The sequence below is a fragment of the Nostoc sp. genome, from assembly GCF_036917135.1.
Lineage (GTDB): Bacteria > Cyanobacteriota > Cyanobacteriia > Cyanobacteriales > Nostocaceae > Nostoc.
In genome coordinates, this window is record NZ_JBALEA010000069.1 from 57,672 (window position 1) to 115,342 (window position 57,671).

General features: G+C 42.1%; 54 protein-coding genes and 2 pseudogenes (2 of these 56 cut by a window edge). 38 read left to right on the forward strand and 18 right to left on the reverse strand.

The features are described from left to right. Positions 1-40, reverse strand: the 5' portion of a protein-coding gene (locus tag V7K50_RS20610; RefSeq protein WP_334963223.1) for a hypothetical protein. Its footprint begins 122 nt before the window's first position; 40 of the gene's 162 nt are visible here — the first part of the coding sequence; its start codon is at positions 38-40; its stop codon lies beyond the left edge, outside the window. A 7-nt stretch (positions 41-47) separates the two neighbouring features. Continuing rightward, positions 48-137: a cytochrome b6-f complex subunit PetN gene (petN, locus tag V7K50_RS20615; RefSeq protein WP_012408302.1), complete on the reverse strand. Its 90-nt coding sequence runs from the start codon at positions 135-137 to the stop codon at positions 48-50. A 339-nt stretch (positions 138-476) separates the two neighbouring features. On the opposite strand from petN, the gene V7K50_RS20620 reads away from it, so the two are divergent. From V7K50_RS20620 to V7K50_RS20640, 5 genes are all read left to right on the forward strand, one after another. Continuing rightward, positions 477-644, forward strand: coding sequence for a hypothetical protein (locus tag V7K50_RS20620; RefSeq protein WP_334963225.1), 168 nt, complete (start codon positions 477-479; stop codon positions 642-644). 41 nt (positions 645-685) lie between these two features. Continuing rightward, positions 686-2,572, forward strand: a complete 1,887-nt coding sequence (locus tag V7K50_RS20625) for an ATP-binding protein (protein WP_334963227.1) — start codon at positions 686-688, stop codon at positions 2,570-2,572. A gap of 30 nt (positions 2,573-2,602) precedes the next feature. Beyond that, on the forward strand, positions 2,603-3,865 hold the full coding sequence (locus V7K50_RS20630; protein WP_334963229.1) for a hybrid sensor histidine kinase/response regulator: 1,263 nt from the start codon (positions 2,603-2,605) through the stop codon (positions 3,863-3,865). 75 nt (positions 3,866-3,940) lie between these two features. After that, the gene (locus tag V7K50_RS20635; RefSeq protein WP_334963497.1) at positions 3,941-4,375 is read left to right on the forward strand and encodes a hypothetical protein; all 435 of its coding nucleotides are present in this window, start codon (positions 3,941-3,943) and stop codon (positions 4,373-4,375) included. A 34-nt stretch (positions 4,376-4,409) separates the two neighbouring features. Then, complete coding sequence (locus V7K50_RS20640; RefSeq protein WP_334963499.1) at positions 4,410-4,952, forward strand: 3'-5' exonuclease; 543 nt, start codon at positions 4,410-4,412, stop codon at positions 4,950-4,952. A 72-nt stretch (positions 4,953-5,024) separates the two neighbouring features. Here the strand turns inward: V7K50_RS20640 and metK are convergent, their stop codons facing one another. The 3 genes from metK to V7K50_RS20655 all read right to left on the reverse strand — a co-directional run bounded on the left by metK (position 5,025) and on the right by V7K50_RS20655 (position 7,873). Further along, the gene (metK, locus tag V7K50_RS20645; RefSeq protein ID WP_334963231.1) at positions 5,025-6,299 is read right to left on the reverse strand and encodes a methionine adenosyltransferase; all 1,275 of its coding nucleotides are present in this window, start codon (positions 6,297-6,299) and stop codon (positions 5,025-5,027) included. 262 nt (positions 6,300-6,561) lie between these two features. After that, entirely contained in the window at positions 6,562-7,566 is a 1,005-nt protein-coding gene (locus V7K50_RS20650) for a phosphoribulokinase (protein ID WP_334864145.1), read from the reverse strand. Between the two features lie 127 nt (positions 7,567-7,693). Next, the gene (locus V7K50_RS20655) at positions 7,694-7,873 is read right to left on the reverse strand and encodes a hypothetical protein (RefSeq protein WP_334963233.1); all 180 of its coding nucleotides are present in this window, start codon (positions 7,871-7,873) and stop codon (positions 7,694-7,696) included. A gap of 658 nt (positions 7,874-8,531) precedes the next feature. Between V7K50_RS20655 and petH the strand changes: the two genes are divergently transcribed. The 10 genes from petH (at position 8,532) to V7K50_RS20705 (ending at position 18,150) form a co-directional block, all read left to right on the forward strand. After that, positions 8,532-9,872 carry a ferredoxin--NADP reductase gene (gene petH / locus V7K50_RS20660; protein ID WP_334963235.1) on the forward strand — a complete coding sequence of 447 codons (1,341 nt, stop codon included), beginning with the start codon at positions 8,532-8,534 and terminating at the stop codon, positions 9,870-9,872. Between the two features lie 180 nt (positions 9,873-10,052). Continuing rightward, on the forward strand, positions 10,053-11,339 hold the full coding sequence (locus V7K50_RS20665) for a homoserine dehydrogenase (RefSeq protein WP_334963501.1): 1,287 nt from the start codon (positions 10,053-10,055) through the stop codon (positions 11,337-11,339). A 132-nt stretch (positions 11,340-11,471) separates the two neighbouring features. After that, entirely contained in the window at positions 11,472-12,251 is a 780-nt protein-coding gene (locus tag V7K50_RS20670) for a Uma2 family endonuclease (protein WP_334963237.1), read from the forward strand. A gap of 79 nt (positions 12,252-12,330) precedes the next feature. Then, positions 12,331-13,032: a Uma2 family endonuclease gene (locus V7K50_RS20675; RefSeq protein ID WP_334963239.1), complete on the forward strand. Its 702-nt coding sequence runs from the start codon at positions 12,331-12,333 to the stop codon at positions 13,030-13,032. A gap of 115 nt (positions 13,033-13,147) precedes the next feature. Next, on the forward strand, positions 13,148-13,402 hold the full coding sequence (locus V7K50_RS20680) for a FitA-like ribbon-helix-helix domain-containing protein (RefSeq protein WP_334963241.1): 255 nt from the start codon (positions 13,148-13,150) through the stop codon (positions 13,400-13,402). Beyond that, positions 13,399-13,818 carry a type II toxin-antitoxin system VapC family toxin gene (locus V7K50_RS20685; RefSeq protein WP_334963243.1) on the forward strand — a complete coding sequence of 140 codons (420 nt, stop codon included), beginning with the start codon at positions 13,399-13,401 and terminating at the stop codon, positions 13,816-13,818. The genes V7K50_RS20680 and V7K50_RS20685 overlap by 4 nt, the downstream gene beginning before the upstream one ends. A 350-nt stretch (positions 13,819-14,168) precedes the next feature. Beyond that, entirely contained in the window at positions 14,169-15,278 is a 1,110-nt protein-coding gene (locus V7K50_RS20690; RefSeq protein WP_334963245.1) for a DUF262 domain-containing protein, read from the forward strand. Next, complete coding sequence (locus tag V7K50_RS20695) at positions 15,275-16,390, forward strand: AAA family ATPase (RefSeq protein ID WP_334963247.1); 1,116 nt, start codon at positions 15,275-15,277, stop codon at positions 16,388-16,390. The genes V7K50_RS20690 and V7K50_RS20695 overlap by 4 nt, the downstream gene beginning before the upstream one ends. Positions 16,391-16,393: 3 nt before the next feature. Next, the gene (locus tag V7K50_RS20700) at positions 16,394-17,347 is read left to right on the forward strand and encodes a hypothetical protein (RefSeq protein ID WP_334963249.1); all 954 of its coding nucleotides are present in this window, start codon (positions 16,394-16,396) and stop codon (positions 17,345-17,347) included. An 80-nt stretch (positions 17,348-17,427) separates the two neighbouring features. Beyond that, a complete protein-coding gene (locus tag V7K50_RS20705; protein ID WP_334963251.1) occupies positions 17,428-18,150 on the forward strand; it encodes a Uma2 family endonuclease in 723 nt (240 codons plus the stop codon). Between the two features lie 62 nt (positions 18,151-18,212). Here the strand turns inward: V7K50_RS20705 and V7K50_RS20710 are convergent, their stop codons facing one another. From V7K50_RS20710 to V7K50_RS20725, 4 genes are all read right to left on the reverse strand, one after another. Further along, on the reverse strand, positions 18,213-19,082 hold the full coding sequence (locus tag V7K50_RS20710; protein ID WP_334963253.1) for an oxygenase MpaB family protein: 870 nt from the start codon (positions 19,080-19,082) through the stop codon (positions 18,213-18,215). A gap of 22 nt (positions 19,083-19,104) precedes the next feature. Then, positions 19,105-20,235, reverse strand: a complete 1,131-nt coding sequence (locus tag V7K50_RS20715; protein WP_334963255.1) for a CO2 hydration protein — start codon at positions 20,233-20,235, stop codon at positions 19,105-19,107. 147 nt (positions 20,236-20,382) lie between these two features. Then, positions 20,383-21,888, reverse strand: a complete 1,506-nt coding sequence (locus tag V7K50_RS20720; protein WP_334963257.1) for an NADH-quinone oxidoreductase subunit M — start codon at positions 21,886-21,888, stop codon at positions 20,383-20,385. 61 nt (positions 21,889-21,949) lie between these two features. Then, positions 21,950-23,806 (reverse strand): NAD(P)H-quinone oxidoreductase subunit F, encoded by a 1,857-nt coding sequence (locus V7K50_RS20725; RefSeq protein ID WP_334963259.1) that lies wholly within the window; start codon positions 23,804-23,806, stop codon positions 21,950-21,952. A 659-nt stretch (positions 23,807-24,465) separates the two neighbouring features. On the opposite strand from V7K50_RS20725, the gene V7K50_RS20730 reads away from it, so the two are divergent. The 10 genes and pseudogenes from V7K50_RS20730 (at position 24,466) to V7K50_RS20770 (ending at position 33,552) form a co-directional block, all read left to right on the forward strand. Next, a complete protein-coding gene (locus tag V7K50_RS20730; RefSeq protein WP_190891121.1) occupies positions 24,466-24,774 on the forward strand; it encodes a carbon dioxide-concentrating mechanism protein CcmK in 309 nt (102 codons plus the stop codon). A 91-nt stretch (positions 24,775-24,865) separates the two neighbouring features. Then, positions 24,866-25,210 (forward strand): carbon dioxide-concentrating mechanism protein CcmK, encoded by a 345-nt coding sequence (locus V7K50_RS20735; protein ID WP_010995041.1) that lies wholly within the window; start codon positions 24,866-24,868, stop codon positions 25,208-25,210. Between the two features lie 6 nt (positions 25,211-25,216). After that, positions 25,217-25,516 (forward strand): EutN/CcmL family microcompartment protein, encoded by a 300-nt coding sequence (locus V7K50_RS20740; protein WP_334799553.1) that lies wholly within the window; start codon positions 25,217-25,219, stop codon positions 25,514-25,516. A gap of 101 nt (positions 25,517-25,617) precedes the next feature. Then, positions 25,618-27,273, forward strand: a pseudogene (locus tag V7K50_RS20745) (ribulose bisphosphate carboxylase small subunit); the annotation flags it as partial. Positions 27,274-27,366: 93 nt separating this feature from the next. Continuing rightward, positions 27,367-27,612, forward strand: a pseudogene (locus V7K50_RS30780) (ribulose bisphosphate carboxylase small subunit); the annotation flags it as partial. Between the two features lie 287 nt (positions 27,613-27,899). Continuing rightward, positions 27,900-28,670, forward strand: coding sequence for a transferase (locus tag V7K50_RS20750; RefSeq protein WP_334963263.1), 771 nt, complete (start codon positions 27,900-27,902; stop codon positions 28,668-28,670). 57 nt (positions 28,671-28,727) lie between these two features. After that, a complete protein-coding gene (locus V7K50_RS20755) occupies positions 28,728-29,516 on the forward strand; it encodes a BMC domain-containing protein (protein WP_334963265.1) in 789 nt (262 codons plus the stop codon). Positions 29,517-29,760: 244 nt separating this feature from the next. Next, positions 29,761-30,702 carry a LysR family transcriptional regulator gene (locus V7K50_RS20760; protein ID WP_334799557.1) on the forward strand — a complete coding sequence of 314 codons (942 nt, stop codon included), beginning with the start codon at positions 29,761-29,763 and terminating at the stop codon, positions 30,700-30,702. Positions 30,703-30,809: 107 nt separating this feature from the next. Next, positions 30,810-32,441, forward strand: a complete 1,632-nt coding sequence (locus V7K50_RS20765) for a mucoidy inhibitor MuiA family protein (RefSeq protein WP_334963267.1) — start codon at positions 30,810-30,812, stop codon at positions 32,439-32,441. Positions 32,442-32,661: 220 nt separating this feature from the next. Then, positions 32,662-33,552: a hypothetical protein gene (locus V7K50_RS20770; protein ID WP_334963269.1), complete on the forward strand. Its 891-nt coding sequence runs from the start codon at positions 32,662-32,664 to the stop codon at positions 33,550-33,552. A 56-nt stretch (positions 33,553-33,608) separates the two neighbouring features. Here the strand turns inward: V7K50_RS20770 and V7K50_RS20775 are convergent, their stop codons facing one another. The 3 genes from V7K50_RS20775 to V7K50_RS20785 all read right to left on the reverse strand — a co-directional run bounded on the left by V7K50_RS20775 (position 33,609) and on the right by V7K50_RS20785 (position 37,631). Then, on the reverse strand, positions 33,609-33,860 hold the full coding sequence (locus V7K50_RS20775; RefSeq protein ID WP_334963271.1) for a hypothetical protein: 252 nt from the start codon (positions 33,858-33,860) through the stop codon (positions 33,609-33,611). 209 nt (positions 33,861-34,069) lie between these two features. Next, positions 34,070-34,297, reverse strand: coding sequence for a hypothetical protein (locus V7K50_RS20780; protein WP_334963272.1), 228 nt, complete (start codon positions 34,295-34,297; stop codon positions 34,070-34,072). Beyond that, positions 34,278-37,631, reverse strand: a complete 3,354-nt coding sequence (locus V7K50_RS20785) for a hypothetical protein (protein WP_442944644.1) — start codon at positions 37,629-37,631, stop codon at positions 34,278-34,280. The genes V7K50_RS20780 and V7K50_RS20785 overlap by 20 nt, the downstream gene beginning before the upstream one ends. Before the next feature lie 319 nt (positions 37,632-37,950). Between V7K50_RS20785 and V7K50_RS20795 the strand changes: the two genes are divergently transcribed. The 3 genes from V7K50_RS20795 (at position 37,951) to V7K50_RS20805 (ending at position 38,891) form a co-directional block, all read left to right on the forward strand. Continuing rightward, positions 37,951-38,091, forward strand: a complete 141-nt coding sequence (locus tag V7K50_RS20795; RefSeq protein ID WP_334963274.1) for a hypothetical protein — start codon at positions 37,951-37,953, stop codon at positions 38,089-38,091. Between the two features lie 44 nt (positions 38,092-38,135). After that, on the forward strand, positions 38,136-38,333 hold the full coding sequence (locus V7K50_RS20800) for a hypothetical protein (protein ID WP_179065660.1): 198 nt from the start codon (positions 38,136-38,138) through the stop codon (positions 38,331-38,333). 81 nt (positions 38,334-38,414) lie between these two features. Continuing rightward, positions 38,415-38,891: a Tic20 family protein gene (locus V7K50_RS20805; RefSeq protein WP_334963276.1), complete on the forward strand. Its 477-nt coding sequence runs from the start codon at positions 38,415-38,417 to the stop codon at positions 38,889-38,891. Positions 38,892-38,894: 3 nt separating this feature from the next. Here the strand turns inward: V7K50_RS20805 and V7K50_RS20810 are convergent, their stop codons facing one another. Continuing rightward, positions 38,895-39,668 (reverse strand): fumarylacetoacetate hydrolase family protein, encoded by a 774-nt coding sequence (locus V7K50_RS20810; RefSeq protein ID WP_334963278.1) that lies wholly within the window; start codon positions 39,666-39,668, stop codon positions 38,895-38,897. A gap of 383 nt (positions 39,669-40,051) precedes the next feature. On the opposite strand from V7K50_RS20810, the gene rpsF reads away from it, so the two are divergent. Next, complete coding sequence (gene rpsF / locus V7K50_RS20815) at positions 40,052-40,414, forward strand: 30S ribosomal protein S6 (protein ID WP_334963280.1); 363 nt, start codon at positions 40,052-40,054, stop codon at positions 40,412-40,414. Positions 40,415-40,661: 247 nt separating this feature from the next. Next, entirely contained in the window at positions 40,662-41,222 is a 561-nt protein-coding gene (locus tag V7K50_RS20820; RefSeq protein ID WP_334799631.1) for an Npun_F5560 family protein, read from the forward strand. A gap of 482 nt (positions 41,223-41,704) precedes the next feature. Here V7K50_RS20820 and V7K50_RS20825 read toward each other — a convergent pair whose 3' ends face one another. Then, positions 41,705-42,058, reverse strand: a complete 354-nt coding sequence (locus V7K50_RS20825) for an STAS domain-containing protein (protein WP_334963282.1) — start codon at positions 42,056-42,058, stop codon at positions 41,705-41,707. Between the two features lie 490 nt (positions 42,059-42,548). Between V7K50_RS20825 and V7K50_RS20830 the strand changes: the two genes are divergently transcribed. Continuing rightward, positions 42,549-43,181 (forward strand): DedA family protein, encoded by a 633-nt coding sequence (locus tag V7K50_RS20830; protein ID WP_334963285.1) that lies wholly within the window; start codon positions 42,549-42,551, stop codon positions 43,179-43,181. A 74-nt stretch (positions 43,182-43,255) separates the two neighbouring features. Here V7K50_RS20830 and V7K50_RS20835 read toward each other — a convergent pair whose 3' ends face one another. Next, positions 43,256-44,458: an argininosuccinate synthase gene (locus V7K50_RS20835; RefSeq protein ID WP_334963286.1), complete on the reverse strand. Its 1,203-nt coding sequence runs from the start codon at positions 44,456-44,458 to the stop codon at positions 43,256-43,258. Positions 44,459-45,277: 819 nt separating this feature from the next. On the opposite strand from V7K50_RS20835, the gene V7K50_RS20840 reads away from it, so the two are divergent. The 3 genes from V7K50_RS20840 (at position 45,278) to V7K50_RS20850 (ending at position 48,791) form a co-directional block, all read left to right on the forward strand. Beyond that, positions 45,278-46,261, forward strand: coding sequence for a cation diffusion facilitator family transporter (locus V7K50_RS20840; protein WP_334963288.1), 984 nt, complete (start codon positions 45,278-45,280; stop codon positions 46,259-46,261). A gap of 313 nt (positions 46,262-46,574) precedes the next feature. Further along, the gene (locus V7K50_RS20845) at positions 46,575-46,784 is read left to right on the forward strand and encodes a hypothetical protein (RefSeq protein ID WP_334963290.1); all 210 of its coding nucleotides are present in this window, start codon (positions 46,575-46,577) and stop codon (positions 46,782-46,784) included. A gap of 42 nt (positions 46,785-46,826) precedes the next feature. Next, positions 46,827-48,791 carry an alkaline phosphatase gene (locus V7K50_RS20850; RefSeq protein WP_334963292.1) on the forward strand — a complete coding sequence of 655 codons (1,965 nt, stop codon included), beginning with the start codon at positions 46,827-46,829 and terminating at the stop codon, positions 48,789-48,791. A gap of 286 nt (positions 48,792-49,077) precedes the next feature. On the opposite strand, the gene psaK is transcribed toward V7K50_RS20850, so the two are convergent. Then, positions 49,078-49,338 (reverse strand): photosystem I reaction center subunit PsaK, encoded by a 261-nt coding sequence (gene psaK, locus V7K50_RS20855; RefSeq protein ID WP_334799623.1) that lies wholly within the window; start codon positions 49,336-49,338, stop codon positions 49,078-49,080. Positions 49,339-49,954: 616 nt separating this feature from the next. Between psaK and V7K50_RS20860 the strand changes: the two genes are divergently transcribed. The 3 genes from V7K50_RS20860 to V7K50_RS20870 all read left to right on the forward strand — a co-directional run bounded on the left by V7K50_RS20860 (position 49,955) and on the right by V7K50_RS20870 (position 53,632). After that, entirely contained in the window at positions 49,955-51,235 is a 1,281-nt protein-coding gene (locus V7K50_RS20860) for a glycosyltransferase family 4 protein (protein WP_334963294.1), read from the forward strand. A gap of 197 nt (positions 51,236-51,432) precedes the next feature. Then, positions 51,433-51,762, forward strand: a complete 330-nt coding sequence (locus V7K50_RS20865; protein ID WP_334963296.1) for a hypothetical protein — start codon at positions 51,433-51,435, stop codon at positions 51,760-51,762. Positions 51,763-51,898: 136 nt separating this feature from the next. Next, entirely contained in the window at positions 51,899-53,632 is a 1,734-nt protein-coding gene (locus V7K50_RS20870) for an Rqc2 family fibronectin-binding protein (protein ID WP_334963505.1), read from the forward strand. A gap of 132 nt (positions 53,633-53,764) precedes the next feature. Here the strand turns inward: V7K50_RS20870 and tnpA are convergent, their stop codons facing one another. Beyond that, positions 53,765-54,175 (reverse strand): IS200/IS605 family transposase, encoded by a 411-nt coding sequence (gene tnpA / locus V7K50_RS20875; protein ID WP_442944645.1) that lies wholly within the window; start codon positions 54,173-54,175, stop codon positions 53,765-53,767. Positions 54,176-54,705: 530 nt separating this feature from the next. Beyond that, positions 54,706-57,336, reverse strand: a complete 2,631-nt coding sequence (locus tag V7K50_RS20880; protein ID WP_334963298.1) for a DNA polymerase III subunit alpha — start codon at positions 57,334-57,336, stop codon at positions 54,706-54,708. Between the two features lie 192 nt (positions 57,337-57,528). Between V7K50_RS20880 and V7K50_RS20885 the strand changes: the two genes are divergently transcribed. Beyond that, positions 57,529-57,671, forward strand: the 5' end (the start) of a protein-coding gene (locus tag V7K50_RS20885; protein WP_334963300.1) for a dicarboxylate/amino acid:cation symporter. 1,150 nt of this gene lie beyond the right edge of the window; 143 of the gene's 1,293 nt are visible here — the first part of the coding sequence; it begins with the start codon at positions 57,529-57,531; its stop codon lies beyond the right edge, outside the window.

Genomic DNA, 57,671 nt, shown 5'->3' on the forward strand with positions numbered 1-57,671 from the left:
CAGCAAATAAAGCCAAAATACTCAAAAATGGACTTTCCACAATACCTCTACAGTCCGTTACGTCCCCAGACTACCATTGCAATCGACCAAGTAAACACAACTAGCAGTGATACCCAACCTAGTGTCAAAATCTCCATAGTCCCACTTTTCAAATAATTACAAAAGGCTTCTAATATTTATCATACAGGGATTAGACATCTCCGAAAAAGAATTGTTTTGACGTAGCACTGCTACGTCAAAACAAGGTTCTGGGTAACGCATATTTAATTTTTGGAGATGTCTATTGGGTAGGCTCAGATTTTTTTATCGGCAGCATCCACTTTTGGAAGAAACACCGGGCGATTGGAAATCGCGGCTACACAAACGTACTCTTTTGGAGAACCCGCAGGGTAGGCCGCCTACGCGGACTCTCTGAAATTTGGGCAGGCGATGTTTACGACGGGCTATGACGCTCATTCGCCCCTTGGCGTCTCCCCTTGGGAGAAGACTCGCTACCGCTTCTCTACGAGACGCTGCGCGAACGCTATCGGCGTCGCAAATCATATACCATCTTTTCTTGGTACGCTAGTACTTTAAGCAATGATAAAGACGAATGTAAAAAAGTAGCGATCGCGCTTTTCCACTTGCTGCTTTGGGAATACTAGGGTTATAAGTATATATTTCACATCCAGCAATCCCTAGTATCATGCCGACATTTTTCAACTATCCTTTCCAATCTAACGGTTTTATTCCCCACGGACATTGTTATCTTTGGCAAACTGGATTACTTTGGCTGCACATTATTTCTGATGCCACGATCGCTCTTGCCTATTATTCGATTCCCTTTTTACTAATTTACTTTATTTCCAAGCGCAAAGATGTTCCTTTCAATGGAGTCTTTTTGTTATTTGGTGCTTTTATCATTGCCTGTGGTACTGGACACTTGATGGATATTTGGACGCTTTGGCATCCAGACTATTGGATTGCAGGTACCTTAAAAGCTCTAACTGCCATTATTTCTATATATACGGCATTTGCGTTATTTTTTCTCATGCCTCAAGCTCTGTCACTACCCAGCCCAGCCCAGCTAGAAGTTATCAATAGAGCGCTTTCAAGTGAGATTGTAGAGCGCAAGCGCATTGAGAAAGAACTACGCCTTGCAGAAGAAGTTGCTCAAAACTCTAACCAAGCCAAGAGTGAATTTCTGGCCAATATGAGTCATGAGCTACGTACACCCCTCAATGGCATTCTAGGCTTTACACAAATCCTCCAACGCACAGAATCTTTGAGTGAAAAAGGACGTAAAGGAGTCAGCATCATTTACCAATGTGGTTCCCATCTTTTAACCCTAATTAATGATGTTCTGGATTTTTCCAAAATAGAAGCTCGGAAACTGGAATTGTATCCTGTTGATTTCTACTTGCCTGCCTTTATAGATAGCGTGACTGAAATTTGCCGCATCCGTGCAGAACAAAAGGTGATCGCCTTTCACGTCCAACTCGATCCTAATTTGCCAACGGGCATTCATGCTGACGAAAAACGCTTACGACAAGTACTGATTAACTTGCTTAGTAATGCGATTAAATTTACTTATCAAGGCAGTGTCACATTCAAAGTTCAGGTCATTGCTCAAGAATCAAATACCAACGGACAGATTAACTACAAAATTCGCTTTGAGGTAATAGATACTGGCACAGGTATAATCCCTCAACAAGCCGATAAAATCTTCCAGCCTTTTGAGCAAGTGGGAAATCAGAAACGACAATCTGAAGGTACAGGCTTGGGATTAGCAATCAGCCAAAAAATTGTTTTGTTGATGGGTGGTCAAATTCAGGTGCAAAGTGAATTTGGTAAAGGTAGCACTTTCTGGTTTGAGGCAGAATTGCCAGAATCTAAAGATTGGGCAAAGGTTTCTAGAGTGGTTGAGCAAGGAACTATTATTGGTTATCAAGGAGAAAGGCGTACCATTTTGATTGCGGATGATAAATGGGAAAACCGATCGGTAATTGTAAATTTACTAGAGCCAGTTGGGTTTATTGTTGTCGAAGCTAGTCAAGGTCAGGAAGCACTGCAACAGACTCTAATTCACAAACCAGACTTGATTATCACTGACCTAGTGATGCCTATATTAGATGGATTTGAGTTGATTAGTCGTTTGCGTCAGTCTGAGCAATTTAAAAAGATTGCTGTCATCGCTTCGTCAGCCAGTGTGTTTGCAGCCGATCAATATAAGAGTATTGATCTAGGTGCAGATGCATTTCTACCAAAGCCTGTAGAAGCGGAAACGCTGCTGGAAATGCTACGACAATTTTTGCACCTGGACTGGATTTTTGACCTGAAGGTAGACGCAATTAAAAAAAATGAGGCAAGTGGTTTTGAGCAACAAAATGAGATGATTTATCCTGCCAAAGACGTGTTACAAAATTTACTCGAACTCGTACAAGACGGCGATATTCAAAATATTTTAGAACTCGCTGAAAAGCTTTCTGCATCTGATGGACAGCTAAAAGTTTTTGTTCAGCAAATTGTCCAGCTTGCTAGTAATTTCCAACTCAAACGTTTGGAAAATTTTATTGAACAATACATCAATTAATTGGAGTTTAATTTCACTTTGAAATCCATCATGAATAAGAATATAAATACCGGATTTATTTTGATCGTAGATGATAATCCGACAAATTTATCTGTCCTGTGTGAAGCGCTCAATAGTGAGGGGTTTCGTTTTCGTGTTGCAGTCGATGGAGAAAGTGCGATCGCTCAAGCCGAACGCAATCAACCAGAGTTGATTTTGCTGGATGTACAAATGCCCGGTATTGACGGCTTTGAAACTTGTCGCCGCCTCAAAGCCAATCCTGTTACCCAAAACATTCCGATTATTTTCACCACTGCTTTAGCAGATACGGAGAGCAAAACGAAAGGATTTTCCCTTGGTGCCGTAGACTATATCCCGAAACCCTTTGCACAAGAGGAAGTCATTGCTAGAGTCCGCGTGCATTTACAACTCAAACAATTGACTGAATTTTTGGAGCAACAAGTTAGCGATCGCACTAAGGCTTTGCAACAAGCCCAAGTCCAATTAGTGCAGCAAGAGAAACTATCAACACTCGGAGAGTTAGTCGCTGGTATTGGCCATGAAATGAATAACCCCATCAACTTTATTTCCAGCAATATTCCACCTTTGCAAGGACACATTGCAGCAGTAACCGAGTTGCTTTTACTGTATGAAAAAGAGTATCCAAACCCAACGGCTCAAATTACCACTGCAATTGCAAAATTGGATATGAACTTTGTTCTCGAAGATCTGCCAAAAATATTGAACTCACTCGAGCTAGGAAGCGAACGAATTCAGAACCTTTCTGATTCACTCCGCAATTTCTCTCGCTCGGATACTGATGCCAAAATATCTGCTGATTTGCACCAAGGACTAGATAGTACATTAATGATTTTGCAACACCGCCTCAAAGCTAATGGCGATCGCCCCACTATTGAAGTTATTAAAAGTTATGGAGTACTACCACAGATCAACTGCTATCTAGGGCAAATGAATCAAGTATTTATGAACATTCTAGCAAACGCAATTGATGCCCTTGATGACGCTATAATGCAAGGCAAAATTAGCAATCTCATTCCTCAGATTCAAATTGCAACAGAAATAGATTCTGAACAATTGGTTGTAATTAGGATTGCTGACAATGGAGTTGGGATTCCTGAACGGCTTAAAAAACGCTTGTTTGAGCCGTTGTTTACGACCAAAAATGTTGGTAAAGGCACTGGACTTGGCTTGTCAATCGCATATCAAATAGTTGTAGAGAAACACAAAGGGTTATTAGATGTGAATTCTCAGCCAGGTGTGGGAACCGAGTTTATCATCAAAATTCCCATGTGATAATAGCATTTAATTAATTACAATTGTTCGAGTAACTTTATTAAAGTAGTGAACGCAACTTTAGATCCTCAATTAATGGCAGAGCGCCTAGAATCTCTCAAGGCTGGAATAGTTGGAGGTTTTTCCCTATTTTTTATCTTTGCGATCGCCAATCTTTTAAATACTTTAGTACTAGGAAAATATTTTCAGACACTGGCAAGTCTGCAAAGTGATGTTAACTGGCACTTGTTGGTGAGTGGTGCGATCGCAACTTTTAGTGGTTTCCTATTTGGTGTTACCTACCGCTATATCATTCGCTCAGATCAAAATCCCCAACTCAAAGCTGGGGGTGTGCTGGCCTTTGGCTTGGTGCGAGGATTAACTCAGATAGAACTTGGATGGAATTCTCATAGCACAATTTGGCCTTTTGTGGTCTTAGCTTTTGAAAGTGTATTATGCTTTGCGATCGCTGGCATCGCTCTTAATATGGCTATTAAACTCCGTTGGGTTAAACCTTTTTCATCAATCTAATGACGAATCTCTATTACCTAAAGTGAAAACAAAAATATCCCACTATTATTTGATCATCGATCTTGAGGCTACGTGCTGTGACAGTGGGACTATTCCCCGTCACAAAATGGAAATCATTGAAATCGGTGCCGTGATGCTTAATAGAGCAACGTGGGAAATTGATTCAGAGTTTCAGCAATTCATCCAACCTGTGAGACATCCACAACTGACAGGTTTTTGCACCGCATTGACTACTATTCGACAGCAAGATGTTGACGAAGCCCCAAAATTTTTAGAGGCAATTTCTCGCTTCAAAGAATGGATTAATTTATTTCCCAATCAGATATTTTGTTCTTGGGGCAATTACGACAAAAAGCAATTTATTCAAGATTGTGCCTTTCATAATTTCCCTTATCCTTTTACTTCAGAACACATAAATATTAAAGAAGAATTTTCAGAATATCTTGGCGTATCTAAAAAATTTGGCATGGCACAAGCTCTCAATGAGTTGGGGATAGAATTAAAAGGCACACATCATCGTGGCATTGATGATGCCCGCAACATTGCAGCTATCTACAGACAGATTAAAAAAAAATGAGAGCATTAGTAACTTGTTAAGTTGCCAATACCCTCATGTAGATAAACTAAATTTTTCCAGTACCGTCTAAATCTAGGTTAGTGCTTGAGCAACTACTGTCGAAACTGACTCGTTTACTGCTTGCTTCAACAATTCGGCTTTATCGGTCTGTTCCCAAGGCAAGTCTAAATCAGTCCGCCCAAAATGACCGTAAGCCGCGACGTCCTGATAAAAACGTCCGCCTCGTTCACTTGGTAAGTTGCGTAAATTGAAGGTATGGATGATCCCTGCTGGACGAAGTTCAAAGTGCTTGTTGATTAATTCCAGTAAGGTTTCTTCATCCACTTTGCCAGTACCAAAGGTATCCACTAAGATACTTGTTGGCCGCGCTACGCCAATAGCATAGGATAACTGGATTTCAACTTTTTCTGCTAACCCGGCGGCAACAATATTTTTCGCCACATAGCGAGCTGCATAAGCAGCAGAACGGTCTACCTTTGTGGGGTCTTTGCCAGAAAAAGCGCCGCCACCATGCCGTGAGTAACCACCGTAGGTGTCAACGATTATTTTCCGTCCTGTCAAACCAGAATCTCCCTGAGGACCACCAACGACAAATTTGCCAGTGGGGTTGACTAAAAAACGTGTCTGATCGTTAGGCTTAATGTCAATGTCGCCAAAAACAGGTTCGACCACTGCTGCCCAGAGGTCTTGTTTAATTTTGGCTTGTACCGCCGCTTCATCCGTAATTTCCCCAATGGTGGCTGTATGCTGGGTGGAAATTAGGATAGTATCAATACCTACGGGACGTCCATCTTCGTAGACCACAGTTACTTGGGTTTTACCGTCAGGACAGAGGTATGACAATTCGCCTGTTTTGCGGACTGCTGCCAATCGGCGAGCAATGCGGTGAGCAAGACTGATGGGTAATGGCATCAGTTCTGGTGTTTCGTTGCTGGCAAAGCCGAACATTATACCTTGATCGCCCGCACCAATTTTGTCGAATAGTTCATCACTATCTTGCTGGCGGGTTTCGTGGGCGGTGTTAACGCCTTGGGCAATATCGGGTGATTGTTCATCTATAGCCAGCAAAACGCTGGTACTGTTAGCAGAAAAGCCATTATCGGCATTGGTATAGCCAATTTCGGCAATTTTCTTGCGGGCGAGATTGACAAAATTTACATTGGCTTTGGTGGTTATTTCACCAGTGATTAGCACCAAACCAGTATTAACTACTACTTCGGCGGCAACACGGCTGCTGGGGTCTTGTGTCAGTAAGGCATCCAGAATGGTATCAGAAATCTGATCGCAGATTTTATCTGGATGACCCTCGGTAACTGACTCAGAGGTAAATAGATATCGACGAGACAAAGGAAGTTCCTCCATCGAGAGTTTTTTTCGTTGACTAAATGTGGTATCTAGTTCAACTACTAATTTATGAAATCATAACAATATTTATACTTCAGTAGTGAGTATCTTCTTAATTTTGATAAAAACCACTAATCATAAGGTAAGTAACCGTAAATAAGATAAATATATGCTAATTATTTTGGAGTTTAGATGTATTTAATAACACAAAAAAAAGGGGACACCCAGAAGCGCCCCCACAAGCTTTGACACAAACACTGGTGCTTTAAACCTGAACCGCTAACTTTGCTTCCGTAGCTGTTAGCCGTTCATAAGCAGCACGCATCTTCAAACCTGTAAGCACTTGGAAGAAACCAGTACCATTATTGGAACCTGGATACTCGCGGTGCTGGAGTAACAAGTGAGTCAATTCACCCTGGTATTTAGTGGATGTATTGCTGAGATGGGTTTCGATGTAAATTACTTCTTCCAAGTTGTCAAATTGACCATCCACCTCTAGTACTGAGACATAGCGGCCATAGTAAACATCTGAACCGTAGTACAGTTGCATACCAGGATAAGAACAGGTCAGCTTGCGTCCACAGGGAGTCCAATTAATTGTTGAACCTTCATCAAATAGGTAGGTTGGCTCAAAACCTTCCTTACCTTCGCGCTGGAGCATACGTACCCTTAAGACTCTACGCTCTGTGTCGTTTTTGATCAAGTTTGTGGGCAACACCTGAAGAACCACATCGGCAAATTCTCTTTGTGGTTCGATAAACTTATCAAAGTCAGGTTTGCGGGAATTGATTTGCGCTAAGACATCTTCGTAGCGATGACCGCGTTCAGCCATATCTCGCTGAATTTTCCAGGCAATTTTGACTTCATCACTAATGTCAAAATAAACACTGAAGTCGATTAGCGATCGCACCCGCTCATCATATAAAGGATGCAGCCCTTCAACAACTATAATATGATTCGGCTCAACCCGCTCTGGCGGATCAATCAAGCCGGTTTCGTGGTTGTAAATCGGCTTATCAATGGCTTGACCACTTTTTAGCGCTTTAATTTGCTCATACATCAGGTCAAAATTGTTCGCCCTGGGGTCTAGTGCCGTTATCCCCGTTTCTTTGCGCTGTTTGCGATCAAGAGAGTGATAATCATCCAAACAGATGACTGTCATTAAATCTTCACCAAACAAATCTATCAAACGACGCAAAAACGTAGATTTACCGCATCCAGAGTCTCCGGCTACTCCAATCAGTACCACGCGTTCCGGCTTACTTGTCATAAATCTCCTCTAAAATACTAAAGTTGTGTCAATAATTTTTCACACAGCAGATTCTGAAGCCAGGAGTTTACCCCTTTGGTTTATCCTGCGTTCTTGCTACCCAGCACATCTATAAGACACCAAACGCTTAGACAACAAAGTATTCAGGAGGGGGAGGAGGCAGTTCTTGCAGTTCTTGCAGGAGTAACCCACGTTTAAAAGCGTAGGAGTTAGGCTGTAGATGGCTTGTATGTCGCGGCACTTTCCACTCAATACAATTCTTCTTTTTAAACTGGGTTTTTGACCCAGAACTAAAGTTTTCATTCATACTTCTTTCCTCCTGCCTCCTGCCCGACGCTTGCGGACTCGCTTGCCGCCGGCGCTATCTGCCTCCTGCCTTCTCTTATAAGTTGCTACTCGTCGGACTAGCCTGAATGTTGGTGCCGGTAAGTATTTAATCCTAGTGGTATATTTGATTTTAACAGAAGGGGGTATCCCATACAATATTTGTCCTCAAGAAGAATTAGCCTGATTCCTCAATGATTTTGTTGATTTAGTTGTTAATTTAAAAATGGGGATCAGTATTGCCGTGAGTGTTGCACCACTGTCATTCTGCTACTTATAACTCTATATAATCAAGTCTATAAGGTATAATTTATTCTGGCAGCCAATTTTTTGACCTTCCTAAAAAGTAAAAAACTATCTCCCTGATGGGGGTGGTAGTTAACGAAAAAAAGATTAAATTGACTCATTATTAACATTCTCCACAAGACTTATCCTTTACCTTAGAAGGTGAACAGGTGTGTTTTTTGCTATGGCTGCATGTCTTTGGTGAGTGTACTTAGCAAGGCATTAATTTAATGATGCCGTTTTTCCTTCAAGGCCAGTTTTGTGAAACGAAAATCCGGTAAACTAAAGCTGGCATAGGATGGGAATAGTTTTTTTTTGAAAAAACGGTTAAGTAAATTATCGGAGTGCTAGAACGAATGTACAATCAAGGTGCTGTTGAGGGTGCTGCCAACACAGAATTAGGTAGCCGCGTCTTCGTCTATGAAGTGGTAGGTTTGCGTCAGAGCGAAGAAACCGATCAAACTAACTACCCAATTCGCAAAAGTGGCAGTGTGTTCATCAGAGTGCCTTACAACCGCATGAATCAAGAAATGCGACGTATCACTCGTCTAGGCGGCACAATTGTTAGCATCCACCCCGTAACTGCTCTAGAGCCAGTTAATGGTAAAGCCTCATTTGGGAATGCTACAAGCGAAGTCAGCAAGTTAGCTACATCTGGGGAAACTGCTAACAGTAAAGGGAATGGTAAAGCCACACCTGTAAATGCTCATAGTGAAGCCAAGGGTTTCGCTAAACCACCAGCTGAAGAACAGAACAAGGACAAGAAAGGCAACACCATGACTGAAGCGAAAGCCAAAAAAGACCAAGGTGACGTTCCTGTTAACACTTACCGTCCCAATGCTCCGTTTATTGGCAAGGTAATATCTAATGAACCCCTAGTCAAAGAAGGTGGTATTGGTATTGTTCAACACCTCAAATTTGATCTATCTGGCAGTAATTTGAAGTATATAGAAGGTCAAAGTATTGGCATTATTCCACCAGGATTAGACAAGAACGGCAAGCCAGAAAAACTTAGACTATATTCCATCGCCTCAACTCGTCATGGCGATGATGTAGATGATAAGACAGTATCACTATGCGTCCGCCAGCTGGAGTACAAGCACCCAGAAACTAGCGAAACAGTCTACGGTGTTTGCTCTACGCACCTGTGTTTCCTCAAGCCAGGGGAAGAGGTAAAAATTACAGGGCCAGTGGGTAAGGAAATGTTGTTACCCCAAGATCCTGATGCTAATGTGATCATGATGGCAACCGGAACAGGTATTGCGCCGATGCGGGCTTATCTGTGGCGTCAGTTTAAAGATGCGGAAAGAGCAGCTAACCCAGAGTACGAATTTAAAGGATTCTCTTGGCTGATATTTGGCGTGCCAACAACTCCAAACCTCTTGTACAAGGAAGAATTGGAAGAAATTCAACAAAAATATCCTGATAACTTCCGCCTCACTGGTGCTATCAGCCGCGAACAGAAAAATCCCCAAGGCGGTAGAATGTACATTCAAGACCGCGTAGCAGAACACGCTGATGAATTGTGGCAATTGATTAAAAATGAAAAAACCCACACCTACATCTGCGGTTTACGCGGTATGGAAGAAGGTATCGATGCAGCCTTAACAACTGCTGCTGCTAAGGAAGGCGTAACCTGGAGTGATTACCAGAAGCAACTCAAGAAAGCCCATCGTTGGCACGTAGAAACATACTAAGTTAGTCATTGGTCATTGGTCACTTGTACTGAGCGACTCGTACCGAGCGGAGCCGAGGTAAGTCGAAGTATTAGTTTTAGACGAACAACGAAGGACAAATGACAAAGGAAGCAGGATAATCAGTAGGTAGGGCAAATGCTCTACCTACAATTGTTGTTGGTGAAATTGGGTGCAAAATTTGTGGGTGTGAAACTAGGAATACTCGGATTAGGCACTGTGGGAACGGGAACAGTGCAGTTGTTGCAAGATAGCGCTGGGCGTCACCCATTGTTGCAAGAGATAGAAATCTATCGGGTGGGAGTGCGATCGCTAGATAAACCCCGTGCAGTAGAATTGTCTACGGAAGTCTTAACTACAGATTTAGAATCTATTGTCAACGATCCGGCGGTAGATATAGTTGTCGAGGTGATGGGCGGACTGGAGCCGGCGCGATCGCTAATTCTCAAAGCTTTAAGTAATGGCAAACACGTAGTTACCGCCAATAAAGCAGCGATCGCCCGCTTTGGAGCAGAAATTTTCACAACTGCTAATCAAGCTGGTGTATACGTCATGCTAGAAGCTGCTGTGGGTGGTGGAATTCCGGTGATTCAACCCCTAAAGCAGTCTTTAAGTGTTAACCGCATTCACACGATAACCGGCATCGTCAACGGTACAACTAACTACATCCTGACGCGGATGCAAACAGAAGGTAGCAACTTCAGCGATGTTTTAGCTGATGCCCAGCGCCTCGGTTATGCTGAGGCTGACCCGACAGCAGATATTGATGGCTTAGATGCAGGTGATAAAATTGCTATCCTGGCATCATTAGGCTTCGGTGGACGCATCAACTTACAAGATGTTTATACTGAGGGGATTCGGCAAGTCAGCAAAACAGATATTGCTTATGCTGAAAAATTGGGATTTGTGATTAAATTGTTAGCGATCGCTAAACGTGATACTCCTTCATCCCCCCTTTCCGTGAGAGTTCATCCTACCTTAGTGCCCCAAGCTCACCCTTTGGCTAGCATCAACGGCGTTTACAATGCCATTCTTGTGGAAGGAGAACCAATTGGCCAGGTAATGTTTTTTGGCCCCGGTGCTGGGGCTGGTGCAACCGCCAGTGCTGTGACATCAGATATCTTAAATTTAGTTGCTATCCTCAAAACCAATCCAGCAGTTGCAAATCCACTATTAACTTGTGGACATCAGAAATACTGCCAAATTGCGCCGATGGCAGAATTAATCACTCGATTTTACGCCCGTTTTCTCACCAATGACCAACCTGGAGTTATCGGCAAATTGGGGACTTGCTTTGGTAACTATGGTGTTAGCTTAGAGTCAATTGTCCAAACTGGCTTTCAAGGGGAACTAGCAGAGATTGTGGTTGTTACCCATGATGTGCGAGAAGGTAATTTTCGGGAAGCTTTGGCAGAGATTCAGGATTTTTCAGCGATCGAAAGCATTCCTAGCTTACTGCGTGTACTTTGAGATGAATGCAAAGTGCGATCGCCGTCAGATGTTCCCGTAGGCTAGAATACTTAGTTTTTTTCAGATTTCCCTTTACGTCTACCCTTGCTAAACTAAATAACAAACTGCCGCGTGAAACGCGAGGGTAGCCCTATGACTGGAATCAATCCAGCTACTAGCATCACACTCCCAGACCATACGCAACTTCCAGACTCTGATGGAACCTTTGTGTTCGCGAAGCGTGCCGGAGGCAAAAATTTTCAGGAACATCCCCAAAGCATTCTAATAACCGAGTCCATTAAACCAGTATTGCAAAAACGTCATCCTGACGGGCAATATTGCATAGGTCAAGATAGTGGGATTTATTGGCGGATTACTGACCCACCAGAACGAGGTGCAAAAGCTCCTGATTGGTTCTATGTCCCCAATGTGCCGCCTACACTCAATGGGCAAATGCGCCGCTCTTATGTGCTTTGGCAAGAACACATTGCTCCATTAATTGTATTGGAATTTGTCTCTGGGGATGGTAGCGAGGAGCGAGATAAAACCCCTTGGAAGGGCAAATTTTGGATTTATGAGCAGGTAATTCATCCGGCTTTTTACGGCATTTATGAAGTGAATAAAGCCAGTGTGGAAGTTTATCACCTGATTGAAGGCCAATATCAGCTGTTAGCAGTAAATGAACGCGGACATTATACTATTGCACCTTTGGGAGTTGAGTTAGGTATTTTGCAAGGAGTTTATCAGAATGCGGAATTACCTTGGTTGCGCTGGTGGGATTTGCAAGGGAATTTGTTATTGAGTGGTGAAGAAAGAGCGGAACAGGAAAGCCAAAGGGCGGAATTAGAAAGCCAAAGGGCGGAATTAGAGCGTGAAAGAGCCGATCGCTTAACTGCTCAATTGCGATCGCTTGGTATTGAACCAGAAGCCTAACACTTGAGAAAGTCTTGGCAGCCTTAGCGTCATGGCAAGCTAAACTAAAAACAACCCTTACTCCTGCAAAGGTAGTCTTATGACCTCTGCAACCGATCCATCCACCGCCCTCACTCCTTTCCCCGATCATACGCAGCTACCAGAGTCTGATGGTACTTTCGTGAAAAACTGGCAAGAGCATCCCCAAAGCATCTTACTCACTGACTCCATTACACCTGTCCTCAAAAAATTACACCCTGAAGGTCAATATTGTATCGGTCAAGACTTAGGTATTTACTGGCGCTTGACAGACCCCCTAGAGAAAGGTGCAGAAGCGCCAGATTGGTTTTATGTAGGAAATGTACCGCCCTTGCTCGATGGACAAACGCGGAGGTCTTATGTACTGTGGCGAGAGTATATTGCCCCATTGATTGCCTTGGAATTTGTTTCTGGCGATGGTAGTGAGGAGCGAGATAAAACCCCTTGGAAAGGGAAATTTTGGATTTATGAGCAAGTAATTCATCCGGCTTTTTATGGCATTTATGAAGTGAATAAAGCCAGTGTGGAAGTTTATGAATTAATTGGTGGAAAATATCAGTTATTAACAGCAAATGAACGCGGACATTATACTATTGCACCTTTGGGAGTTGAGTTAGGTTTATGGCATGGAGTTTATCAAAACGCAGAATTACCCTGGCTGCGCTGGTGGGATTTGCAAGGTAATTTGTTGTTAAGTGGTGAGGAAAGAGCCGATCGCTTAACTGCTCAATTGCGATCGCTCGGAGTGGAACCAGAAGCCTAATATTTTTGAACTGCCGGTTGAAAGTGCGTAGACGCGCAGTAGTTCGTTGTTAGACATCACCCGCTAAACTACCTTAAAATTGCAAATATAAGCAACTAAAAATCACTCTCAGAATATGGCTCAAATCTTAGTTGAAGACTTAGATCCTGTGATTCTAGAAAAGCTAGAAACTCTTGCAAAACAGCATGGTAGGTCTTTGCAAGAAGAATTAAAGCACATCTTACAACAAGCATCTGAAAAAGCAACACATTACAGCACTTGCGGTGACATAGAAAAAGTCAGAGAAGCTGTAGCACACGCTCAAGTGAGATATACAGGAAAAATTTTCAGTGATAGTACTGAACTTATCCGCGAGGACAGAGAACGGTGAGTCAGTATGTTTTAGATGGTAGCATTGCCATCAAGTGGTTCATCCCTGAAGTCTACTCTCATGCAGCTAGGCGTTTAATAGCAAGTAACCATACTTTCTTAGTTCCAGATTTTTTCTTCCCAGAAGTGGGAAACGTCTTGTGGAAACGAGTACGTCGCGGTGAAGACACTGCTGAAAATGCAAGACAAATATTAGCAGATTTAAATGCAGTTCCTGTAGAAGTGTACTTATCTCAGCCATTGATGCCACTTGCTTTAGATATTGCCATTCAGACAGATCGCGCAGTGTATGACAGTTTATACTTAGCTCTTGCCATTATGCAAAAATGCCAGATGGTGACAGCAGACGAAAAATTTTATAACGCTCTTAAAACCAGTAGCTACGCAAGTAATCTTCTGTGGGTGGAAAATATTTAGATAGCGATCGCCTGAGTTTTACAGAAATATGGCGTAGATGCATAGCGGCTTGTCCTTAGACATCACTCGGCATTGAACCAGAAGCCTAATATTTTTGGACTGTGGGTTACAGGTGTGATCGCTCTGACTTTAGAAAAGGCGAGCGCGCCAATTTTGGATTTGCCTGGTGGGGAACGTAAACAAGTAATAGACTAGGTGCGTAGAGGCGCGAAATTTTGCGCCTCTATAAGTTGTGGAGATAGTAGGATTGAAGTATGCCAGTTAAAAAGCCTTATTGGTTGATGTAATAACACAAAACATCACTAATACCTGAGTGAACAAACAAATGTTAATACTAGGGAATAAGCGCTGTGACAGATTTGAGTAACTACAATGCAGAATTAGCTGATGAAGAAACTTTAGAAGAAGAGGAAAAAGTTACTTTCCTGTATGATCCTGAAGAAATTAACATTGTAACTAGAGAACCTACAATAGAGTTATTGCTTAAAAGAATCAATGAAGAAAGTCTTGATTTAGCACCTGATTTCCAACGTCATGCAGATATATGGAAAGAAGATGCTCAAAGTAGGCTAATAGAATCTATTATTATCCGTATTCCCATACCAGCACTTTATATAGATGCCACTAATGAAGATAAATGGGTAGTAGTTGATGGATTACAGCGCCTATTTGCACTAAGGCGCTTTATTCTTGACAAAGAACTCAAACTATCTGGATTAGAATATCTTACAAATCTAGAAGGTAAAACCTACGATCAAATCGATCGCAGATACCAACGCCGCCTTGAAGAAACTCAACTAACAGTATATTTGATCGAAAAAGGGACACCCCCAGAAATTAAATATAATATTTTTAAACGCATTAATACAGGAGGACTTCCTTTATATCCTCAAGAATTACGCCATGCTCTTAATCCTGGTAAGGGAACGAAGTTTTTGACTAAACTTGCAGCATCTCCAGAATTTCAGCAAGTGGTTAAACTTGGTAATAATCGCAAAATGCGTATGGATGACCGGGAATTTATACTAGGGTTTATAGCTTTTACTTTAACTTCTTACCAAGAATATATAGACAAACGAGATACTTTTTTATCTAAAGCATTATCTAAAGCAAATAAACTTTCGGAGATAGAGTTAAATGAAATTGAAACCAATTTCAAAAGAACAATTATAGCTAACTGGAATATCTTTGGTAAAGATGCATTTCGGAAAATATCTAATTATCAGAAAAGACAGTTTCCTATAAATAAAGCTCTATTTGAATCTTGGTCAGTACTTCTGAGTAAATTGAGTGATGATCAAATCCAAATTTTGATAGATAGAAAAGAAAAATTAATCAATTTATTCAAGACACATATAGACAACGATAAATCTTTTTTAGATTCTATATCCCAGGCTGCTGAGAAAGTACACTATAGATTTAGTACTATAGAAAAAATAATTCAGGAAGTGCTTTCATGATTACTTCTCTTCGCCTGATCAACTTTAAACGTTTTGATAATCAGTTTCTTGAATTTAGACCTTTAACACTAATTTCTGGTCTCAATAGCACTGGTAAATCTTCTGTGCTTCAATCACTACTACTACTACGCCAATCTTATCAACAGGATTTATTGCCAAAAACTGGCTTGGCGCTAAATGGGGAATTAGTAAATATTGGTACAGCACAAGATGCCCTTTATGAGAGTGCAAAAGATAACCATATAAGCTTTGAGATTATCTGGGAAAAGTATGAAGGTGTATGGGATTTTAATTACAACCCAGACAAGAAAGAAGAAGATGTTTTAAATGTAATTTCAGAACCCAATGAATCTGAAATCCGTCAATCATATATTTTTAGCAAATATTTTCACTACCTTCAAGCAGAACGAATAGGCCCACGTTCATTTAATGAAATGTCTGATTATCAAGTTAGAAGACTTAGACAAATTGGTACTCAAGGAGAATATACAGCCCATTTTCTTTATATTTATGGAGATGAAGCAATACCCATAGCAAATCTAAGCTATCCACAAGCAAAATCAATGAATCTGATAGATCAAGTGGAAGCATGGATGAGAGAGGTTAGTCCTGGTATACGTATCAAAATAGAAGCTAACTCAGCGATGGGTTTAGTGACTATCAAATATTTTTATGGAGATAGTAATCTTTACCGTGCAACAAACGTTGGTTTTGGAATTACCTACACTTTATCAATTATTGTAGCTATACTTTCATCTCCTCCTGGTACACTAATCCTAGTTGAAAATCCAGAGGCTCATCTCCATCCTAGAGGACAGGGGAAAATGGGAGAACTATTAGCACTGGCTGCTAGTTGTGATGTTCAGGTTGTGATAGAAACTCATAGCGATCATGTTTTAAACGGTATTCGTCTTGCTGTTCATGGCGGTATTATTCCCCCGCATTATGTCCAGTTGCATTACTTTCAGCAACAAGAAAAACAAGGACAAGCTTTGACAAAAGTAGTTTCACCACGCATTGATCGTAATGGCAGAATTGATCGATGGCCTGATGGATTCTTTGATGAGTGGGAAAAAAGCTTGGATGTTTTGTTAGAACCTGCTGGAGAGTAGATTGTGGAGATTGACCTAGTTTTAAATGAACTTTCTGTGCAAAATCCTACCTCTGATAAGCAAACAGCGCGACAATGGATGTCGAACTTCATTAACACTATAAAGGCAGTCAAAGCTCAGGGAGTGAAAGTCTATCTTCGCACTAAAGATAACTTTCATACAACTATACTTGCACCTGACTATCCTTTACGTCGTTGGCTTAATGATAGGGAAGTAGATCAAGTTGAACAAGGTTTTATTAGAAATTTAGCAACAGGAAGTCCTTTCTCAACTAATATTGCAAATTCAGATATTCAAGAGATTGAAAATAATGCTGGCTTGTCTGAATTTTGGCATCAGGGAGAAGCTGCAATTGGACTTGGTATTGCTTATATGCTTGATGCGATCGCAGTTAGCTTAATTTTTGAAGAATGCTGGGATTTAAGCCACCTAAAACTCGTAGCCAGACGAATTGATGAAGATGGAGAGGTAATTGATTACATTGTAGAGATTATCCATGTTAGTCGTAGCAACCATGTGCAGGAACACGTGGAATGGATACAAAAACGTGTTCGTACCGGAGTTATTGACGGTGAGGATCTTTGGAATCGGAGAGAGGAATTATTTCCCAATCTGGAGTTTTGCGAAAATGTCAGCAAACAGATCCAAAATCTTTATTGTCGAACGCCAATGCTCAGACAGGTTGTAAACAAGTTGTTTGAACTAGAAAACTACTGTAAAACTTGGACAGATGGAGCTTTTGATTTAGACCTGATTCCTAGCAAAGCGACTCCAGAAAGTGACTCTAGACTTCAAAAATTAAAGCCGAAACTAACCTTTAAGTGTCCTGATGATGTAGATCGTATCTTTAGTTTGCACCTAAGAATGACTGGTGCAGGGGCTTGGCGGCTTCATTTTTCTACAGAATTAGGGCTTGGCAAAATCATCATTGGGTACATCGGGCCAAAAATCCAATAATCTTAAAGCCTAATTATAAAAAGCGATCGTCTACGCTTGCTAAACTAAAAAACAACCCTTACTTCTGCAAAGGTAATCTTATGACCTCTGCAACCGATCCATCCACCGCCTTTACACCGTTCCCAGACCATACACAGCTTCCTGAGTCTGACGGTACATTTGTGAAAAATTTTCAGGAACATCCCCAAAGCATTCTCCTAACCGACTCTATTAAACCGATATTGCAAAAACGTCATCCTGATGGGCAATACTGTATTGGTCAAGATAGCGGTATCTACTGGCGCATCACTGACCCGCCAGAAAAAGGCGCAGAAGCTCCTGACTGGTTCTATGTAGGCAATGTACCACCTACTCTGGATGGACAAACCCGCAGGTCTTATGTATTATGGCGAGAGTTTATTGCCCCATTGATTGCCTTGGAATTTGTTTCTGGCAATGGTAGTGAGGAGCGAGATAAAACTCCGTGGAAGGGGAAATTTTGGATTTATGAGCAGGTGATTCGTCCTCCCTTCTACGGCATTTATGAAGTGAATAAAGCCAGTGTGGAAGTTTATGAATTAATTGGTGGACAATATCAGTTATTAACAGCAAATGAACGTGGACATTATACTATTGAACCTTTGGGAGTTGAGTTAGGTCTCTGGCAAGGAGAATATTACAATATGGAATTACCTTGGCTACGCTGGTGGGATTTGCAAGGTAATTTGTTATTGACTGGTGAGGAAAGAGCGGAACAGGAACGCCAAAGAGCCGATCGCTTAACTGCTCAATTGCGATCGCTAGGCATCGAACCAGAAGCCTAGATTTTTGGATTAAGGATTATGGCAAGAGTTACTAATACAAGACATCAATCGCTTAAAACTTGTTAATCAGAGGTTTGCTGCTTAAAATTTTCTGCTGGTCCCACATTTGCAATTTCATAGCCAGTGGGATAGCTGGGCATAGGAGAGTCAATATAAAAATTAGGGTGATTCCGAGGTGGGAATAACTGGATTAATCTGGCTCGGATTTTTAGTAGACTTACCATAGCCGATCGCAGCAATGGCCAAGGATAGGGAAAACCAAAGGCATCGAGCATTGCGTCATCCAGTAAAGCGTAGATACCTGGTTTGATGGAAGAACGCATCCACGAAGGAAACCAACTCAAAAATAAATCGCGTGTAGCTTCCCCAACTCGACAATTTGTATCTGAATAGCGAAATTTTTGACGTTCGTAGTCCAGGTTATAGCGCTCCAATTCTTCGTAGGTTTCAGGGATATTCTGAATCTGCATTTGCTTTCCTACTTCTCGCCAGAAGTAAAAAGACGCTAATTTTTCTTGTTCGCACATCAGCCGCCAACCAAACTGCGCATTCCAACGGATAGGCTCGAAAATGAAAGTTGAAAGTACATACAGGAAATCACCGTTGTCAATCTTGAAGCGTCCGTGGAGTGCATTCATGCGTTGCAGGGCTTGTTTGCCGCGATCGCTATCATAACCCCACTTAATCATCTCTCCAACAATTATTGACGTATCATCGTAGCGTTTTTGCGGACAATGGGTAAATTCTCCTGTCTGATTCAGCAATTTAGAAATACTAGGAACGCAATAAGTTCGCATTAAAGCAACTTCGAGCGATCGCGTCATATCCCAAGGAAACTCATAGCCATTCATCAAGTTATAAATCCGGCAATGATCTTGCACTGGATCGAGTTGTTGAATTAGGTGAAGGTTTTTATAGCGATTGAGAAGCATCTAAAATTTCTCTGTATTCAATTTATTTATTCACATCTAGCAACCGCGAAGTTTCTAACCGACTCATCCATTTCTCTAAATAAACTCGATTACCTTTTTCCTCATTTGGATCTTTCGTATCCAAAGGATAAGGCATCAATCCCAAAATCGTTGCTGTCGTCACGCAAAACATCGATTTTTGGAAACTTATGCAAATTTGGACTCGCAAATCATCTTCACCCCGGAGACTGCGACGATAAATTTCGTGCAAATACTCTGGAAGATAATGACGCATATCCTGCATCAACAAGGTGGGAGGAATACCCGCGCCGCCAATGGGCAAAGGATCGGCATACAATGCGCCATATTGAAATCGAGTTTGATCTGGAGGAATTTGATAACCTTGCGCGTTGTATGAAACTGTCCCGTGGAAAGGAGTTCCCCGGAAGAATACTGCTTCTACATAAGGTATTGCTGTATCTGCTAAGAAGGTCAAACCAACGCTTTTAGGAATGATTTCATAGACCTCACCTCGAATTTTGACGGCGTAGGTAATTGGGTTGGAGGCATTTGCCACTAGCGCTGTTTTAATGTGGTCTACAACTTGGGGAATCGATTTGATTTCGCCTTTGTCGTAGCGGTCTGATAAGCTGAGAAACATATCAGCCATGACTCGCCAGAATTGACCTAAACCGGTATAGTAAGCAGAGACGCGCAAGTGTTCCGTTAAGAAATCTGGAAACAGTTGGTTAATACCTGGAATGAAGGGATTATTTTTAAATTTTGCGGCGATAACGGCTTGCGCTCTTTCTTTAAATTCTGTTGTATCTAAATAGGTATCTAGTCCGCCGCCACCGTGCCACATCATGGCTTTCAGGCAATATTCAGCATATTCAAAATTAATTCGGTCATGCCACCAGTGACGGAGCAATTTCTGAAAAGAAACCTCTCCATTAAAGTATTTAAAAAATGGGAAAAATACTAAAAACTGATGCTCGGCAATATAGTTAAGATTGGTTGAATAAGCATCTAAAACTACACCATAGCTTTTAAGAATACCAACAACTTCCAGCACATTTTCTGGATTATTGGGGAGTAATGCTTCTCCTTTTTGCAGACGTTGAATATACTCAGCTAAGGGATTGTGAGTAGCTTTCTTTTTAATAGTTACCATTGCGATCTCTCCAGAAAGTTTAGGGATTGGGTACTGGGGATTGAGTACTGGGAATTGGGTATTGGGGATTAGGCATTGGGTATTATGTATTAAGAAAACTTTTCCCCAGTCCCTAGTCCCTAATCCCTAATCTCTAGTCCCTAATCCCTAATCTCTAGTCTCCATTGCTTTATCCAAGGACACTGTTGCTACTACGTTTTGGGTATTCACCATTGCTGTAATTGTTGGTTCAGTCCAGCGCACTAACCAACCAGGTTGAATGCCGAAAATCACAATCAGCGCTGCTAAAATTGCAGCTGGGGCGCGATCGCTCCAATACACACGCGGTAAGTTGGTAACTTGTGCAGACAGGCGACCAAAAAAGGCGCGGTTGACGAGTATTAAGAAGTAAACTGCTGTTAAACCAGTACCAAGCATACATAACAGGGTTTGCACTGGGAAAACTGGAAAACTGCCCCGATAAACTATGAATTCGGAAATAAACCCTAGCATTCCTGGTATACCAGCGCTGGCCATGACTCCGACAATCATCAAGCTACCAATTACTGGCATACCCCGTTCTGGGTTCAGCAATCCTTGGATGATTTCTAAATCGCGGCTTCCAGCTTTTTTATACACAACTCCCACGAGCAAAAACAGCATTGCCGAAATCAAGCCGTGGCTAATCATTTGCATTACAGCACCCAATACACTTAAAGGTGTGGCCGCCGCCGCCGCTAAAAGCACGTAACCCATGTGTCCAATGGAACTGTAAGCTACCATTTTCTTCATATCGGTTTGAGCGATCGCACAGGATGAACCATACAGTACACTTACCACTGCCCAAGTCGCCAACCAAGGAGCCAGATAATTCCAAGCTTCTGGTAACAAGTTCATGCCAAATCGCAGTAAGCCGTAAGTTCCCAACTTCAACAGCACCCCAGCTAACAGTACTGAAATCGGTGTGGAAGCTTCAACGTGAGCATCTGGCAACCAAGTATGGAAGGGAACTAAGGGAATTTTAATTCCAAAACCGATCAAAATTCCCGCTAGCAATAAAAGCTGTGTTGCTAGAGGTAAAGTTGTCGTGTTCAAGGTTGCTAGTGCAAAGTTAGAGGAACCACTCAGCCAAACCATGCCGAGGAAACTCGCTAAAATCAGGATTCCCGAAACGGCTGTATAAATCAGAAATTTGGTAGCAGCATAACCACGCTTGGCACCACCCCAAATCGCTATCAACAAATATAGGGGAATCAGTTCCAATTCGTAAAATAGGAAAAATAACAGTAAATCCTGTGCTAGAAAGGCTCCTGTTACTCCAGCGCTTAATAATAGTATCAAAGAGTAATAAAATTTAGGACGCTGTAGGGATTCATCGCTGCTGTAGATGGCAATGGAAGTTAACAATCCATTTAAAACCAGCAACGGCAAAGATAAACCATCTATTCCCAGGTTATAATTCAAGCCTAAAACATCTACCCAAGGGAGAGACTCGGCAAACTGTTGAGTGATTTCACCTGGATGGAACTGAATTGCTAGTACGATTGTCCACAAGAAAGCGATACTGGCAAAGACCAAAGCCACCCCACGGGCGAATTTTCCACTGATGCCAGAGGGCGAGAAACCAATTAAAGCTGCGCCGATTAACGGCACTAGAATCAAAACACTAAGCATAGACGGAATTCAGGTAAGGGAAGCAGGGGAAGCAGGGGAAGAATAATAACTCCTAACTCGCTTAAAAAGGCAATTTATCTAGTAAACCCGATGACCAGCTGATGAAAAAACCCAGGACGCTGACAACTGCTAGGATGGTCAACATATAGCCCTGAGATTGCCCAGAAATGCTGTACTTTAAAGTTTGTCCGCCGAGAATTGTGGCAAACCCAACTAAGTTTACAAAACCGTCAACTAAGTAGCGATCGCTCCAAGCAGAAATTTTAGATAGCAGTGCTACTGCACTTACCACGGTTACAAGATAAACTCGGTCAATATAAAAATCATAACCTAACAAGTCTTGCATAAATCTCCACGCCAGGATTCTGGATCTTGACCAAGCTTTGTGCAGATGAACTGTACACCCTACACCCACTCCCACTACGGTAGAACCAAACAACGCTAACGCTACATACCAATTAATACTTTCCCAATCGGGTAGCAAGTACCATTGCTGTAGCATCAGGGGTAGAAGCAGAGTCAGCACAGTCAGAAACACCATTGGCAAGGCCATCTGCCAACCAACTTCTGGGGTGCGACGGGTCTTTTGTTGCGGTTTACCCCAGAAGACTAATCTAAATACTCTCGTCAAATTTAATGCTGTCAAACCATTAACCAATATTAAAACCCCAATCACCCAAGGGCTAATATTTACGAAACCGTCAGCCCATGCCAGCATTGCCCAAAAGCTTCCCAAGGGTAGTAGTGTTACCATTCCGGCTGAACCGACTACAAAGGCAGTGGTGGTAGCTGGCATCCGTGACCACAAACCGCCCATTTCTGTTAAGTCTTGGCTTTGGGTAGTTAAGATGACTGAACCAGAACTCATAAATAATAATGCTTTGGCGATCGCATGAGCTAACAGCAACATCAAGGCTACACCCCCTTGCTGTAACCCCACTGCCAAAAATACTAACCCCATGTATGCACTGGTGGAATGAGATAGCGATCGCTTAATGTCAATTTGAGCTATAGATACTAATGTTGCCCCAATCGCCGTTACCGTACCCATAACTACCAAGGCATTCAACGCAACTGGCGACAAAGCTAACAATGGTTGAAATCTATACAGTAGATAAGCACCACCAGCGACTACCAGCGAGTTCCGCATTACCGAGGCGGGGTTTGGCCCTTCCATAGCCTCATCTAACCACAGGTGCAGGGGAAATTGGGCGCATTTACCAGCAGGACCAGCAATTAACGCTAACCCCAACAACGTCGATGTCATTGGACTTAAATTAGCTGTTTGCGCCCACTCATATAAATCCGAAAAGTTCAAACTGCCAGCTAAGGTGGAAAGTGTCACCACAGCCATCAGCAGCAATAAGTCTCCTACCCGTTTAGTCCAAAACGCATCTCGCGCCGCCGTCACTACTAACGGTTGAGCATACCAGAACCCCACCAGCAAGTAAGTTGAAAGCGTTAATACTTCCAAAAGAGCATAGCTGAGAAACAAAGAATCACTGATTGCTAGACCACTTAGCGCTGCTTCAAAAAATCCCAGCAGAGCGAAAAAACGCGCCAACGACCAGTCTTTTTCCATGTAACCCAGAGCGTAAACTTGTGCCAGTAAGCTTAACCCGGTAATTAAAACTGTTGCCCCAATACTAACTGGCGATAGTTCCAAGGCAAAAGATAAGTCTAAATCCGCAGCTTTGAACCAATTCACCAGTAAGTTTTCTGGTTCTCTATCCCAGATATTTTTAAATACAAACAGGCTATGGGCAAAAGCTATCACGGTCGTCAACAAATTGATATATGCCGCAGGTCTTGACCCCGTTCGCTGAATTATTCCTATTCCCCACGGCAAGGTCAAAAGTGCGCCCAATAAGCTATAAAAAGGCACAAACCAACTTGTTGAAAATAGAAATTGATCCATTTAAATTTCCCTTGACGATTCAGCCTTGATTAAAAAAAAGCTCTAAAACAATTATTTATTTATATATAATTAATTTACCAAAATACCGATGTTTTTTTAATATTGTTTCAGCTACATTACAGCGAGTACTTTTACCTAACCTCACCCTATTTAACATAAGTAAAATATAACTTTACATAAGCAAAAGCATTTACTTAGCTTAACCTCACCGACCTTTTTACATTTGTATTTCTACTTTGACCGAAGTACTTTATACGATATATTTGAAAAAATTATCTGTTTTTCACCTAGTCGTTGTACGTCTAGCGATATTCGACGAAAGATAGATACAGCAAAAGATGTAGCCTATGCTTGTCCCTCGCCAGATCGGATTAGCCTTGGTTATGAATGTCGTTTTGTGAATGTAATAAAGAAATTATAAAGCATAAGTGGCTACTCTAGGAATCAGTAAACTTTAATTGCCCAGAAGCATAAATTAACTTATGTTAAGTTTTTTAAAACTTTCTTATCATAAACTATTATAGTAATTTATATTGCCAGGGATGCCAACCTTTCCTATGCTTAAGTTGGAAGTGTTTTCTTAGCTCTAAGATCAAGCCCTCCCCGTCAAAAATTTCAAACAACAGTACTGATTAGATTCATTTTGTAGGAGTTCTGCGATGCCAATTGCAGTTGGTATGATTGAAACGAAGGGCTTTCCGGCAGTGGTGGAAGCTGCTGATGCGATGGTGAAAGCCGCCCGTGTCACTTTAGTAGGCTATGAAAAAATTGGTAGCGCTCGTGTCACCGTAATCGTTAGGGGAGATGTATCGGAAGTTCAAGCTTCTGTAGCAGCTGGGGTTGAAGCGGCGAAAAGAGTCAATGGTGGTGAAGTGTTATCCACTCATATCATTGCTCGTCCTCACGAAAACCTGGAATACGTCTTGCCGATACGTTACACAGAAGCAGTGGAACAATTTCGTACTTAAAAGCTTTTTAAACAAAGTAATTAACGCTCTTTATCTGATTGAGCATCACTTTTGTCCAAGGCTACAAACTTTGAAATAGGGATTAAAACTAATGTCAATTGCAGTAGGAATGGTTGAAACGCTGGGCTTTCCAGCAGTGGTGGAAGCTGCTGATGCGATGGTGAAAGCTGCCCGCGTCACTTTAGTCGGCTATGAAAAAATCGGTAGTGGTCGAGTTACGGTAATTGTTCGGGGTGACGTTTCGGAAGTGCAAGCTTCTGTAGCCGCAGGTGTTGAATCTGTGAAACGAGTCAACGGCGGACAAGTGCTATCTACTCACATCATTGCTCGTCCTCACGAAAACTTAGAATATGTTCTCCCAATTCGTTATACCGAAGATGTAGAGCAGTTCCGGGAAAATGTGAATGCAATTCGTCCTTTCGGTAGAAGACCGTAATTTGTAATGCAAATTGCCAAAGTTCGCGGCACAGTAGTTAGCACCCAAAAAGATCCAAGTCTTAGAGGTGTGAAACTACTGTTGTTACAATTAGTAGATGAAAACGGCAATATCCTACCAGAGTATGAAGTAGCAGCAGATATTGTGGGAGCAGGAGTAGATGAGTGGGTACTCATCACTCGTGGTAGTGCCGCTCGTCAAGTTGTTGGCAATGAACAGCGTCCATTGGATGCAGCAGTGGTGGCGATCATAGATACTATTTACGTTGAAGATCGCCTAATTTACAGCAAAAAAGATCAATATTGATAGTCATTAGTCATTGGTCATTAGTCATTAGTCATTAGTTTTCGACAAATGACAAAGGGCAAATGACTGATGACAGATGACAATACAGGAGGAGTCTCGCGATGGCAGTTCGCAGCACGGCGGCACCCCCAACCCCGTGGTCAAGAAATTTAGCTGAACCCCAAATCCATGAAACTTCCTTTGTACATGCATTCTCCAATCTGATTGGGGATGTACGAATAGGTGCAAATGTAATCGTTGCTCCGGGGACTACGATTAGAGCAGATGAAGGCACACCTTTTTATCTTGGTGAAAATACCAATATTCAAGATGGTGTTGTCATTCATGGGTTGGAGCAAGGACGAGTAATTGGTGATGACCAAAATAAATACTCGGTATGGATTGGTAAAAACACTTGCATTACCCACATGGCTCTCATTCACGGGCCAGCTTATGTAGGGGATAATTCCTTCATTGGCTTTCGCTCGACGGTGTTTAATGCCAGGGTGGGTGCAGGTTGCATCGTGATGATGCACGCTTTAATTCAAGACGTAGAGATTCCCCCTGGGAAGTATGTACCTTCGGGAGCGATAATTACCAGCCAGCAGCAAGCTGACCGCTTGCCAGATGTGCAAGATCAGGATAAGGAATTTGCTCATCATGTGGTTGGGATTAATCAGGCATTACGAGCTGGTTATCTCTGTGCTGCGGATAGCAAATGTATAGCACCCATTCGGGACGAGAACGCTAAATCTTATACAGGTAATGGTATTACTGTTTTAGAGTTGGAAAGGAGTAGTGACGTGTCGAGCAATAGTTTGGGTGCAGAAACAATAGATCAGTTGCGGTATCTATTGCAGCAAGGGCATAAAATTGGTACAGAACACGTAGACCAAAGACGGTTCCGCACGGGTTCTTGGACTAGTTGCCAACCAATTGAACCGCGATCAATAGGTGAAGCGATCGCCGCATTAGAAAGCTGTCTAAAAGACCATAGCGGCGAATATGTCCGACTGTTTGGCATTGACAAAGGTAGACGGCGGGTACTGGAAATCATCATCCAACGTCCAGATGGTGATGCGAAACCAGCTACCAGCTTTAAGGCTCCAGGTAGTAGTCATAGCAATGACAACTACAGCAGCAGTAATGGAAATGGTAACGCCTCTAGCAGTGGCAAAATCAGTGGCGAAACTCTAGATCAAATCCGCCAACTTTTGGCAGGTGGTTACAAAATCGGTATGGAACACGTAGACGAGCGTCGTTTCCGAACTGGTTCCTGGACTAGTTGCAAGCCAATTGAAGCAACTTCCATAAATCAAGTCATCTCCGCCTTAGAAGAATGTATAGCAAGCCATCAAGGTGAGTATGTACGTTTAATCGGCATTGATGCCAAAGCCAAACGGCGGGTATTAGAAAGCATTATCCAACGTCCCAATGGTCAAGTAGCCTCCTCTGGTAGTGGTAGTCACAAATCATTTAGTAGCAGTGGATCTGCTGGTACGGCAACAGCTACCAGTACCCGCTTGAGTACAGAAGTAGTAGAGCAACTCCGGCAATTATTGGCTGGTGGCTATAAAATTAGCATTGAACATGTAGATGAGCGCCGCTTCCGTACAGGTTCTTGGACTAGTACCGGTCAAATTCAAGCCTCCTCAGAAAGAGAAGCGATCGCAGCTGTAGAAAAGCACCTCGGCGAATACCAAGGAGAATATGTCCGCTTAATCGGTATTGACCCCAAAGCCAAGCGTCGGGTATTAGAAACAATTATCCAACGTCCAAATGGTCAAGTAGCCTCTTCTGCTAGTCAGAAATCATTTACTACTAGTGCAGCACCCTCTGCAACAGCTACGAGTACCCGCTTGAGTACAGAAGTAGTAGACCAACTCCGGCAATTATTGGCTGGCGGCTCTAAAATTAGCATTGAACACGTAGACCAGAGACGGTTCCGTACAGGTTCCTGGACTAGTACCGGTCAAATTCAAGCCTCCTCAGAAAGAGAAGCGATCGCAGCCGTAGAAGGACACCTTGGCCAATACCAAGGGGAATATGTGCGCTTAATTGGTGTTGACCCCAAAGCCAAGCGTCGGGTATTAGAAACGATTATTCAACGACCATAGAAATGAGTGGGAGTTAGGAGTTAATAGTTAGGAGTTAGGAATTAGGAGTTGAAAAAGATTGTTAATTTATAACTCTAAACTTAAAATTTACAACTCCTCACTTACAACTCCTCCCTTCTAATAACAATTCTTTGTGAGGCTGCGTCAAATTTTCTTTCTTTATCTCTTTGTGTCCTTTGCGCCCTTTGCGGTTCGTTCCTCATGTAGTTTGGCGCATCTTCATACAGAATTGGTATAACTCCTAACTCCTAACTCTCTATTCTCCGGCTTCCGAGGTTAAAATTTCCATGTCTGTGCCGCCATTGCGCCTCAGCAATAACTTTGATTCTTACATTAGTGGTGAGGTGACTATTCATCCAAGCGCGGTACTTGCACCTGGGGTGATCCTCCTTGCGGCTGTAAACAGCAAGATCATCATAGGGCCAGGGGTCTGTATTGGTATGGGATCAATCCTCCAAGTCCACGAAGGCATCCTAGAGGTAGAAACAGGTGCAAACCTGGGAGCCGGTTTTTTGATGGTTGGCAAGGGCAAAATTGGAGCAAATGCTTGCATTGGTTCAGCGACAACCGTTTTTAACTACTCAGTTGAACCTGGAGAAGTAGTAGCACCTGGTTCGATTTTAGGAGATACCAGTCGTCAGATTGCCCAAACAAAGCAACTGGAACCATCTACAGATAACCCAACTTCTACAAATACACCACCGCCCAAGGAAGAAGCAAATGGCTTAGGGGGAGTTAAGGAAAAGGTAATTTCCTCAACTAGCTTCTCAGCTTCGGGTTTTTTAGATTTAAAACATCGGTCGATTTCTTTCTTTAAATCTTCCACCACTCCAGAAAGTCAGTCTCCTCCTGTGGAGGAACCGGCTAATGATGCTGAATCCAAGGTGGAGTCAGCCGCCCAAGCGTCTGAAGAACACCACTCAGACTCCAATGAGTTAGCCACAGAATCCCCTAAGAGCTTCGGGACTCAAATTTATGGGCAAGGCAGCATAAGCAGACTGTTGACCACATTGTTTCCTCATAGACAATCCTTGAGCAACCCAAACTCTGACGATTAGTTCGAGTAAGTGTTAATTGTAAGTTGTCGGCTTTTTCCGTATTTTGGAGAATTCATCATGGAAACATCTAATCAACGGTCTATTCGTATCATCCAGGGAGCGAGTAATCAAGAAACCTTTCAGGATACTGCTTTGGGTTTAGTTTCTACCCGCAGCTTTCCCGCGATCGTTGGTACAGCAGATATGATGCTGAAATCGGCGGGAGTTCATCTCGTTGGCTATGAAAAAATTGGTAGTGGCCATTGTACTGCCATCGTCCGGGGTGGAATTGCTGATGTACGTCTGGCGGTAGAATCAGGTGTGCAAACGGCTGAACAGTTTGGTCAGTTAATTTCTAGTTTGGTGATTCCCCGACCTTATCCCAACCTAGATATAGTACTTCCCATCACAACCCGTTTCACTAAATTGATGGAAGAGGGCAATTACAGCCGTCTGAGTAACCAAGCAATTGGTTTGGTAGAAACGCGAGGATTTCCCGCAATGGTAGGAGCGTGTGATGCCATGCTCAAAGCTGCTGATGTTCATTTGGCAGCTTATGAAAAAATTGGTGCGGGTTTGTGTACAGCCATTATTCGTGGTTCTGTTGCAAATGTGGCGGTAGCAGTGGAAGCGGGAATGTTTGAGGCAGAACGGATTGGGGAATTGAATGCAGTGATGGTGATTCCTCGGCCTCTAGACGAAATGGAGCTAACCTTGCCATTAGCAAGTTGCTGGATAGAAAAACACCAAGCTTTAAACTTGCCAGTGAATATTAAAGAACAAGTTGCTGAAATCGAGGTACTAAGATTACCAGATTTAACCAAGCTACCGACAAAAGTTACAGAAGAATTATGGAATGATGAATGATGATAGATGAATTTTTGAAAATCATCATTCAGCATTCATCGTTAGATGGAAGGCATTTTACGCTTTTGCTGTTCTGATAATAGCTTCTCCAATCCATAAATAAAATACCTTTATTTTAATATAGATGGTAGAGTTTTATCTATGGTAAAACTCGTAACTTTCTGTGAGAATCACTGTATCATTTGCCAGTGTTCAGCAATACTAGTTTTATATCAATTAATCGCTATATACAGGAGAATCACCCTTGAAGCAAGCGACGCTACACCAGTTAAAGGTGTTCGAGGCGGCGGCACGGCACAGTAGCTTTACTCGTGCTGCTGAGGAATTGTTTCTCACCCAACCTACCGTTTCTATGCAGATCAAGCAACTAACCAAATCGGTAGGATTGCCATTGTTTGAGCAAGTGGGGAAGCGGTTGTATCTGACGGAAGCTGGACGGGAATTATTTGCCACTTGTCGGCAGATTTTTCACAATATAGCCCAGTATGAAATGAAGGTGGCAGATTTAAAAGGGCTAAAGCAGGGCCAATTACGCTTGGCAGTGATTACAACAGCAAAATATTTTATACCACGTTTGTTAGGGCCGTTTTGCGAGCTTTATCCCGGGATTGATATCTCGCTGCAAGTAACAAATCACGAACAAATTTTGGAACGGATGAGTCAAAATCTGGATGACTTATATATTATGAGTCAAATTCCAGACAACATCGATGTGACTTGTGAACCATTTTTAGAAAACCCTTTGATAGTCTTCGCACCGAGTAATCATCCGTTATCCCAGGAAAAAAATATTCCTATACAACGGCTGTCTAACGAACCTTTTATTATGCGAGAACCAGGTTCAGGAACTCGTCGCGCCGTCCAAAAGCTATTTGAAGAACAAGGAGTAACAGTAAAAGTCAAGCTAGAATTGGGAAGTAACGAAGCAATTAAACAAGCGATCGCAGGTGGTTTAGGAATTTCTGTTTTATCCCGTCATACCTTACTATTAGATACCTCCGAGTTTAGCATTCTAGATGTACAACACTTTCCCATTCAGCGACATTGGTACATGGTTTACCCATCTGGCAAGCAGCTATCTATCGTGGCTCGTGCCTATTATGAATATCTCCTAGCTGCGGCAAAAAATATTGTAGACCAAAATGCTGATCCGGCTTTTAGTACTTTTGAACCAACTCACAGTTAAAATAATTCATAATTACGAATTACGAATTACTTAAAGGGGTTGACGGTTAGACCGGGAAGCATTGACAATTAACCAGCATAATCATTAAAAATGGGGGAAAACTGGCAGTGGTTAACCCGGAAATACCGTCTTGGCGCAAAACAGTGCAAAGCGAGATTGTAGCTGTTACTGTGTATTCTGACAGAGCATTGGTTACACGGCGGGGTGTAGTTGATTTAACCGGAATTGAACAGGAATTAATAATTACCCCAGTGCCACTGACTCTGGAAACTGAGTCTGTTAGGGTTAGCGGTACAGGTACAGTAGAGGTGCGCTTGGTGGGAGTGAGTAGCGATCGCACCTACACCACTGAACCTGTAGCAGAGCGAGTAGCACATTTGACAAGGCAGATTCAGCAACTAGAAGCAGAAAAACGCCACCTGCAAGCCCAAGTGGATGCTTTAGCATTGCAGTCTAGTTTTATCGCCGGCTTACGTGAAAAAACAGAAGAACCCTTTTCACAGAGTTTGTCTCGGAAAAATCTTAGCCTCAGCGAAACTTTGGATTTCCTCAACTTTATTGGAAGCCAGTATAGTGAATATGCGATCGCATCTGGAGAGTGCAAAACCCAACAGCAGGAATTAGACAAACAACTGCAAGCACTCCACACATCATTGCAAAAAATCCAAACAACCCATCCTCAGGAGAGTTTTAACTTAGTTGTCGCAGTTGAAGTAGCGGGTGAAGGCAAATTTGAATTAGAGGTATCTTACATAGTAAATCGTGCTAGTTGGACTCCCTTTTATGACTTGCGCTTTAGCACCACCAACGATATTGTCCATCTGAGCTACCTTGCAGAAATCACCCAAAGCACTGGTGAAGATTGGATTGGTGCAAATCTCACCCTTTCTACCGCTAAACCGGGATTAGGTACACTTCCACCCAAACTTGAACCCTGGTATATTGATGCCCCACGTCCACAATTGTTACAACGACACCGATTTACTGCCCAGCCACCACTACTACCTACCATACCAGAGCCGCCTGCTTCTGCTGCCAGAGCAGATTGGCAAGAAGAAGACGAAGTTGTAGAGGATAGTCTCATTCCAGCAGAAACCGTTACAGCAGAAGTATCCAAACAAGGGAGTGTAGTTACCTTTAAACTGAATGGTGGTGGTAATATTCCCAGTGATGGCGCACCTCATAAAACTACAATTTTCAACGATGATTATCCTTGTAGTTTTGATTATGTGGCAATGCCGCGCTTGGTTAGCTTTGCTTATCTACAAGCTAATGTGAAAAATAGTCCCAACGGTGCGACTTTGTTACCAGGTAAAGCGAATATTTTCCGCGATAATGTTTTTGTCGGCACTACTGGGTTAGAGAATATTGCACCAGGGCAAGAATTCAAACTGAACTTAGGAATTGACGAGGGTTTAAAAATTGAGCGCGATTTAGTTGAGCGGCTGGTAGACAAAAGATTAATTAGCAACCAGCGCCGGATTACTTATAGTCATCGGTTGATAATTACTAACTTACTCGACAAAGAAGTAAATCTAAAACTAACTGAACAATTACCAGTTAGCCGCAACGAGCAAATTAAAGTCCGCCTCAGTCGCAGTAACCCACAAATTCAACTTGGTGAAATGGGGATTTTAGAATGGCAGTTAACTCTTCCACCCCAAGAGCGACGAGAGATATATTACCAGTTTAATGTTGAACATCCGCCTGACTTGATGCTAGTTGGGTTAGATATTTAGGGAATCTCAAAAAATAAATTCTCCAATATTTAGTTTTCAACATAGCGTTCTCCTTCGCGCTCGAAGGTATCCCAAAAAAGCCACTGCTAGTAGCGATATCACCCCTAGCAGTAATAGAACCACTACTGCTATTAAGGTTAACTGCTCCATCATCCGACAGGATATAGTTTTTATAAAATTAATAGATAAACTATGCCTAAGCTCTTAATCTAAAATCTTTATGAGTGAATTGAGTGACAGTTATCACCTGTTAGCCTCAAATATAAAAGATGTCAAGTTTTTAATTCGGCAGTCAGAGCGTTATGGAATGGTTATTCCCAGCTCAGGGAAATACATTCCCTTTATCGTGGAGGGACTAAAAGAGGCGGGTAGCCCGATTGTTCAGCTTGTTCAGAACAATACTCAACTTCTTATTCACTATGCGTTTTCTGAAGATTACGGTTGTTGGGTCAAATTCTTCGACAGAGATAAAGAATTAGCTTGCCTCTGTTATCAAGCAGGAGATAATCAGTTGTTCAAAAAACTTGCAGCACCTTTAGATAATTTGCTCAGTCGAGCAATCATCAATCAATCTACTGCGTCTAGTTTGCAAGACCTAGCAACCGATTTAGTTGTTGAAGAAATAGGGTCTAAAATTGCGGGAGTCTTAGGTTTACAGCACGTTTCCTGGTTAAGCTGTGCTGATCTAACCTACCAGAGCAAAAAAGAGCTTCAGAAACGATTTTCAGGTGCTGAGTTCGTTAATGTTTCTAAACGAGGTCAGATTGAAATTCCTGCACAGTGTATCCCAAATGAATGGTGTTCAGAACCAGACCAGCCATCATTTATGTACCTTCCTGTACCAAGTGTGCTATTGACTGTGGAACAAGAAGCTATGGTCAATCGGCATTTTCAATATTGGACTAAATTTGGTGACTATGATAATGAGACTCAACAAGGGTTTTGGATGTACGAACACTACCGGGAGTCTCTGCCATCACGATATCGATATCTCAGTAACCGACTAATGAACTTGTACAGACAGCCTACCAAACTTTTAGAGACCCTTCGTGCAATCATTAAGCTGGTAGGCACAGACGTAAACTGGGAAGAATATCTTCGTGGTTTCTAAAGAGGAGCCGTGGCTAGGCATTTCTGGCTATTTGCAAACTAACAAGCACAGAAATCTTAATAGCATGCTTCAATTTCGTTCAGAGGGTCAAGTTGCCGATAATGTTCGGCAGGTTGGAAATACAGCAACCGTGCCCCGTCCGCAGCAAGTTGCTGTTGCTGGGTGTAAGCTAGATAAAACAAATTATTCTTCCAGATATACCAATAAGAGGGGGAACCCCCCAGCAGAGGCTCTAAAGCTTCATCTATTCGCCAAGAATGGCCTTTGAGTAAATTGTGAGTACCCATTTGCATTAATCTATTCGTCATAAAACTGGTTTTCTTTGGGAAATGCGACGGCAACCTTCAAGCTCAAAGATGCGTTTGCCGTGGGGATATCCACTCTAGCGACTCAGATGTTAACGCCCAATTAGTAAATTCAGAAGGCTTTATATATTCAGGTAACATGATGAGTTTTTGACAGGAGTGCTGCTAAGAACTTTGACGCTACTATTTTTCTGCTCATCATGAATTTCTGCTTACGCATTAACACTTGCCGCCCCGAAGTCTACGGAAATATTTGTGAACTTTAATTCAAGCAACTCGGTAATCTCTACTATTGAGTAGGCATTACTCAATCTTGGTATTATTTTGACGTTGTTAAGAAAGCTTACCTCACTTCCCTTCAGTGGCAAGCTGATTGTCAAAATAGCGATCGCACCTTTAACAAAACCTCCCCGTATCACCTCACATACCCAGGAGTTCATCTAGCTGCAAGCTTGGCAAGTCTGGAGGAATCACAGTTCGCAATATTGTGACTTTGTGACTCTCATGTTGGGTTGTCAGATCAAGTGCGATCGCTTCCAAGCGAATTTCTAAGCAGCCAAAGGGAATGTTTAATTGCGTCATCACTTCCAACCCTCCGAATGCATTAGGTAGTAAATTTGTCAATAAATGAGGACCATCTAGTAACCAGCGAGTTTGATAATCTTCAACCCATAACTTGACAACAACTTGCGGAGGTACTTCGGGCAGTACTACGCGCACTATGACAGATTTACCAGCGATTAGTTCGCCTTCTGGCACATACAACTCTGGAATTGGCAAAGGCTCAGTGGCTGTCGCAATTATCGGTTTGGAAGGGGATAAATCTAACAGTGGTTGCTTTTCTTCAAAGGTGTAACTCCTAGTTGCATCGGCTTCTAGTTCGCCATCTGTATCATCTACAACGATTTCTTTCGCCAACCAAGCTGACGCTATATTTATTTTGATTGGCGGAGGGGGGGGCGGTAGTTGTGTGATCAGAGCCGATGAGATTATTGCTTCTTCTAATACTTTTTCTAGTTCCGTATTTTCTCCTCTCTCCAGATCCGCTTCCTTCGCTATGTCTACATCTTCCCCGAAATTCCCCAGTTCGGAAGCCAACCCTTGAACTTCTTGCCATATATCTTGTTCGCGCAATGTCTCCGTCAGGATAAGTTCTGAGCGTCCCCAACCTTCATCCGATGTCTCCGTATTGGCATCTAGGTTTAACGGCAAGTTGACATCAACATTCGTATTTTCTGCACTAAGAGAAAGGGGTATCTGCGGCGCTGGAACATAGTTATCGTAGTCTTGAGGTTCTAGATCGTTGATGGATTCAGGTAAAGAGTATCCCTGACTCTGCATCCACTTCCTAAGTAAAGGAGATGAATAAAGGTTGGCTGTTGTAATGAATTGTGTATTTTGCTGGGCTTCTACTTCAGCAACAAATTTTTCCTGGAATTGTGTATTTTGCTGGGCTTCTATTTCACCAACAAATTCTTCCTGGAATTGTGTATTTTGCTGGGCTTCTATTTCACCAACAAATTCTTCCTGGAATTGTGCATCATCTACTAGTAATTCAGGTATATTTTCATATTCAGCTAGAACTGGCTCCAACTGCGGGAAGTCTTCAGCCGCTTGAACTTCCAATGCACCTAAAGGATCATTGTTTCTTGCTTCTTCTTCTGCATAACCTGGCAAAGCTTGTAGCCGTTTCAAGTATGGCAAAGTAGTGACGAGTATTGGCATTCTACGTTGCCTGATCACCAACTGCTCCAAGTTGATGGCAGCTATGGTGGCATCTTTTTCTAGAAGTTCCTCCTGTGCAGGGAGTTTGACGACAACATCTGTGGGAATGTTGGTATCGATTTGAACAGGCGGCAGTTTCGGCAATTGAGGCGAAGTGCCTGAATTTTTGAGGTTAGATGTCCGCAAGGTAGCTTCTCGCAGAACTTGCAGGTTAATTTGCGGTGGTAGGGGTCTGTTTGGGGATGGATTGAGTATTTGAGACTGGTCTGTTTTTGGAATCTTGACCAGATTTAATAGTTTCAAATCGAGCCTAACAGGTGCCTCTGGTTCTGTGAAAGCAGTAGATAAGTCCGATGGTGCTACGGGGTAACTTAATGCACTAGATTTTGCTGCGGCTGTGATTGCCAGTAATTCCGTTACATCTGCTGTAATGGTGAAGGACTGGCTGGCTAATCGGGTGACTTCACTAGTATCGGCGAATTTACCATACAAACTGATATCTGCCAAAATTAACTTGGATTCACAGTCAGCAGGAATATCAATTGAGGTATTGATGGTGAAGGGCAACTCTTGATCTGGTAAGGGTTGCCATACTTTGGTCAACATTTTTGAGTTCTTGGGCGATCGCAGTTCAATTCCTAGTTCAAGTTCCCGTAGGCTTTTTGGGGATAATATTTCAGCCTCATCTAGATTTATCTTTTCTTTAAGTTCTATGTGCCCATTGATTGCAAGAGCTTGTCCCCAAGGAGAAATATAATTATCCTGACCTAAAGTTAGCAGCAATGGTGGCGATGTTTGTGTTGCTGGAGAATCTATAACCTTTTCATCTTTGGGCAGCAGTTCAGAGGCGGGTAAAGCTAAATCTATTAAATTTTGTAAAATTTGCTCTGCTGTCTCACCTTTCAGCCACACAGGACTCACCGGCTCATCGATAACTATATCTTCTTCGGTTTCATCTAGTAGAACACTGCTAGTAGAGTTACTGTGTGTAGTAACTGCCAATTCTGCGGGGATAGCGATCGCATCATCAAAGGTAATTGCGGGTTCTGTTGGGGCAGTAGATTCCAAATTTGATTCATCTACAACTTTTACTGCCAGTTCTGTGGGAACAGCGATCGCTTCATCAAAGGTAATTACGGGTTCTGCTGGGGCAGTAGATTCCAAATTTGATTCATCTACAACTTTTACTGCCAATTCTGCGGGAACAGCGATCGCTTCATCAAAGGTAATTACGGGTTCTGCTGGGGCAGTAGATTCCAAATTTGATTCATCTACAACTTTTACTGCCAATTCTGCGGGAACAGCGATCGCATCATCGAAGGTAATTGCGGGTTCTGCTGGGGCAGTAGATTCCAAATTTGATTCATCTACAACTTTTACTGCCAGTTCTGTGGGAACAGCAATCGCATCATCCAAGGTAATTGCGGGTTCTACTGGGGCAGTAGATTCCAAATTCCCTTTATCTACTAGAACAATTGCCAGTTCTGCGGGAACAGCGATCGCATCATCGAAGGTAATTGCGGGTTCTACTGGGGCAGTAGATTCCAAGCTCCCTTTATCTCCTAGAACAATTGCCAATTCTGCGGGGATAGCGATCGCATCATCAAAGGTAATTGCGGGTTCTGCTGGGGCAGTGTATTCCAAATTTGATTCTACATTCTCCCCCTGCTTCCCCTGCTCCCCCTGCTCCCCGTCTGCTTCTTGGCACAGGACTTGCAGTTGGACTTTGTATTGCCAAGATTTACCAAGCAGATCCGACATCAAATCGCCGGAACAGCGCAATTCCCAAACTCCTGCCTGGAAATAGGTAAAAGGAATTACCGCCATTAAGCCTTCTGAGTTAGTGCGACGCGATCGCTTAAAAATTCGCCGCGTTGGTTGAACTTCCTGGGTTGAAGAGTGAGTTACCCGCACTTCCACGTCTGTATTATGAAGGTTAGAACGAGCCAAAACTCTATACTGCCCTTCCAAAATTTCCAAATTTGGCGATTCTAGGATGTGCCACGAGCGAGCGCCTTGTTTCTGTATCAGAAATTGCCAGTGTTCCATTGTGAGTGATGCCCAGACCGACGAGCTGCCGAGTAATATTGTGTATTAACTTGCTTGCAAGTTTACCCCAGTATTTTGTAAATGCATCACTTAAATGGCTATCAAGTTAACTCAGTTTTTGTTACTTAACTTCTCTGACTTTAACTAGTCATGTCAAGTTAATTTCAAGCCGTCGCCGTGTTGCTTCTGTACCAATATTTTTGGATGATTTTTTACAAAATGTCCAATTTGCAATAGACACAACATAGAATACATTAAGATTCACTTGACAATTTTTATTGAATTGTGATTGCTGACATTTTTGCTACAAAGAGGTAGGATGTGGCTCTTAAGTGTCATCTGCGATCGCCCACGGCGAGTGCAAAGCCCATCGCAAATCACAACACTTAACCCTAGATATATCTATGGGGTCAATCCCAAATCCAAGTTGCGCCCAAAGCGCACCAAAGGTGCGATCTAAAATCCCAAATTGTTTGACAATGAGGATTTACAGGAGGGATTTCGATGCTAGTCATTTTAATGGACGATCAAATCCTTGCCCCTGAGCAAGTTTGCCAGTCTTGTTTACTCGCCGACGGGAGCGGTCAACCCCGTTGGCGTGGGGGTCAACTGCGCTGTGGTCAAGCCATTCGCAAACTTACTCAACAGCAGCCAGACCAGTATGAGTGCATGATGGGCTTTCGTATCGCCCATATAGAATAGTTGAATTTGTCAGCAAGACCAAGCAACTGCGTTATCCTAAGCTCAAGTAACTATAAAAATTTAACCATAGGAGAACGCATAATGTCTTGGCGTGGGTCTACAACGGTTTCAGATCGGATTTTTGCTTCCTTGCCTTATTTGCTACCGATGGTTGAGGTAGTAACTTTTGGCTTTTTTTTGTTAGATCAGTTTCCTCCCCTGGCAGTCGTTTTTGCACCAATTCTGATTTTATGGTCATTTTACAGAAGTGTGCGTTATGCAGGGCTGATTATTTTCTTTGCCTTATTGCTATTGGTGGTTAGAAACGAAAAAATTAGTCACTTTATTCGTTTCAACACTATGCAAGCAATTCTTTTGGACATCATTATCTTTTTGTTTAACATCTTGATGGATGTTGTTAGACTAATTCCCTCTGGTGGTTTTGCAATCCAAACTCTATCCACAACCATTTTTCTAGGCATAGTGGTAGCAGTTGGATATTCAGTCATCCAATCATTGAGTGGGCGTTATGCAGAAATTCCCGCAATTTCCGATGCAGTGTATATGCAAGTGCGTTAGAAGTTAACGCGCTGCTACGGTGTTTTCCAGGCGACCAATACCTTCAATTTCAACGCGGATGCGATCGCCTGGATGCAATGGACTGACACCCTCCGGCGTACCTGTAAGCACCAAATCACCAGGTAGTAGCGTCATCACCTGACTGATATAAGAAACGATCACATCGGGGGAAAACACCATCTGATTGATACAGGCAGATTGGACTGGATTGGCATCATCATTCACAAAAGTCTGCAATCTCGCTCCTGGATTTAATTCCCGTACAATCCAAGGTCCCAAAGGACAGAAAGTATCAAAACCTTTGGCTCGCGTCCATTGACCATCCTTTTTTTGTAAATCCCGCGCTGTTACATCATTGGCGATGGTATAGCCCCAAATTTTGGTTTGGGCTACCTCTGGTGTACATTCAAAGGCGTAATCGCCAATCACTAGTGCTAACTCTCCTTCGTAGTCAACTCTTTGTGACTGGCGAGGATACTTAATTTCCCTCTCAGATGGAATGATTGACGTGGGTGGCTTGAGAAAGATTAATGGCTCAGAAGGTACTGGAGTTCCCATTTCGGCTGCATGATCTGCATAATTCTTCCCCACCGCCACGATTTTTGAGGGAGCGCAGGGAGCCAGAATTTGGTAATTTTCTGGTGTCAAAGTTAAATCAGTGGGTTGTCCTTGTAACCAAGGCGGAGCATCTAGCACCTGCACATTGAGGGATAGCTGTAGTAACCCATAGTAAATCTGTCCGTCTTGATTTTGAATTCGCACATAGCGCTGCGCCATAACCTTGATGAATATCCTTTTCTCTGCGATTAGAAGTTGTGAGCGGGTAGCAAGCAATCCTCAGTTAGCTTTTTAGCAAACCGATTGAGCCTTGAGCCTGAAAGCGATCGCTATAGATGCCCTTAGGGAAAGATACCCTTTCGCAAAGTTGATAGCTCGATCAAGCTTGCTAAAGAAATATCGGGTTCGCCTCCCGACCTAGTTTTAATTAAGTACATGCCAAAAATCCAAACTTCGGCGATTTGGCTAATGATTCAGATTTAAAACTGCTAAGATTATAATTCCTTGTTGCTTCAGATGTTGATTAATGCAGGCATTTTAAATTAAAGCCAGGTATAAACTAGCATCAGCAGCCACTTTTGTCCATGAGGAAACTGAAAAATATGGCTACAAGTTACGAAACAATGTACATTCTCCGTCCTGACCTGGGAGACGAACAGGCAGAGCAAGCAATTACTAAATATCAGAATTTGCTTCGCGATCAAGGCGCCCAGGATATGCAAATTCAAAATCGTGGTAAGCGACGTCTGGCTTATGAAATCAAAAAACACCGCGATGGCATCTACATCCAGTTAAACTACAGTGCGCCCGCAACTGCGATCGCTCCCTTTGAACGCGCCATGCGCTTGAGTGAAGAAGTGATTCGCTATTTGACAATTAAGCAGGAAATCGTAGAAGAAAAACCCCCTAAAGAGGAAAAGGAAAGACCCACTAAAGTAGCTGCACCTGTACCTGCAACAGTCTAAAAATCAGGGAGATGAGCAGGGGGAGCAGAGGGAGCAGGGGAAGCAGGAGAAGAATAACAAACAATGCCTAATCCCCAATCCCCAATCCCCAATCCCCAATCCCCCAATCCCATTCAATAAAATTTTGTCTTTTTCTTTTCTCGTGACTTGTCTGGGAATGTTAAATTAACAAATACTTGCCAAAGGTAGTACTCCCACAGTTATACCTAAGAGTGGACAAGATTCTGAATGGGAGCTGTAAGCTACTGTGAGCCAATCTGATACACCCGATATTCAAGTTCTCTCTACGGAAGTATCGCAACTACGCCAAGAGTTGCAACTTCGTGATCAATTAGTGCAACAACTGTCTCAAGAACTCTTCCGGCTGGTAAAGGGTAACACTAGTTTTATGCCCCAGCAGCCGGAGTTTGAGCGCGATCTAAGCCAGTTACAGGCTTTGCAAGAACAACTCCAAGCTGTAGAGCAACAGGTGGCGTTCTACCAAGAGCAAATTACAACTCGTGACTCCGAAATTTACCAACTGCGACAGTCAGTTCAAGAACTCACCGATCGCAGTCGGATGTTGGAGCAAGTAGTACAAGAGTTGCCTCAAATTTACCGTCGAAAATTTGAGGAGCGGATGATGCCAGTTAGAGAAAAGGTAGCCATGCTACAACGGGAAAACCGCCAACTACAAGCAGAACTGCAAAGCGTGAGTTATCGTTTAGCACTCAAAACTCGCAATGCTAGTCACGGCGGCATTGATTTGCCAAATTTTCCCCGCCCAACATCCGAACAAACTAATATTTCGACTCCCCAGAATGCCTAAAATTACCATTATGGTGAAATCTAAGAGGTAAGAAATTGGTGCGGCAAAGGCTCTTGGAGACATCCAAGTAGTGCATCAAGGCAAAAATAACTATAGAGTTAGAAATAATCCAAAGGCTGATATTCTCACCTTTCTTACCTCCTGCTTCCTTGCACTAGTTGCGTCGTATATAGAACAATTAGCTCAGAGTAATTTTAAAAGCCCTGTCTTTAAAAGGCTGGGGAGTGTCACAAAGAATTGCATTTGATTTGACCGATTTTGGTCATTTCTGATCTTTACTGCTTGAGGTAGATGGCTTCCAACAAGCAGATTTATCCATCTGCCATTCATACTACCTAGCTCAAAACCATGAGTTTTTCTCAGCATTCTTCTTTAGACAAAAAATAAAATCAGCTTGCTATCACCAGACTCTTATCTTGGAGAATGTGAAAATATGCAAATATTGCTTGACTCCACCATCCTTCTATAGATAGATTTATTACTTAGCCTGCTAGCACCAGACTGTTATCTGTGATGGGGAGAAAAATGTCTTGGTAAGTGTGAAAAATTTCAAACACTGTATCTAGTTGGGTAAGTTCCAAAATTAATCGTACAGGAGCTTGCACATTGCATATAACCAAGCGGCAACCGCTTTGACGTGCAGCTTTTAACCCTTTTACTAAAGGGACTAACCCAGAACTGTCCATGAAATTAACTTTTGCTAGATCGATAACCCAGAGCTGATGAGCTTGAGGCACTACTCCAGCCATTTGTTCACTCAAAGCCTTACCGCCTTCCAAATCTATGCTTCCTTGGGGTTTAAACAAAATCACTTGAAGTTCTTGTGTGAGAGCCATAAATTTAACAGGGTAGTTGGAACACTTGATAAAAAATAAAAAAAAGATGTCAATATCTTTTTTCTTTAAACGGCAAAATTACCGTTTTACCTAGATATTTGGGCAATTGCAGTCGTACAGTTGAGAGTAATTATTTAAGTATTCATGCCGTATAATTTATGATAACTTTCATCAATATAGGCATAAGGGTCTAACAATTTCGGTATCAACGGTATCTTTTACAAGATTTTCATAATTTCAATGGATATTTATAAATTTTATATAAACTTTTTATTTTCTGTTTAATAAATATTAGTTTGTGGTATTAGAGTCAAAAAAATGCATAATTAACAATAGTCAAAAATTAATGTTTACCATAGACTATAAGCTATGGATTATTCAGAATTAAACTAATGACTTAATGATTGAATATATTGGTTTGATTGACACCCCACCCAAAAACAAGCAAAGATGTAGTAAAAGTAAAAATTTGTAAAGACGGTGGTGCGGGATGTCTTTAGAGCTGATTTCACTAGAAAATATCCAGGAAGTCGCCCACACTTATGGGTATTGGGCAATTTTTTTGGGAATTTTGCTAGAAAATTTAGGCATTCCCCTTCCTGGCGAAACCGTGACCTTAGTAGGCGGGTTTCTAGCTGGCAGCGATGAACTGAATTTCTGGCTGGTTCTCGGTGACGCAATCATGGGTGCTGTCATTGGTGGCACTTGTGGCTATTGGATTGGTAGAGTTAGCGGTTGGGCTTTTCTGGTAAAAGTTGGTAGTATGTTTCGGGTTTCGGAAGTGCGGCTGCTGAACATTAAAGATCAATTTAGTCAAAATGCTGCTAAAGGGGTATTTTTTGGACGTTTTCTCGCATTGTTACGAGTTTTTGCTGCACCACTAGCTGGTATAGCCGAAATGCCCTTTGGAAAATTCTTTTTATACAACTTTTTAGGAGCAGTTGCTTGGGCTAGTTTGATGGTGACATTAGCTTTTTTTGCTGGCAAAATTATCTCTCTAGAACAATTGGTTGCTTGGGTGGGTAAATTTGCGATCGCAGCGTTACTGATCCTGGCTGGCTTAATTGTTGTGCCCTTATGGTTAGAGTCTCGCCAAGTTAAGGAAGTGAGGAGTGAGGAGTAAAGTAAAAAGTTATTTCTTTTAACTTTGACTTCTGGGATTTTGCATTTTAACTCCTAACTCCTAACTCCTAACTCCTAACTTTTAATTTGCTGCGACCAAATGCGAGTCGGTAGTCCCCAAACGTAGATAAAGCCTTCAGCAGCTTTGTGGTCAAATTTGTCTTCGGCTCCGTAGGTTGCCAAATCGGGAGTGTAGAGGGAATGATCGCTCGAACGCCCAACGATTGTAGAGTTGCCCTTGAACAACTTCACCCGCACAGTTCCAGAGACTCGCTCTTGTGTTTTTTGAATAAAAGCATCAAGTGCAACTTTGAGTGGACTGTACCACAAACCGTTGTAAACGATTTGGCTGTAAGTTTCTTCAATGCCACGCTTGTAATGGGTAACATCTGCCGTTAATGTCAAGCTTTCTAAATCCCTATGTGCCTGAATTAGCACTAACATCGCAGGTGATTCGTAGATTTCCCGCGATTTGATCCCCACCAGACGGTTTTCGATCATATCGATCCGGCCGATGCCGTGATTTCCTACCACCTGATTGAGTTGTTCAATTAGCTCAACTGGTTTTTTAGCTATACCGTTGAGGGTTGTGGGAATACCACCGTGGAAACCAATTTCGATATACTCTGGCTCGTTGGGAGTATCAGCGATCGCTTTGGTCATTTCATAGATTTCTTCTGGTGGCTCAAATGAGGGATCTTCGAGTAAACCAGCTTCAATGCTACGACCGAGCAAATTCTTGTCAATACTATAGGGAGAGGATTTTTTGACTGGTGAGGGGATACCAAACTTTTCACCATAAGCGATGGTTTCCTCACGACTCATACCCCATTCTCTGGCTGGTGCGAGGATCTTCAGGTTAGGGTTGAGAGCGGTGACAGAGACATCAAAGCGAACCTGATCGTTACCTTTGCCAGTACAACCATGAGCGATCGCATCAGCACCATATTTTTCAGCCGTTTCTACTAATACCTTAGCAATTAGTGGACGAGCAAGAGCAGTTCCTAGAGGATAACGATTTTCATAAAGGGCGTTGGCTTGAATCGCTCCAAAGGCATAATCTTTAACGAAACTGTCTTTGACATCCGCCACTAGTGATTCACTTGCACCCGATTTGAGAGCTTTTTCTCTGATTGGCTCTAATTCATCTCCCTGACCTAAATCTGCTGCTAGGGTAATTATCTCTTCCACACCCCACTCCTGCTTGAGGTAAGGGATGCAAACTGAGGTATCTACTCCGCCAGAATATGCCAGGACAACCTTTTTGGCGCGACCCATTAATTTCTCCAGTTAGGACAACAAAGAATGAGTCATTATTATATCTAAAGTGATCCATGTATATTTTATTCAATGCAACAACCTATAGAAGGAGTTAGGAGTTAGATTTCTGATCGGAGTCTGACTATAAAGCGATCGCTTGTTACGATTCGACACCTCAATGCCACAATGCCCCATCGTTAACACACCTTGAAAGAGCTAGTTCTAGTTTATTTAAAATTGATTTATAAAATAAATCTTAAGTAGGGTGTGTTGTGGCTTTAGGCGCTTTCCCCAAATAATCAGATCGAAATATGCGCCTAGCACAACGCCAGCTGCTAAAACTTTGGGAACCAAACCAACACCTTTTAATAAATTACAGGTTTTGTATTAAGTGTTTATTACCTATATCCATAGCGCTTCAAAAATAATGATTATCATTTTCATAAATCCGATTGAGGTTGTTTACAAGTTTTAATTACAAATAAAAGTAATCGTGCAATTAGTAATAAGTTACAGCAGGATCACTTTTGTAAATAGTGGGTGTGAATCTAATCTGCTGTCATCTGTCATTTTTAACGAAATTATTACCATTCCTTAAACTAATCAGGATAAATTCTATATATTCTTAAATCTAGTGTTCCAAAATTAGTCTATTTAAAATTGGGTGTCTATATACTAAAAAAATAGTGAGTAATTTCCAGAAATATATAGTAAACAAAAGCTATTTTATGATAAATATTGAGGATGTAGCATCCTAACTTTAAAACAGATTAATCACAAATATTGAGGTGGATATTTTTCAGTCTAATACTCTAGATTCAAAAGGTTTTTTGGGGAATGCTTTCACTTAAATGGGATGAATGTGAGTGTGAAACCACTTCTAAAAAAGTGCTTAAGAATCGGCAGAAAGACAAAGTTTTGTGGATAACATTAGGTTTACTTGCTTGTTTTTTTGTTGCTGAGTGGACTGTAGGTTTGTGGAGTAAAAGTTTATCTCTACAAGCAGATGCAGGACATATATTATCTGATATTACAGCCTTGCTAATATCACTATTTGCAAGTTTTTTAGCACGGCAAACAGCTAAAAGTCAGGCAACATTTGGACATCAGCGTATCGAAGTTGTAGCAGCTTTATTGAATGGATTAGGTTTGCTGGCGATCGCTACTTTTATCATATTGGAAGCTATTCAACGCTGGCAAAATCCAGCGACTATTTTGGGCTTACCAATGTTAGGAATTGCGGTGTTAGGTTTAATCGTAAATCTTTTCAACATTACTTTACTTCATCCCCACACTCACGACGACTTAAACCTTCGGGGGGCTTTGCTTCATGTCATCGCTGATACTGCTAGTTCTGTGGGCGTAATTATAGCTGCTTTAGTAGTTCATCTTTGGGATTGGTGGTGGGCAGATGTCGCTATTAGTTTAATAGTTGCAACTTTGACTGGTTTAAGTGCTTTACCTCTAGTCCAACAAAGTCTAAAGATTTTTTTGGAGTATGCACCAGAATCAATTGATCCTGTGGAAGTAGAAATATCTCTAAAATATTTTCCTGGTGTTGTGGAAGTAGAAAAACTCCACATCTGGACAATTAGCTTAGATAAAGTAATGCTTTGCGCCAATTTGACAGTGGAATGTACAACTATCCAAGAACGCGATCGCTTACTCAATAAGTTGGAAAATCATATCCGAAAAACTTTTCATATTGCTGAAATAACTTTACAGCTAACTAGCTATAACAAACCCTCAATAATGCCAATTCATCCTTTATTTAAACAAGATTTAGTTTTCATGTTGTCTCAGAGGTTGTTTGAAAAGTAGTTGGCTGTATCTTTGCACTCATTGATCCCCCCTAACCCCCCTTAAAAAGGGGGAAACCGGAGTCAAAGTCCCCCAATTTATCGGGGGATTTAGGGGGATCTAAACGTTTTTTTACCGAGAAGAAGACTTTTCAAACATCCTCTCATAATAAAGCAAATTAAAACCAGAATATTTTTGTTTATTTCTCTGCATAAATTACTTAAATTAGCATTTTAAAATCATGCTTATTGACATTAATTTTAATTGTCAAAGCATAGCAATAAGTTATTTTCTAGGAGGTTTACTGATGATGAGTTTCATGCAAAAATTCCCAATGATTTCATTACTGAAACAGTACAAAAGCACCTTAGCTTGGTTCATCTCTGGTTTGGTTATGGCAGTTTTGTTGTTCTTAGGAACATCAAATCAACAACCAGCAACCGCCTCTAACCCAATTCATGCCACAGCCTCTACTCAGCTAGATGTGACTACTGCATACTCAGACTTTGGTGCTACTCATCTAGAACCCAATTTTTATCATTAATTAACGGCCAAACTTGCTCAATTAACTTTAAGGTACACTGCAATGATCTCATTTTTACGAAAGTACAAGCGATCGCTGGCTTTGACTATGGCTGGCTTGCTCTGTGCCGTTCTGCTGGTATTTGGTAATTCTGTTTTTCAGCCGACTCTGGCGGCTGGTAATGGAGTGAACGTAATTATCATGATTGGCGATGGTATGGGTTGGAATATGGCCAGGGCCGCAGCCGTTGCCAAAGGCGCTCCTTTTTACACAAGTGGTAAAGGCTCAGGTCTGAGCTTCCAAAAGCTAAGTGGATATGGACTAGTGACCACTTATGGCACAACAATTGAGGGAAATACACCAGCCAAACCAACAGGTCAGCCCCACCTAACAAGTAACTCTGCTCTCGATGGGTCTGATACATTCACAGGTGCAAGTCCTGTTCGTCCCAACTTCTCATTCAAGCCTACTCCTTTTAATCCAGGCGATCGACTTGATGGCAACAGTTTAGCAGAAGGTAATCTCACAGGTTACGACCCTAGTAAGGGCGGCCCTCTTCCCTGGATTCCTCTGACCCCTGCTAATGCTGGTACTTATGACAAAGAGTACATCAAATACAGTTATCCCGACTCTGCTAACACCGCTACAACTCTTTTTACTGGCGTAAAGAGCTTTAACAACGCGATGGGTGTAGATATTTACGAGAAAAAGTTGAAAACCATCCTGGAAATTGCCAAGGAAAATAAGAAGTCTACAGGACTAGTTACTTCCGTACCCATTAGCCACGCAACACCTGGTGCTGCGGCTTCTTTTGTAAATCGTCGCAGCAAATACGATAGTAAGTACGACCCCACCAAGACTAATCAAGACAGTATTCTGCAACAGACTTTGCTAAACTTTCAGCCTAATGTTTTGTTGGGTGGCGGTCATCCGAAAGATTTTGAAAATCAGAACAGTACAAGTACAGCCGATGGTGTCTTGAAATATACGTATATTACAGAAGACACTTACCAGCATCTAAAGAATAACCCTACGTCCAATCGTTACGGCTATACCTTTTTGGAACGTGGTCCGAATGCAACTAAGACGCTGCTAAACACGGCTGCTAAAATCGACCCGAATAAGGGAGGCAAATTATTTGGTCTGTATGGTGCCCGTGGGCAAGATGGCAACCTTCCTACCAGTTCTTCTAAGGGAGACTACAGTACCACAGGTTTAGGCAACTTCACACTCTATAGCTCCGTTGTCAAAAGCGGTGGAACCCCAGTTAACTGTCCATCAGGTAAGATAATTACTGGTACCATTGCGGATTGTGTTCCTGTCATTGATGCAGCAGGTAATCCCATTGCTCCTAATGCTCCTGCACCTGATACTGTGCGTCCTCTGGCTCCTAGGGAAACCGATGCCAGCTTTATCGCTAAAGAAATTAACGAAAATCCAACTTTAGCTGATTTGACCAAAGCAGCTCTAACCGTTCTAGGTAAAGACAAAGATGGTTTCTGGCTGATGGTTGAGGGAGGTGATGTAGACTGGGCTGCTCATGACAACAACATGGATAACCTAATCGGTACCATGAATGATTTTGATAAAGCAGTTCAGCAGGTCATTACTTGGGTAGACCATCATGGTGGTTGGAGTAAGAACCTGCTGCTTGTGACTGCTGACCATGACCACTACCTAACTCTGAATAATGATTTTGCCTCTAAATTGACTCCTAATCCTGACCCGAATCAGGCTAGAGGCTTGAAGTATAACGCCAAGGACATCACCTTCAACAAGCACAACCCTAGAGACGCTGGTCACTTCTGGGGAGCTGATCCAAATTACAAGTACCTCTGGGGTAGCCATAGCCGCCGGATTGTACCTGTGTACTATCAGGGTGCTTATTCATCAACCCTGACTCGATCTTTTGGACAAAAACTCCAGTTCACAGATAGTTCTGGTACTTACACTGCGCCTGGTGTTCGGGGTGTGGTCGATCAGAGTCATATCTTCCAAGCTATGAAAACTGCGATCGCAACTCCGTAAATTGAATATAATGCTTCACTGAACACTAACACAAAACTATTTTATTCTTGGGTAAAAAGACAGCATCTTCTAGACCATCAAGCACAAAAGCTTAAACTCAAAAAGCCCAAAATCTGAGCAGACAACAAAGGATGATAGCACTGAAACAACCTATCTTCCTTTGTTACCTTGAAAGGGCTAGTTCTGGAGATTAGCCATTTGCACAAAAAAGAGCCAGAGAACTAAATCTCTGGCTCCAGACTGGAGACAAAAGAATCATCAAATAAAGGTCAACTTGGGTAAGAAGCTAAATTCTTCCCAGGTTATGCAGCCCTAAGACAACGCCCACTCCTAAGATATGACCAAAGGCGGTAGTTGCTAAAAGGGCTGGTAAACCAAAACCACCAAATAAATTGGCTGAGGGTAGCGCTGGTTCGGCGCTGGGGTACTTGATGGTAGATTTGCCAAAGACAATGGCAACGATATTAGCGAGAATTATAATCAGCCCAACCGTAGGACTCCATTCCAGGGGTGTGGTTGCAGCAGCGAGTAAGGTTGAAGTAAACACCTGATTTGCTCCTGAAATTTATTAATCATTGAAAATATAATCTGAAACTTTCCGAAGCAAATTCAAGGAAATACCCGATTTTGCATCAATATTTAACAGTTATTCTTACTACTTAATACAATATTAGTTCAAAGTGGTGAGTTGACTGTGGTAACTGATTTGAACTTCAATGTTCGAGCCAAGTAGTTTAGAGTATTAAATTATACTTTTTGATGAACTCACATCAATACACCTGTAGCAATCTTTGCAGGAGTTACGAACAAAAAGAAAAGAACCCCGACTTCTTGAAGAAGTCGGGGTTCTGAGCTTCTCGGTGGAAAGCAAATCAAATAGGATTGTTATATCTATGGAATTATATCTGCACAAAATAGATGAGAAAGCCTAATTTTCATCTATCAAAAGTATGAGATATAAATTTAGCAATTTTCTCTATGTAAAGAAATTAGATACAAATACTTAATCTCAAAGTATACTTCTGTCAGAAGATGTAAGAAACATATTAGACATATTAAATTAAAATAAATATTAATTAAAGTTCTTAAACAATTCAGGTAAGTGTGCTAAACACGAGCTTGGAATCGCCTAAAACTTTGTTAAAATCAGCAACACACAAACTATGAACTCTACGACCGAAAAACGTATCGCCTTGATTTCCGTCCACGGAGACCCGGCGATTGAAATAGGGAAAGAAGAAGCTGGAGGACAAAATGTTTATGTACGCAATGTGGGTGAAGCACTAGCCAAGCTAGGATGGCAAGTTGATATGTTTACCCGCAAGGTGAGTCTGGAGCAAGACTCGATTGTGCAACACACCCAGAATTGTCGAACTATTCGTTTAAAAGCTGGTCAAGTTGAGTTTGTGCCGCGAGATGATATTTTTGAATATCTGCCAGAATTTGTAGATAATTTCCTCAAATTTCAAGTAGAAAATGGCATTACATACCAGTTAGTTCACACTAACTACTGGCTCTCTAGTTGGGTGGGGATGGAGTTAAAGAAAATCCAAGAGAGTAAACAGGTTCACACGTATCACTCCTTAGGAGCGGTCAAGTATAACACTATAGAAAATATTCCTCTGATTGCAAGTGTGCGATTAGCAGTAGAAAAAGATGTGTTGGAAAGAGCAGAGCGAATTGTGGCGACAAGTCCGCAAGAACAACAACACATGCGATCGCTAGTTTCCACTGAAGGTAATATCGACATCATCCCCTGCGGTACAGATATTCAAAGGTTTGGTTCCATCGCACGAGAAGCAGCCAGACATGACTTGGGTATTGACAAAGAAGCCAAAGTTGTATTGTATGTAGGACGCTTTGACCCACGCAAAGGTATAGAAACCTTGGTGCGTGCAGTCAACGAGTCTCAGTTACGCGGCTCCAAAAATCTCCAGCTAATTATTGGTGGTGGTAGTACTCCAGGTAACAGCGACGGGATTGAGCGCGATCGCATTGAGCAAATCGTCAACGAATTGGGGATGAGCGACTTTACCACCTTTGCCGGTCGTCTCAGTCAAGATATTTTGCCAACTTATTACGCAGCTGCGGATGTTTGCGTTGTTCCCAGTCACTACGAACCATTTGGACTCGTAGCGATCGAGGCGATGGCAAGCGGTACACCTGTTGTAGCTAGCGATGTCGGCGGACTTCAGTTTACTGTAGTTCACGAAGAAACTGGTTTATTGGCACCACCACAAGATGTAAATGCCTTTGCGTCTGCCATTGACCGAATTCTCTTAAATCCAGAGTGGCGAGACGAATTGGGTAAAGCTGGTAGAAAGCGTGTAGAAAGCAAGTTTAGTTGGCATGGCGTCGCAATTCAGTTGAGTGAACTTTATACCCAACTGTTGCAACCAGCCGAAGAACCCGCCCAAGAAGCCGCATTGTTAGTTACTAAATAATTTTCAGACCTGTAGAAAAAAACTGGTGGAAATCTCACTTTCCACCAGTTTCAAACTTTCATTCTTATAGATATTTTCAGGTAAATAGACCAGGCGGTAAGGGCACAGCATTGCTGTGCCCCTACGACAGATGTGGTTTAAATACATGAAAACTGCTGTAACACTTCAAGCATTTTAAACACTTGTAGGAAAGACTCATGAGCAATTATAGAACAATGTTCGTTCTAGCAGTACTAGCTGGCACAGGTTTTGCGTATGGCTTCTATACAACGGGCTGGAAAATTAAACCATTTGCCCCTAGTGAACTTTGCCGCTACAGGAACGGAGAGTACGAAACACTACAGCTTAAAACCAGCAGCATCACGGATGCTAGGTCGATTTTAGGTAACATCCCCGAAGATAGTAGCACTGGAAAAATCAAGATTTTCGTATGGGATAATGGTTCCGGCTGCCGAAAAATTCAGCTCGAATTCCTGGATAATCGGCTAATCGCTAAGAAGCGTTTACCTTTACCTAAAGACTCGTAAGTCCGGTTCGGAGGGGGGAAGGAGGCAGCAATGCTTCCGCCCTACCCAACAGAAACTTACGCTAATGCTGAGTGATTTCAACCTGAATCCTTACGATAGAAGTATACTGAGCATCGACCTTTGAACGCGAATGGCTATGCAACCAGTTGACTTCACCACCCTTACAGCTACTTGTAGCGAAATCCGCGCTAACTGGCTGCCCTCGCGGACAGAACAGGTTTATCAGCGCGATCGCTACACTATTGCGATCGCATTACGCACCCTGAAACAGCGCGATTGGCTACAAATTTCTTGGCATCCCCAAGCTGCACATATTTGTATTGGCGATCCACCACCGCGATCGCCAGATACTTTTACCTTTAGCCAACAATTAATCCACCAATTGGGTGGTTTGGCACTGGTAGGAATTGAAGCGATCGCACCTTGGGAGCGGGTTATTGATTTGCAATTTGCTCGTCGTCCCGGAGAAAGCGCCCTCTATCATGTCTATGCAGAAATCATGGGCAAGTATAGCAACGTGATTCTCACCGATGCTAACAACATAATTATCACCGCAGCCCATCAAGTCAGTCAGCAACAATCTAGTGTCCGTCCCATCCAAACCGGACAACCTTATGAAACACCACCAAAACTAACTGGAACTGTCCCCAGTTTGAGCGAATCTCAAGAACGTTGGCAAGAACGGGTAAGTTTAGTACCAGGAGCAATCAAGCGGCAATTGCTGAAAAGTTATAGTGGCTTGAGTGCAGCATTACTGGAATTAATGCTGTTAGAAGCAAATATCGCACCAGAAACATCCACCGATACCCTCAACCCCGACGACTGGCGACGGCTATTTGAGCGTTGGCAAGAATGGCTGCAAGCCTTGGATTCCAGAGAATTTCAACCCGCTTGGACAAAAGATGGTTACACCGTTATGGGTTGGGGTGTAGTTGAAAAGGTCAAAAATATTCAGGAGTTGCTCAACCACTACTACAGTAACCAGATTGATCAACAGTTATTTTCGCAATTGCGCCATCAGTTGAGTCAGAAATTGAATAATATTCTGGCGAAATTACGGAATAAAGCTCAAACCTTTAAGACGCGCTTGCAGCAATCAGATCAAGCCGATGAGTATCGACAAAAAGCTGATTTATTAATGGCTCACCTGCAAAAGTGGGAACCGGGGATGAAAGAAATTATCCTTGCTGATTTTGAGACAAATTTGCCAATTGCGATCGCCCTCCAGCCAGATAAAAATGCTGTCCAAAATGCCCAAAGTCTTTACAAACAGCACCAAAAGCTGAAACGCGCTCGTGCTGCGGTGGAACCGTTACTATTAGAAGTGCAGACAGAAATTGAGTATTTAGAACAAGTAGAAGCTGCGATCGTTCAGATAGATACTTACCAAACAGCAGAAGATTTGCGAGCTTTAGAAGAAATCCGCGAAGAGTTGATTGGGCAAAAGTATCTAGAAGATCCAGGATACCGCAAGAGCAGCGCCAACGAAGTCCCTAGCACCAACTTTCATCGTTACCTTACCCCAAGTGGCTTTGAAGTATTAATCGGTCGCAACAATCGCCAGAATGACCAATTAACCTTTCGTGTTGCGGGGGATTATGACATCTGGTTCCACGCTCAAGAAATTCCAGGGAGTCATGTGTTACTACGTTTAGAACCGGGTGCTGTTGCAGAAGAAGCTGATTTGCAATTTGTAGCTAATCTTGCTGCATACTACAGTCGCGCCCGTCAGAGTGAGCAAGTGCCAGTAGTTTACACTCAGCTAAAACACGTCTACAAACCCAAAGGAGCAAAACCGGGAATTGCCATTTACAAACAGGAGACCATACTTTGGGGAAAACCACAATTAACAATTCAAAATTCAAAATGACGCTCTCTTACTTCACCAAAACCTAAATCAGTTATTTTAGTTTTTCTCCACTTGCTTTTTTCTCTGGGTGGAAATTGATTAAATAAATCAACTTTGAGTTGCCCGTAGATATTAGCAGGTTCTTTTTCTTGGTTACGCGCCTGCTTTTTCTAAATGGGAATTTACTGTGCCTTCAAGATGATGTATTTTTTGATTTTGAACATATATAACAGCTTGTTTAAGTTGCTTACTGCCCAAAGAAAATATAGCATATCCTTCTTGCCAAGCAAATTTTTCTGATGTAGGGCAAAGATTGTGGTTTAAATGGTGAGAACTACTTCCTTTAATTTTTTTCACAAACTCTGCAATCGCGATTTTTGGCGGGATAGATACTACTAAATGTATGTGGTCTTCAATACCTCCAATACTATGGAGTATACAATTTAAACTATTGGATTTACCAATGATGTAATTATAAAGCTCAGTTTCTTTATCAGAGGTAATTAGAGGTTGGCGTTCTTTTGTCGCCCAAACAATATGATAATAAAGTCGCCACAGAGACATAATATTTTTTAAATTTTGTATTTATCTACATAGATTTATGTTTCCCATATTGCTGGAAAAAATTATCATATTAGCAGTGTCCGTCAGGCAATCAGGAATCAGCCAGTTTACGAAGCTAGCCAGAAGCCAGGGAATGAAATTCCCTGTCTGAAAGCTAAAGTCGTCTTCAGACGACTATGTGAAACTAGTGAACAATTAAACCAAGTTTTTTCTAGTCCTCTTCTAGAGGACTTGCACTATTAGACAGGGAATTCTATTCCCTGGCGGTCTGGTTGGTAAACGAATGAATTTGGTTAGCGGGATAGTATGATAAATTGTTTACGAAGCGACTCTCAAAGAGTATCGCCCTCGACTAGAACCCATCAAACCCTGGTATTATTTGCATATCTTCTTTAATTTTACGCGGCTTCCACCCCACAAGAGTTAATTGGATATTTTTTATTTGGAAGTCCCTAATGCCAGTATAAAAGTCCCGTAAACTCTCATTCATATAGCAAGCGGAGAATACTCAATTATCACTGCCCCTCCTCTCAATCTGGCAAACCCTCAACCCGCATCAAATCTAATTCGCGTTCAAATATTTCATCAATTGGCAACATTTGACCATCAACAGTCATAAATTTATGGTCTTTTGTTGCCCGAATTAATGAACCATCTTCCAAACAATACTCAAACACCTCTTGTTCTCCGCGATCGTGCCACTGTGCCACAGATTGGGTGTAAATATTCCCATGATTATCAACGCTGTACACACTGCATTCAATGCCTTTTTCGACAATTTCTCCAATCGGCATTAATCCATATTCTACTGTCAATATTTCCGTGTCATAGCTTAAACAATATTCAGCAAACTTCAACATTTGCTCAAATAATTCATCCGCAACTTTTTTCTGCACGCCATTTTTAGCTGCGCCATCCACGAACTTTTCTCGCTGTTTCTGCATCTCAGAAACTTTCTTTTTACCCATCGCCCGACGCAGCAAGTCAGCTTGTCCTAAAGAATATCCAGCCATATCCTGAGCAATTTTCATGATTTGCTCTTGATAGACCATAATTCCGTATGTTTCGTCTAAAATTGGTTCTAAAATAGTGTGTTCGTAATCAATCTTTTCTCGGCCATGTTTGCGGTTAATAAATTTAGGAATCAGACCCGCATCTAATGGTCCCGGTCGGTAAAGTGCCAAAATTGAAGATATATCTTCTATATTAGAAGGCTTCAAATCTCGCACAATTTGACGCATCCCAGAAGATTCTAATTGAAATATCCCTTCTAACTCACCTGCTTCCAATAATTCATAAGTTTTTTGGACATCTTTTGGCAGACTGCTATGTTCACCTTTAGCTAATATCCTCTGGGCTTTTCTTTCCTGGCGGGGAATTTCATCAGGATCAATCCGATATCCTTTCGTTTCGTGAATTAAATCAACAGTCTTTTGAATTAGCGTTAGGTTCCGTAAACCCAGAAAATCCATTTTCAACAAACCCATTGATTCCAAGTCTTCCATGAAATATTGGGTAATTACAGAACCGTCATTATTTTTTTGTAGCGGAACAATTTCATCAAGGGGATCGGCAGAAATTACCACACCTGCGGCATGCACACCAAATGTTTTGTTAGTTCCTTCAATTCGCATGGCCATATCAAGCCAATGGCGTACATGAGGTTCTTTATCATATTTCTCTTTAAACTCTGGTTCTGGAGTTTTATCGGAAACCATCACCTTGAGTTTCGTTGGTTTCCCCCGCACCACAGGAATTAATTTCGCCATTTTGTCAGCTTCCCCGTAGGGAATATTTAATACTCTGGCGACATCTTTTAAAACTGCTTTAGAAGTTAGACGGTTAAAAGTAATAATTTGGGCAACTCTATCTGCACCGTATTTCTCTGTTACATAATCAATAACTTTATCCCGTTGTTCAATACAGAAATCTGTATCAATATCAGGCATTGATTTACGTTCTGGATTCAAGAAACGCTCGAATAGTAACCCATGATGTACAGGGTCAATATTAGTAATTCGCATTGCATAAGCAACTAATGAACCAGCCGCCGAACCCCGACCAGGACCCACAGGAATATTATTATCTCTAGCAAATTTGATGTAGTCCCATACAACTAAAAAGTATTTGGAAAAACCCATTTGCTGAATCATTTTTAGTTCGTATTCCAATCTTTCTTTATAGACGGAATCTACTTCTTGGCGAGATTTGCGATTTAAGCGGTCTAAAAGTCCGCTCCATGCAACATCTTCGGCGTAAGTGTCAGCAGTATGACCGGAAGGAATGGGGGGTGTAGGAATCTGAGGCTCACCCATAATATGGTAAGGCTCGACTTTATCGGCCACTTCTTCAGTGGTAGCGATCGCTTCGACAATCACATCATCCGGCAAATGGTCACGAAATAGCTGCTGCATCTCCTCACCAGATTTGAGATACTCTGTGCCGCTATAGCGCATCCGCTTATCTTCAACAATTAATTTACCAGTTTGAATACAGAGCAAAGCGTCGTGGGCTTCAACGTCAAAACAAGAAATAAAATGTGAATCATTAGTAGCAATAATTTTAATCCCTAGTTCCCTAGCAATTTTGACTATTTCAACATTCACAATCCGGTCTTCTTGGGAGCCGTGGTCCTGAATTTCTAAATAATAATCATCCCCAAATACATCTTTATACCACTGAGCAACTTTCCGGGCTGCATCTGGTCTATTACTGAGAATCGCTTGGGGAACTTCTCCACCTAAACAAGCGCTGGTGACAATCAAGCCTTCATGGTATTGTTTTAGTAAATCTTTATTAATACAAGGACGAGAAAAAATTCCTTTACCTTGAACACCTTGAAGGTGAGAAATTGTGGTTAATTTGACTAAATTTTTGTAACCTTTAGTATTTTTAGCTAAAACAACTTGATGATATTTGGGGCGGCGTTCTTGTTTCTCGATATCGCCGTTAATTACATACATTTCATTGCCGATAATCGGCTTAATATTTTGACTACGGCAGATTTTAATCAGTTCAACGGCTCCATACATGACACCATGATCGGTAAGGGCGATCGCTTTCATCCCCAGTGCGATCGCTCGATCCACCAACTCTGGTAGCTGACTTGCCCCATCAAGTAGACTGTAGTCACTGTGAATATGTAAAGGCACAAAGGACATAAGCATCTCCAACCACAAGCCAAGATATCTCTAGGGGACTACCTTGTGGTATACCCTTTCGAGCCGGATTTTGCAAAGCAACGGAATATTACATTAACAGTTTTTACCTAAAATTAAAGCTGTTATTTTCCGAAATTATCACCGTCATCAGTGTTGTTTTAATAGTTACAGCAGTTCATCAGCATCTAACTAATGAGTCAAACAGAGAGTACCACTTCATCTGCAACCAAAGCTAGCCCTTGGTGGCAGCGTATCCCTCTCACATTACAAATTCTGATCGCCTTAGTCGCCGCAATCAGCGTCGGAATTGCCCTTGGTGCGGGGAATCCCAATCC

Coding starts and splice junctions, on each gene's coding strand:
- petN (WP_012408302.1), bottom strand. CDS start 137: ATGGAGATTTTGACACTAGGTTGGGTATCACTGCTAGTTGTGTTTACT.
- V7K50_RS20625 (WP_334963227.1), top strand. CDS start 686: ATGCCGACATTTTTCAACTATCCTTTCCAATCTAACGGTTTTATTCCC.
- V7K50_RS20630 (WP_334963229.1), top strand. CDS start 2,603: ATGAATAAGAATATAAATACCGGATTTATTTTGATCGTAGATGATAAT.
- V7K50_RS20635 (WP_334963497.1), top strand. CDS start 3,941: ATGGCAGAGCGCCTAGAATCTCTCAAGGCTGGAATAGTTGGAGGTTTT.
- V7K50_RS20650 (WP_334864145.1), bottom strand. CDS start 7,566: ATGACAAGTAAGCCGGAACGCGTGGTACTGATTGGAGTAGCCGGAGAC.
- V7K50_RS20655 (WP_334963233.1), bottom strand. CDS start 7,873: ATGAATGAAAACTTTAGTTCTGGGTCAAAAACCCAGTTTAAAAAGAAG.
- petH (WP_334963235.1), top strand. CDS start 8,532: ATGTACAATCAAGGTGCTGTTGAGGGTGCTGCCAACACAGAATTAGGT.
- V7K50_RS20670 (WP_334963237.1), top strand. CDS start 11,472: ATGACTGGAATCAATCCAGCTACTAGCATCACACTCCCAGACCATACG.
- V7K50_RS20675 (WP_334963239.1), top strand. CDS start 12,331: ATGACCTCTGCAACCGATCCATCCACCGCCCTCACTCCTTTCCCCGAT.
- V7K50_RS20680 (WP_334963241.1), top strand. CDS start 13,148: ATGGCTCAAATCTTAGTTGAAGACTTAGATCCTGTGATTCTAGAAAAG.
- V7K50_RS20695 (WP_334963247.1), top strand. CDS start 15,275: ATGATTACTTCTCTTCGCCTGATCAACTTTAAACGTTTTGATAATCAG.
- V7K50_RS20705 (WP_334963251.1), top strand. CDS start 17,428: ATGACCTCTGCAACCGATCCATCCACCGCCTTTACACCGTTCCCAGAC.
- V7K50_RS20710 (WP_334963253.1), bottom strand. CDS start 19,082: ATGCTTCTCAATCGCTATAAAAACCTTCACCTAATTCAACAACTCGAT.
- V7K50_RS20715 (WP_334963255.1), bottom strand. CDS start 20,235: ATGGTAACTATTAAAAAGAAAGCTACTCACAATCCCTTAGCTGAGTAT.
- V7K50_RS20720 (WP_334963257.1), bottom strand. CDS start 21,888: ATGCTTAGTGTTTTGATTCTAGTGCCGTTAATCGGCGCAGCTTTAATT.
- V7K50_RS20725 (WP_334963259.1), bottom strand. CDS start 23,806: ATGGATCAATTTCTATTTTCAACAAGTTGGTTTGTGCCTTTTTATAGC.
- V7K50_RS20730 (WP_190891121.1), top strand. CDS start 24,466: ATGCCAATTGCAGTTGGTATGATTGAAACGAAGGGCTTTCCGGCAGTG.
- V7K50_RS20735 (WP_010995041.1), top strand. CDS start 24,866: ATGTCAATTGCAGTAGGAATGGTTGAAACGCTGGGCTTTCCAGCAGTG.
- V7K50_RS20740 (WP_334799553.1), top strand. CDS start 25,217: ATGCAAATTGCCAAAGTTCGCGGCACAGTAGTTAGCACCCAAAAAGAT.
- V7K50_RS20750 (WP_334963263.1), top strand. CDS start 27,900: ATGTCTGTGCCGCCATTGCGCCTCAGCAATAACTTTGATTCTTACATT.
- V7K50_RS20755 (WP_334963265.1), top strand. CDS start 28,728: ATGGAAACATCTAATCAACGGTCTATTCGTATCATCCAGGGAGCGAGT.
- V7K50_RS20770 (WP_334963269.1), top strand. CDS start 32,662: ATGAGTGAATTGAGTGACAGTTATCACCTGTTAGCCTCAAATATAAAA.
- V7K50_RS20775 (WP_334963271.1), bottom strand. CDS start 33,860: ATGACGAATAGATTAATGCAAATGGGTACTCACAATTTACTCAAAGGC.
- V7K50_RS20780 (WP_334963272.1), bottom strand. CDS start 34,297: ATGAACTCCTGGGTATGTGAGGTGATACGGGGAGGTTTTGTTAAAGGT.
- V7K50_RS20785 (WP_442944644.1), bottom strand. CDS start 37,631: ATGGAACACTGGCAATTTCTGATACAGAAACAAGGCGCTCGCTCGTGG.
- V7K50_RS20795 (WP_334963274.1), top strand. CDS start 37,951: ATGTGGCTCTTAAGTGTCATCTGCGATCGCCCACGGCGAGTGCAAAGC.
- V7K50_RS20800 (WP_179065660.1), top strand. CDS start 38,136: ATGCTAGTCATTTTAATGGACGATCAAATCCTTGCCCCTGAGCAAGTT.
- V7K50_RS20805 (WP_334963276.1), top strand. CDS start 38,415: ATGTCTTGGCGTGGGTCTACAACGGTTTCAGATCGGATTTTTGCTTCC.
- V7K50_RS20810 (WP_334963278.1), bottom strand. CDS start 39,668: ATGGCGCAGCGCTATGTGCGAATTCAAAATCAAGACGGACAGATTTAC.
- rpsF (WP_334963280.1), top strand. CDS start 40,052: ATGGCTACAAGTTACGAAACAATGTACATTCTCCGTCCTGACCTGGGA.
- V7K50_RS20825 (WP_334963282.1), bottom strand. CDS start 42,058: ATGGCTCTCACACAAGAACTTCAAGTGATTTTGTTTAAACCCCAAGGA.
- V7K50_RS20830 (WP_334963285.1), top strand. CDS start 42,549: ATGTCTTTAGAGCTGATTTCACTAGAAAATATCCAGGAAGTCGCCCAC.
- V7K50_RS20835 (WP_334963286.1), bottom strand. CDS start 44,458: ATGGGTCGCGCCAAAAAGGTTGTCCTGGCATATTCTGGCGGAGTAGAT.
- V7K50_RS20840 (WP_334963288.1), top strand. CDS start 45,278: ATGCTTTCACTTAAATGGGATGAATGTGAGTGTGAAACCACTTCTAAA.
- V7K50_RS20845 (WP_334963290.1), top strand. CDS start 46,575: ATGATTTCATTACTGAAACAGTACAAAAGCACCTTAGCTTGGTTCATC.
- V7K50_RS20850 (WP_334963292.1), top strand. CDS start 46,827: ATGATCTCATTTTTACGAAAGTACAAGCGATCGCTGGCTTTGACTATG.
- V7K50_RS20860 (WP_334963294.1), top strand. CDS start 49,955: ATGAACTCTACGACCGAAAAACGTATCGCCTTGATTTCCGTCCACGGA.
- V7K50_RS20865 (WP_334963296.1), top strand. CDS start 51,433: ATGAGCAATTATAGAACAATGTTCGTTCTAGCAGTACTAGCTGGCACA.
- V7K50_RS20870 (WP_334963505.1), top strand. CDS start 51,899: ATGCAACCAGTTGACTTCACCACCCTTACAGCTACTTGTAGCGAAATC.
- tnpA (WP_442944645.1), bottom strand. CDS start 54,175: ATGTCTCTGTGGCGACTTTATTATCATATTGTTTGGGCGACAAAAGAA.
- V7K50_RS20880 (WP_334963298.1), bottom strand. CDS start 57,336: ATGTCCTTTGTGCCTTTACATATTCACAGTGACTACAGTCTACTTGAT.